Source organism: Planctomycetaceae bacterium, from assembly GCA_041398785.1.
GTDB lineage: Bacteria > Planctomycetota > Planctomycetia > Planctomycetales > Planctomycetaceae > JAWKUA01.
Map to the genome: position 1 here is coordinate 115,343 of JAWKUA010000006.1, position 57,671 is coordinate 173,013.

At 59.7% G+C, this 57,671-nt stretch carries 43 protein-coding genes (2 of these 43 running past the window's edge); 22 read left to right on the forward strand and 21 right to left on the reverse strand.

The window, feature by feature from the left end; translation table 11 throughout:
• A protein-coding gene (locus R3C19_08980; protein MEZ6060481.1) for a glycosyltransferase family 2 protein crosses the window boundary here: on the reverse strand, positions 1–166 show its beginning. It extends 824 nt beyond the left edge of the window; only the first 166 of its 990 coding nucleotides appear in the window; its start codon is at positions 164–166; its stop codon lies beyond the left edge, outside the window.
• Positions 167–434: 268 nt separating this feature from the next.
• Between R3C19_08980 and R3C19_08985 the strand changes: the two genes are divergently transcribed.
• Positions 435–737: a hypothetical protein gene (locus R3C19_08985; protein MEZ6060482.1), complete on the forward strand. Its 303-nt coding sequence runs from the start codon at positions 435–437 to the stop codon at positions 735–737.
• 46 nt (positions 738–783) lie between these two features.
• On the opposite strand, the gene R3C19_08990 is transcribed toward R3C19_08985, so the two are convergent.
• Both R3C19_08990 and R3C19_08995 read right to left on the reverse strand, forming a co-directional pair.
• Positions 784–2,118 carry a DUF1552 domain-containing protein gene (locus tag R3C19_08990; GenBank protein ID MEZ6060483.1) on the reverse strand — a complete coding sequence of 445 codons (1,335 nt, stop codon included), beginning with the start codon at positions 2,116–2,118 and terminating at the stop codon, positions 784–786.
• Positions 2,119–2,160: 42 nt separating this feature from the next.
• On the reverse strand, positions 2,161–4,620 hold the full coding sequence (locus R3C19_08995; GenBank protein MEZ6060484.1) for a DUF1592 domain-containing protein: 2,460 nt from the start codon (positions 4,618–4,620) through the stop codon (positions 2,161–2,163).
• Between the two features lie 976 nt (positions 4,621–5,596).
• Between R3C19_08995 and R3C19_09000 the strand changes: the two genes are divergently transcribed.
• Both R3C19_09000 and R3C19_09005 read left to right on the forward strand, forming a co-directional pair.
• Complete coding sequence (locus tag R3C19_09000; protein ID MEZ6060485.1) at positions 5,597–6,112, forward strand: peptidoglycan recognition family protein; 516 nt, start codon at positions 5,597–5,599, stop codon at positions 6,110–6,112.
• Between the two features lie 103 nt (positions 6,113–6,215).
• On the forward strand, positions 6,216–7,019 hold the full coding sequence (locus R3C19_09005) for a hypothetical protein (protein MEZ6060486.1): 804 nt from the start codon (positions 6,216–6,218) through the stop codon (positions 7,017–7,019).
• A 153-nt stretch (positions 7,020–7,172) separates the two neighbouring features.
• On the opposite strand, the gene R3C19_09010 is transcribed toward R3C19_09005, so the two are convergent.
• From R3C19_09010 to R3C19_09020, 3 genes are read right to left on the reverse strand one after another with little or no spacing between them, the layout of a single operon-like run.
• Positions 7,173–10,712 carry an efflux RND transporter permease subunit gene (locus tag R3C19_09010; protein MEZ6060487.1) on the reverse strand — a complete coding sequence of 1,180 codons (3,540 nt, stop codon included), beginning with the start codon at positions 10,710–10,712 and terminating at the stop codon, positions 7,173–7,175.
• Positions 10,709–11,425 (reverse strand): efflux RND transporter periplasmic adaptor subunit, encoded by a 717-nt coding sequence (locus tag R3C19_09015; GenBank protein ID MEZ6060488.1) that lies wholly within the window; start codon positions 11,423–11,425, stop codon positions 10,709–10,711. The genes R3C19_09010 and R3C19_09015 overlap by 4 nt, the downstream gene beginning before the upstream one ends.
• The gene (locus R3C19_09020; protein ID MEZ6060489.1) at positions 11,359–12,243 is read right to left on the reverse strand and encodes a hypothetical protein; all 885 of its coding nucleotides are present in this window, start codon (positions 12,241–12,243) and stop codon (positions 11,359–11,361) included. Before R3C19_09020 ends, R3C19_09015 begins: the two co-directional genes overlap by 67 nt.
• 721 nt (positions 12,244–12,964) lie before the next feature.
• Between R3C19_09020 and R3C19_09025 the strand changes: the two genes are divergently transcribed.
• The gene (locus tag R3C19_09025; GenBank protein ID MEZ6060490.1) at positions 12,965–14,719 is read left to right on the forward strand and encodes a TolC family protein; all 1,755 of its coding nucleotides are present in this window, start codon (positions 12,965–12,967) and stop codon (positions 14,717–14,719) included.
• A gap of 78 nt (positions 14,720–14,797) precedes the next feature.
• Here the strand turns inward: R3C19_09025 and R3C19_09030 are convergent, their stop codons facing one another.
• Together R3C19_09030 and ispE are read right to left on the reverse strand one after the other, a co-directional pair.
• Positions 14,798–15,253: a SpoVG family protein gene (locus R3C19_09030; protein MEZ6060491.1), complete on the reverse strand. Its 456-nt coding sequence runs from the start codon at positions 15,251–15,253 to the stop codon at positions 14,798–14,800.
• Between the two features lie 166 nt (positions 15,254–15,419).
• On the reverse strand, positions 15,420–16,295 hold the full coding sequence (gene ispE / locus R3C19_09035; GenBank protein MEZ6060492.1) for a 4-(cytidine 5'-diphospho)-2-C-methyl-D-erythritol kinase: 876 nt from the start codon (positions 16,293–16,295) through the stop codon (positions 15,420–15,422).
• 508 nt (positions 16,296–16,803) lie between these two features.
• Here ispE and R3C19_09040 point away from each other — a divergent pair.
• The 4 genes from R3C19_09040 (at position 16,804) to R3C19_09055 (ending at position 21,175) form a co-directional block, all read left to right on the forward strand.
• Positions 16,804–19,443 (forward strand): FG-GAP-like repeat-containing protein, encoded by a 2,640-nt coding sequence (locus R3C19_09040; protein ID MEZ6060493.1) that lies wholly within the window; start codon positions 16,804–16,806, stop codon positions 19,441–19,443.
• A 13-nt stretch (positions 19,444–19,456) separates the two neighbouring features.
• A complete protein-coding gene (gene arsC / locus R3C19_09045) occupies positions 19,457–19,795 on the forward strand; it encodes an arsenate reductase (glutaredoxin) (protein ID MEZ6060494.1) in 339 nt (112 codons plus the stop codon).
• A gap of 17 nt (positions 19,796–19,812) precedes the next feature.
• Positions 19,813–20,763: a bile acid:sodium symporter family protein gene (locus R3C19_09050; GenBank protein MEZ6060495.1), complete on the forward strand. Its 951-nt coding sequence runs from the start codon at positions 19,813–19,815 to the stop codon at positions 20,761–20,763.
• 85 nt (positions 20,764–20,848) lie between these two features.
• Complete coding sequence (locus R3C19_09055; protein MEZ6060496.1) at positions 20,849–21,175, forward strand: hypothetical protein; 327 nt, start codon at positions 20,849–20,851, stop codon at positions 21,173–21,175.
• 86 nt (positions 21,176–21,261) lie between these two features.
• Here R3C19_09055 and R3C19_09060 read toward each other — a convergent pair whose 3' ends face one another.
• The 4 genes from R3C19_09060 to R3C19_09075 all read right to left on the reverse strand — a co-directional run bounded on the left by R3C19_09060 (position 21,262) and on the right by R3C19_09075 (position 25,828).
• On the reverse strand, positions 21,262–22,089 hold the full coding sequence (locus R3C19_09060) for a hypothetical protein (GenBank protein ID MEZ6060497.1): 828 nt from the start codon (positions 22,087–22,089) through the stop codon (positions 21,262–21,264).
• Between the two features lie 280 nt (positions 22,090–22,369).
• Positions 22,370–22,639 carry a DUF4404 family protein gene (locus R3C19_09065; protein MEZ6060498.1) on the reverse strand — a complete coding sequence of 90 codons (270 nt, stop codon included), beginning with the start codon at positions 22,637–22,639 and terminating at the stop codon, positions 22,370–22,372.
• 215 nt (positions 22,640–22,854) lie between these two features.
• Positions 22,855–23,682: a DUF6655 family protein gene (locus R3C19_09070; protein ID MEZ6060499.1), complete on the reverse strand. Its 828-nt coding sequence runs from the start codon at positions 23,680–23,682 to the stop codon at positions 22,855–22,857.
• A 298-nt stretch (positions 23,683–23,980) separates the two neighbouring features.
• Positions 23,981–25,828 (reverse strand): C45 family peptidase, encoded by a 1,848-nt coding sequence (locus R3C19_09075; GenBank protein ID MEZ6060500.1) that lies wholly within the window; start codon positions 25,826–25,828, stop codon positions 23,981–23,983.
• A 365-nt stretch (positions 25,829–26,193) separates the two neighbouring features.
• On the opposite strand from R3C19_09075, the gene R3C19_09080 reads away from it, so the two are divergent.
• Entirely contained in the window at positions 26,194–26,433 is a 240-nt protein-coding gene (locus R3C19_09080) for a sulfurtransferase TusA family protein (protein ID MEZ6060501.1), read from the forward strand.
• A 14-nt stretch (positions 26,434–26,447) separates the two neighbouring features.
• Positions 26,448–26,834, forward strand: a complete 387-nt coding sequence (locus R3C19_09085; protein ID MEZ6060502.1) for a DsrE family protein — start codon at positions 26,448–26,450, stop codon at positions 26,832–26,834.
• A 13-nt stretch (positions 26,835–26,847) separates the two neighbouring features.
• Here R3C19_09085 and R3C19_09090 read toward each other — a convergent pair whose 3' ends face one another.
• From R3C19_09090 to R3C19_09100, 3 genes are all read right to left on the reverse strand, one after another.
• Positions 26,848–29,703 (reverse strand): EAL domain-containing protein, encoded by a 2,856-nt coding sequence (locus tag R3C19_09090; GenBank protein ID MEZ6060503.1) that lies wholly within the window; start codon positions 29,701–29,703, stop codon positions 26,848–26,850.
• Between the two features lie 154 nt (positions 29,704–29,857).
• A complete protein-coding gene (locus R3C19_09095; protein ID MEZ6060504.1) occupies positions 29,858–30,505 on the reverse strand; it encodes a DsrE/DsrF/DrsH-like family protein in 648 nt (215 codons plus the stop codon).
• Between the two features lie 378 nt (positions 30,506–30,883).
• The gene (locus R3C19_09100; protein MEZ6060505.1) at positions 30,884–32,224 is read right to left on the reverse strand and encodes a right-handed parallel beta-helix repeat-containing protein; all 1,341 of its coding nucleotides are present in this window, start codon (positions 32,222–32,224) and stop codon (positions 30,884–30,886) included.
• Between the two features lie 328 nt (positions 32,225–32,552).
• On the opposite strand from R3C19_09100, the gene R3C19_09105 reads away from it, so the two are divergent.
• The 3 genes from R3C19_09105 to R3C19_09115 all read left to right on the forward strand — a co-directional run bounded on the left by R3C19_09105 (position 32,553) and on the right by R3C19_09115 (position 36,246).
• Positions 32,553–34,562: a hypothetical protein gene (locus R3C19_09105; protein ID MEZ6060506.1), complete on the forward strand. Its 2,010-nt coding sequence runs from the start codon at positions 32,553–32,555 to the stop codon at positions 34,560–34,562.
• Positions 34,563–34,639: 77 nt separating this feature from the next.
• Positions 34,640–34,984 carry a translation initiation factor gene (locus R3C19_09110; GenBank protein ID MEZ6060507.1) on the forward strand — a complete coding sequence of 115 codons (345 nt, stop codon included), beginning with the start codon at positions 34,640–34,642 and terminating at the stop codon, positions 34,982–34,984.
• A 98-nt stretch (positions 34,985–35,082) separates the two neighbouring features.
• A complete protein-coding gene (locus R3C19_09115; protein MEZ6060508.1) occupies positions 35,083–36,246 on the forward strand; it encodes a DUF1559 domain-containing protein in 1,164 nt (387 codons plus the stop codon).
• Positions 36,247–36,454: 208 nt separating this feature from the next.
• Here the strand turns inward: R3C19_09115 and R3C19_09120 are convergent, their stop codons facing one another.
• A complete protein-coding gene (locus tag R3C19_09120; GenBank protein ID MEZ6060509.1) occupies positions 36,455–38,689 on the reverse strand; it encodes an NfeD family protein in 2,235 nt (744 codons plus the stop codon).
• A 368-nt stretch (positions 38,690–39,057) separates the two neighbouring features.
• On the opposite strand from R3C19_09120, the gene R3C19_09125 reads away from it, so the two are divergent.
• Positions 39,058–39,693: a DUF3467 domain-containing protein gene (locus R3C19_09125; protein ID MEZ6060510.1), complete on the forward strand. Its 636-nt coding sequence runs from the start codon at positions 39,058–39,060 to the stop codon at positions 39,691–39,693.
• A gap of 94 nt (positions 39,694–39,787) precedes the next feature.
• Here R3C19_09125 and R3C19_09130 read toward each other — a convergent pair whose 3' ends face one another.
• Positions 39,788–40,372 (reverse strand): DUF922 domain-containing protein, encoded by a 585-nt coding sequence (locus R3C19_09130; GenBank protein MEZ6060511.1) that lies wholly within the window; start codon positions 40,370–40,372, stop codon positions 39,788–39,790.
• A gap of 605 nt (positions 40,373–40,977) precedes the next feature.
• Between R3C19_09130 and R3C19_09135 the strand changes: the two genes are divergently transcribed.
• The 4 genes from R3C19_09135 (at position 40,978) to R3C19_09150 (ending at position 46,630) form a co-directional block, all read left to right on the forward strand.
• The gene (locus R3C19_09135; GenBank protein MEZ6060512.1) at positions 40,978–42,348 is read left to right on the forward strand and encodes a Gfo/Idh/MocA family oxidoreductase; all 1,371 of its coding nucleotides are present in this window, start codon (positions 40,978–40,980) and stop codon (positions 42,346–42,348) included.
• Between the two features lie 339 nt (positions 42,349–42,687).
• Positions 42,688–43,152, forward strand: a complete 465-nt coding sequence (locus R3C19_09140; GenBank protein MEZ6060513.1) for a hypothetical protein — start codon at positions 42,688–42,690, stop codon at positions 43,150–43,152.
• A 170-nt stretch (positions 43,153–43,322) separates the two neighbouring features.
• A complete protein-coding gene (locus R3C19_09145; GenBank protein MEZ6060514.1) occupies positions 43,323–46,388 on the forward strand; it encodes an FAD-linked oxidase C-terminal domain-containing protein in 3,066 nt (1,021 codons plus the stop codon).
• Positions 46,385–46,630 carry a MoaD/ThiS family protein gene (locus R3C19_09150; GenBank protein ID MEZ6060515.1) on the forward strand — a complete coding sequence of 82 codons (246 nt, stop codon included), beginning with the start codon at positions 46,385–46,387 and terminating at the stop codon, positions 46,628–46,630. The genes R3C19_09145 and R3C19_09150 overlap by 4 nt, the downstream gene beginning before the upstream one ends.
• A 57-nt stretch (positions 46,631–46,687) precedes the next feature.
• On the opposite strand, the gene R3C19_09155 is transcribed toward R3C19_09150, so the two are convergent.
• Positions 46,688–47,632, reverse strand: a complete 945-nt coding sequence (locus tag R3C19_09155; protein ID MEZ6060516.1) for a cytochrome c — start codon at positions 47,630–47,632, stop codon at positions 46,688–46,690.
• Positions 47,633–47,843: 211 nt separating this feature from the next.
• On the reverse strand, positions 47,844–49,466 hold the full coding sequence (locus R3C19_09160; protein MEZ6060517.1) for a CTP synthase: 1,623 nt from the start codon (positions 49,464–49,466) through the stop codon (positions 47,844–47,846).
• Between the two features lie 367 nt (positions 49,467–49,833).
• Between R3C19_09160 and proC the strand changes: the two genes are divergently transcribed.
• Positions 49,834–50,658: a pyrroline-5-carboxylate reductase gene (proC, locus tag R3C19_09165; protein MEZ6060518.1), complete on the forward strand. Its 825-nt coding sequence runs from the start codon at positions 49,834–49,836 to the stop codon at positions 50,656–50,658.
• A gap of 40 nt (positions 50,659–50,698) precedes the next feature.
• Here the strand turns inward: proC and R3C19_09170 are convergent, their stop codons facing one another.
• Positions 50,699–51,013 carry a Rieske 2Fe-2S domain-containing protein gene (locus tag R3C19_09170; protein ID MEZ6060519.1) on the reverse strand — a complete coding sequence of 105 codons (315 nt, stop codon included), beginning with the start codon at positions 51,011–51,013 and terminating at the stop codon, positions 50,699–50,701.
• Between the two features lie 15 nt (positions 51,014–51,028).
• Positions 51,029–53,356, reverse strand: coding sequence for a glycoside hydrolase family 2 TIM barrel-domain containing protein (locus tag R3C19_09175; GenBank protein ID MEZ6060520.1), 2,328 nt, complete (start codon positions 53,354–53,356; stop codon positions 51,029–51,031).
• A 112-nt stretch (positions 53,357–53,468) separates the two neighbouring features.
• Here R3C19_09175 and R3C19_09180 point away from each other — a divergent pair, with 112 nt between their 5' ends.
• The 3 genes from R3C19_09180 to R3C19_09190 all read left to right on the forward strand — a co-directional run.
• Entirely contained in the window at positions 53,469–54,926 is a 1,458-nt protein-coding gene (locus tag R3C19_09180; protein ID MEZ6060521.1) for an IS66 family transposase, read from the forward strand.
• A gap of 167 nt (positions 54,927–55,093) precedes the next feature.
• Positions 55,094–56,695, forward strand: a complete 1,602-nt coding sequence (locus tag R3C19_09185) for a hypothetical protein (GenBank protein MEZ6060522.1) — start codon at positions 55,094–55,096, stop codon at positions 56,693–56,695.
• 833 nt (positions 56,696–57,528) lie between these two features.
• A protein-coding gene (locus R3C19_09190) for an IS110 family transposase (protein ID MEZ6060523.1) crosses the window boundary here: on the forward strand, positions 57,529–57,671 show its 5' portion. It continues 835 nt past the right edge of the window; the window shows 143 of its 978 coding nt (coding positions 1–143); its start codon is at positions 57,529–57,531; its stop codon lies beyond the right edge, outside the window.

Here is a 57,671-nt window from a genome sequence, read left to right on the forward strand (position 1 = left end):
CCGTTTTGCGAGCGAACTTTGCGGTGTCGTCGGTGGCGCCGTCGACGACGACGATGACTTCGTGTTCAATCCCGGCCGCTTCCAGATGCCGACGAATTTCGGCGACGACACCGGTGATGGACCTGGCTTCGTTGTAAGCCGGAACAACGACGGACACCGCTGGCATGAGATTCTCAACTGCGAAGGCTTCGTGATCGTGAAGGACGGCATCGTGGCGTCACGGCGCAGAACACCGCGACTCAGCAGCCTACCAATTGCAACAGCCCTCTGCGCGACCGGCGACGGAATTGAGCGGGAACGCGGCACTGCCGTCCGGTAATTCGCCGCAAATTCCACGCAACACGTTTCGCCCTGCCACGAGAATTGTGGGGACAAGTATCCCCCGGGGGACGGGTTCGGTACCGGCACGTCCCGATTTGAAGTGGAGCGAACGAATGGCAAGCGGCACCATCAGCGGTCGGTTTTATGAGTTTCAGCGGGGCACCGTCAGTGAAATCGGCCGGCCGATTCCCCGCAACCAGGCACTGGACCGGATCCGGCGAGGTCAGGACGTTTACACTCCGATGGGTGCCGACGCGAAGGCTCTGGCCAAGGACGTGCAGAAAGGCAAAGCGGACTGGGAAGGTTCGCACGATGCCGGCTACTACCCGCACTATCACGCCGCCGGAAATCACAGCTACGGACACGTGTTCTATGGTGAACGGGGCTTTCGTCAGGGACAAAACCGACGTTCGTAGTGGATTTGATTTGCCCGCGACGGATGCAAACCGTCCACGGACCGCGTCATCCGATGTTCAGTGAGCCGGTGCTGTCCCCAAGTTCTTTGATGCCCGCATGAAGCCGGTCGGTCATTGACAGGAACAGGTTGTTCAACGGCGTTTCGTTCGGGAATTCCAGGAAACGTCCGGTGTCAACGGTCCCGCCGCCGCGACCGGCAAGGATGATCGGCAGGTCGTCGTGATTGTGACGGTTGCCGTCGGAAATCCCGCTGCCGTACAGGATCATGCTGTTGTCCAGCAGTGTGTTTTCGCCTTCCTTAACCGACTTCATGCGCTGCAGAAACCAGGCAAACTGTTCCACCAGGTATTTGTCGATGCGTGCGATCCGGGTCATTTTCTCCGGATCATCCTGGTGATGCGACAGTTCGTGATGACCATCCTTGACGTCGACTTCCGGATACGTGCGATTACTGCCCGCGTCGGCCAGCATGAATGTGCTGATGCGAGTCGCATCGGTCTGAAACGCCAGCAGCAGAATGTCGTACATCAGCCGGATGTGTTCCTTCAGATCGGCGGGGACTCCGTCGGGAAGCTGCATTTCGGGAACGTATGACGGAGCCATGTGACCGGCGCGATCGATACGCTGTTCGACGTCCCGGACGCTGGTGAAGTACTCATCCAGCTTGTGGCGATCGCTGCCTCCCAGTGTGTTTCTCAGCCGACTCGCGTCATCGGCGACAAAGTCCAGAATGCTCTTTCGATAACGATTGCGGCGTTCCTGGGTCGCCGTGTCGCCCGGGTTTCCGAAGATGCGTTCAAAGGCCAGCCGGGGATTGATTTCCTTGGCGGTCGGCGTGTTGGGTGCCTTCCAGCTGATGTTGGCTGAATAGGCACAGCTGTATCCCGAATCGCAGCTTCCCGCGTTGCGGCCTCGTTCAATCCCCAGTTCCAGCGACGGCAGCCGAGTCAGATGCCCGACTTTCTGCGCGGCGGCCTGGTCGACAGAAACTCCCACAAAGATGTCAGCGCCGGAAGTCTTGCGCGGCTGAGCTCCGGTCAGAAAGGCGCTGGCATTTCGAGCATGGTCGCCGCCGCCGTCTCCGTTGGCCCGCGCGTGGTGCTGAGTCAGGCCGCTCATAATCAGCAGATCATCCTTCATTGGGGCGACCGGCTGCATTGTGTCGTTGAACTGGAAGTTTCGACCGCTGCCGGACGGTTTCCACTTCTGCATAATGGCTCCGTTCGCGAAGAACAGGCAGGCCATGCGCACCGGTGCCGTCGGCGCTGCGGAGGCTCCGGCGGCCGCCGCCCCGGGCAGCATGATGTCCAGCAGGGGCAGTGACAGACCGGCTCCGAAACCGCGAAGAACAGTCCGGCGAGGCAGGCGAGTCGGGAACATGGCGAGATCCTTGCAACGAAGTGCGGCGGAAATGAACGACAGTCAGTCCCGAACCGCCGATGAACGTTTCAAGAACGGGTCGGACAGAACGATTCCTTCCACCATCGCGGAAAAACGATTGCCGTGTTGCTGCATATTCCTGCGGCAATCGTCCACGGCGCATTTGTCATAATAATCGGTCCCGCGGCCGATTGCGTAGACCAGCATTTTTTCGGCCATCGTTCGCATGAAGTCTTCCCGGCGGCTCTTCACGATTTCGATCAGTTCCAGAGGTCCGTTGAAGGACACACCAGGCGGCAGGACTCCGGCCGCGTCGACAGGTTTGCCGCCATCCGTGTCACGCCAGCGGCCGACGGCGTCGAAGTTCTCGAACCCCAGGCCCAGGGGATCCATGACCGTGTGACACGACGCGCAGCCCGGATCTTCGCGATGTTTGGCCAGCCGTTCCCGCAGAGTCGCGTCCGGTGCGGCCGCGGTGGCTTCCAGCGGAGGAACTCCCGGCGGAGGCGGAGGCGGCGATTCGCCGAAGATGTTTTCCATGATCCACTTGCCGCGTTTGACCGGGCTGGTGCGGCCGGGATTTGACGTCACCGTCAGGATGCTGGCGTGAGTCAGCACGCCGGCTCGATTGGTGCCGCTCAGCGAGACGCGCACGAAGTCGTTTCCGTCGACACCCGCGATTCCGTAGTGTCTGGCCAGCCGGCCGTTGACGAACGTGAAATCGGCTGACAACAGGTCGTCAACGCTGCGGTCTTCCCGGACGATGGTTTCGAACAGCAGCTCCGTTTCGCGACGCATGTCGGACCGCAGATCCGCACTGAAGTCCGGAAAGAGATCGGGGTTGGGAGTGACGTCGTTCAGGTTTCGAAGACTTAGCCACTGAGCCGCGAAGTTGTCAAACAGCGCGCGGGACTTGTCGTGCCGCAGCATTCGGCGAATCTGCTGCTTCAGGACCTCCGGCTTGTGCAGTTCGGATCGTCCAGCCAGTTGAAACAGCTCATCGTCCGGCATGGTGCTCCACAGAAAATACGACAGTCGCGACGCCAGTTCGAAGTCATCAAGCTGCCGATGGGACTGTCCGGCCGGAGGATCTTTTTCCATGCGAAACAGGAACTCCGGTGCCACCAGCGCCGCCTGCAGCGCAAGCGACAGTCCCTGTTCGTACGAATCGCCGTCCTGTTCCATTGTCTGCTGGACAAGTCCGGCATAGCGGTCAACGTCAGCATCACTGGCCGGGCGTCGGAAAATCCTGTCCAGAAGCGGTTTCAGAACCTGCTTCGCCGCGTCGCGTGGTGAGAGTGAATCGTGCGGACGAGCGGTCACGAATCGCCGGTGAGCTTCGGAATACTGCGGGTCGCCGCCGCCTGCCGGGCCGCTCAGCTCGATGAACCGAACTCCCAGATTGCGGTCACGCCGTTCCGGGTCGCGAGCATCGGGGTCATAGAAATCGTTCAGGAAATCCGCGCTGATCTTTGTTCGCCCGGCGCTGAGCCGAACTTTGCGCGTAAACGTTCGCGGCTTGCGCTGGCCGTTCACGCGGAATTCCTGAAGCGGTTTGTCGTCAACGGACATTGCGAAGCGGGCCGTTTCGTCGCCGGCCTGATCTGCCGCGGCTTCGACCGTGATTTCGTATTCCCCCGCCACCGAGATTTCGAAGTAGCCGAACAGCGATCCAACAGTATTCAACTGACGGAAATCCTGACTGAAGTTGTTGTCTCCCAGCGATGACGTGAGTTCTTCACCGGACAGCCGCGTCTTCCGCGGCACGGAATAGTCCGTCGTGTCAATCACTTCGGCGGCCACCTGTTCCGCGGCAATCAGGTACTTTTCCAGCAGCAGCGGCGGCAGACTCAGCACATCGCCGATGTTGTCGAATCCTTCGCCGACGTCATCGGACGGGAAGTCGTCCGCCGGTCGAATTGTGATGCCGAACAGATCCTGAACCGTGTTGTTGTATTCCACACGATTCAGCCGCCGAATCGTCGAACGGCCGGGGTTGTCGATCGGTGAGCAGTCGAAGTTGTAAAGCTCGTCGTACAGGAATTCCGCCACGAGTTTCGACTGCGCCGGTTCCGGCCGGACGTCGTGGTCGAACGGCGGCATCGCTCCGGAATTGATCATCCGGTAGACACGTTCCCAAGCCTTTCGCTGCGGCAGGAACTGATCCACTGACTTAAGTTGATGGACAGCGATGCCGGCCATTTCGGTATCCGGACCGTGACAATCGACGCAGTAGGTGTTCAGAAACGGCAGCAGCGCGGAATTCAGCGTCTGCTGTCGCTGCGTCGCATCGTCGTTCTGCAACTCGAGCGACATCAGCATCACCTGCGCAGTCGCTGCTTCCGCGCGAGGCGCGCCGGCGACCCCTGCGGCGTCCGCTGCGTTTCCGAACCCGTCGCCGGGACTTGCTGTCCGGACCGAATCGATTGATTCAAACGGCTGTGACGGTCGTTCGCGGATCGCCTTCAGCGTCGATGGCTCAGCAGTTCCGGTCTCCGCCATCGACGTCCGGGAAGACGATGTCGCCTGCAGTCGCCAGAATGCCCAGCCGCCAAAGATGGTTCCGACGGAGACGGCGGCAATTGCAGCACTGATCAGCCACTTCGGCTGAGTGCTTCGAACCGGCCGTCGTCGGTCCCGGTGCTGGGTATTAGTCGTCGTCCGCTTTCGGCGACGTTCAGCCTCGACACGTCGCGCGGCTCGTGAAGGGCGATCGACGCCCGCAGGACCAGCGACCGCTGGCGGAGCCTTGTCGCGATTCGAGCCCGGACTATCGGATCGCTTTGATAGCCGGATGCGCTGGCCGCATCCTTCCGTGGGGCACCTGATGATTCGGTCTTCGACGGCAGTTCGCAATCGAAAACGGCCACCACAGGCGGGGCATCGAAAAGTCAGTCCCATCAGCGAACGCCAGGCGAGCGGGAATTGAACGGCGACAGAATTGTGCGCTGAATGGCCGCTTTGAAATCCTAGTGCCGAATCCGGCAGGCGTCCATGAAAAGTCAGCCATTCACGGACACCGGAACTGGACCTTCGCGTATCGGCTGATTGCTGCCGACAGGCCAGTTCTCAGACAGGAAATCCCGCGGATCGTGAATTCCGGCGGCCGGGGCAACACGTGGACAAAGTGGGTGGTCTGAGTGGTGATTCCGGCTACCTGACCGGGCATCAAAGTCGCCGCAGTTCCTGTCACTTGACACGCCATCCGGCCGCTCAGCCGGCATCGCAGGTGCGACTGTAAGAGCTTTATTGACAGGGTTTTAGGGCAGGGGTAGAGTCACTTGACCACTGTGTTTTTCGCTGGTTTCGAAAGCCTGGAATGAAGCCGCCGCACTGCCTCAACCTGACTCTGGCGCTGTTGCTTTCGGCCGTGTGCGCGGCGGAAGATGACTGTTGGTGTCAGCGTCCGAGACGAAATCCGGATGTGCAGGAATCGGTGCGTGATGCACCACGCGATGCAGCAGCGCCTGAACGGATTATGACGGCACAGCGATTGGTGGAATCATCCCGTCCGACGTTTCGGTGGGAGCCATCCGAGGCGGCTCGGGACTGGCAGTTTATCGTGCTGCATCATTCGGCGACCGCCTCCGGCAGCGTCGAATCCATTCATCGTGAACATGGGCAACGTAAGGATCGTTACGGAAACAACTGGCTGGGGATTGGTTACCATTTTGTGATTGGTAACGGCTCCGGCATGGAAGACGGGGAAATTTCCCCAACGTTTCGGTGGAAAGGGCAGATTCACGGCGCGCATTCGGGTAGCACTACGCACAACGCGACTGGAATCGGAATCTGCGTGATTGGCAACTTTGAAAACCACCCGCCTTCTGAACGTCAACTCACGGCACTTACGGAACTGCTCATCGCGCTCTCCCGAAATTACAACATCCCTGAATCACGAATCATTCCGCACAGTGTCGTCAGAGCGACCGCGTGCCCAGGAAGCAAGTTTCCGCTGAAGGAGCTTCTTCAGCGGATCAAGTCCGAAAGCTGATCCGGCAGAATCAGGACGAACGGCCCTCAGCCCGGCAGGACCGCGGACCCCTCCGCAGTCCGAAATTCCGCAACCCCTCAAACCAGCCACGGAAGACCAATTCATGTTCAATCGAGTTCAAATGCATCCCTGCCTGTCCAACGACCTTTCGTTTCTGACACCGCAGCTTGGCGTTGATTCACTGCCGCTGGAACTGCAGGAACTGATTGATCTGCAGACCGATTCGCCTGAGATTCTGGCCGAAGAATCTGCCGCCGCCGAATCCGACTGGCCCGTTTCGATCTTCATCCCGGAGCGCTACGAGGAGAACTATTCATATCCGCTGGTGATCTGGTTTCATGAAGCCGGCGGCAACGAAGACGATATCGAAACTGTCATGCATTCCATCAGTCCTCAGAATTACTGCGGGCTGGCACTGCGGGGAAACCGCAGAATGTCGGGACGCGATTCCTTCGAGTGGAACCACGATTCGCTGAGTTTCGGAGAAGTCCCGCTGGCACGGCTGGTAAACATTACGACCCGGCGACTGCGGCGCGCGTTTCACATTCACAGCGAACGCATCTTCGTCGCGGGTGCTCAGGCGGGAGCGGACGTGGCTCTGCAGTTGCTGCTGCAGCATTCCGACTGGTTCGCCGGAGCGATCCTGCTGGATCCGACGTGTGATCCGGAACACATGCACGGAGTTTTCCCCGGCGATCTGCGCGGAAAGCACGTACTGCAAACCGTGTCGCGGAATGCGTCCAACGAAACGCTGGCGCGGAATGTGGAAGCCGTTCGACTGCTTCGTTCGGCCGGAGTGAAGCTGGACGTGCGCATGAGCGAGTCGCCGCTGAATCCGTATGGCCCGGACGTGCGTTTCATCGATCACTGGCTGCTGTCTCGAATCAGCCAGGCTGCATTCGTCTGATAACGCACACCGAAGCCCGACGCTCAGTCCGCGCGGCGCGGCCACACACGGCGCGATTGACGCTCAACGCCGCCCCTGGTGCCGGTCCGGACCGTCAGTGACGTGCGGCCCGTTCGCCGCGGGTTTTGTCGGGCGGTAACGGCACCGGCTGTATCAGTGACTGACACCCCCGCTGCTTTCCGGCGGTGTGCGGTGGCCGTAGAACGAGTACAGCAGCGGGACAAGGTTGAACAGAGCCAGCGTCATCATCATGCCTCCCACGACAACGATTGCCAGAGGACGCTGCGACTGAGATCCCACTTTCGTCGCCAGCGCTGCGGGAAGCAGACCAAGGATTGCGGCCAGAGCGGTCATTGTGATCGGTCGTACCAGATGCTCTGTTCCGTGAATCACCGCCGACATGACATCGTGGCCGCTGCGCCGCAGGCCGTTGAACGAACTGACCATCAGCAGTCCGTTCATGACCGCCACGCCAAGGATGGAAATAAATCCGACTGCGGCGCTGATGTTGAAGTTCAAACCGGTCAGCAACAGCGCCCAGACGCCTCCCAGACTCATGGCCAGCACGTTCATGGATACGACAGCGGCGTCCAGCAGCGAAAAAAAGGCCAGGTACAGCATGACCAGAATAAGAGCGAAGGCCAGCAGCACGGTTGCCAGCATGCGCCGTTCAGCTTCCTGCATCTGCTGGAACTCACCGCTCCATGTGGTTGTGTAGGGCGATCGAATCAGCGGCTGAACGGCCTGCCGGGCTTCGGCGACGGTACTGGCAAGGTCGCGATCGCGAACAGAGAACTTGATCGCGATCAGCCGCCGTCCCTGTTCGCGATTGATGACGGCCGCACCGCTGCGGACGAACGACCCGGCAGGATCCGGTCTGCCGCTCTCATCGCGCGGTGTCAGCAGTTCGCCCAGCCGTCGGCGAGGTGTGACCGACAGAAACTCCGTCATGTCCTGAAGTGTCGTCCCGGTGACCGACGGCAGCGAAACCTGGGTTCCGAACGCTGTGGGCTGAACGCTGGTCCCCGAATAATTGCTGTCGTTGGTGATATCAACCGGAATCTGCAGGATGTCATCCACCGTATCCCGCAGGTGTTCCGGCCACCGCAGGGCGATATCAAAACGCCTTTCGCCCTCAATCATTTCTGAAAATGTATTACCGCCAACCGCCGTTGCGACCACGTCGTCGATATCCGCGACACGGACACCCCACGCGGCGCACTTATGGCGGTCGATCGGAAAGGCCAGGTTCGTCTGGCCCTGAATTCGAAAGATGCCCGGATCTGTGACGCCGGGCACTTTGCTGATCCGCCGTTCGACGGCACTGGCGATCGATTCCAGCTCGTTCAGGTCCGGCCCGAAGATCTTGATGGAGTTTTCTCCTTTGACGCCGGAAAGAGATTCCATCACGTTGTCCCGGATGATCTGTGAGAAGTCCCAACTGGCGCCGCGGATGGTGGCCTCCACGCGCCGGCTCATGGCTTCGACAAGTTCGTTTTTCGTGCGCGGACGCCCCTGTCCGGGCTGAACGGGCCAGTTCTGCATGGGCCTCAGCGGGACAAAGCACTGCAGCTCGTTGACGCCGGTCGGATCAGTGCCGTCGTCAGGGCGTCCCGTCTGCGACGCCACCAGTTCTACTTCCGAAAATTCCATGATCAGCCGGCGAAGTCGCCGTGCGTTTTCCGCGACTTCCTCCAGTGAAATATTCGCCGGAAACGTGCCGCGAATCACCATGTTGCCTTCTTCCAGTTCCGGCATGAATTCGCGCCCAAGCATCGGCAATGCCGCAAGCGTCGACACCAGCACCGCCAGCAGCACGGAAGCAGCCAGGACTCGGTGTTTCAGCATCAGGATGAGCTGTCCGATGAAGAACCTGCGGACCAGCCGTACAAGAACATTGTCCCGCGACGGCTTCAGATTGCGGAACAGCAAAGTACACAGCGCCGGCGACACCGTGAGTGCCAGCAGCAGGGCACCGCCCAGAGCGAACGCGTACGTATCGGCCATCGGGCCGAAGATCTGCCCTTCCGGTCCCTTCAGCGTGAACAGCGGCAGCAGCGCGCACACCATGATCATCGTTGAATAGAACAGGCTGCGCTGAACCTCCTGGGCTGCGGTCAGCACGCGATGCTGAGTCACCGTTTCCCGCGAACCGTGAACGAGAGCTTCGGGGCTCAGAAAATCGACAGGCTCGCTCAATCGGCGATACACATGTTCGACCATGATGACCGTCGAATCGACGATGATGCCGAAGTCCACAGCGCCGATTGACAGCAGATTGGCCGACTTGCCTCGCACCATCATCGCCCCGAAAGCGAACATCAGCGCCAGAGGAATGTTGATCGCGACGATCACAGCCGTCCGGACATTGCCCAGAAACGCCAGCAGGATACTCGTCACCAGAACCAGTCCGATCAGCAGGTTCTCGTGGACGGTGTCGGTTGTGACACCGATCAGCGCGGTTCGGTCGTAGTAGGGAACAAGTTGCACGCCCGGCAGTAGTTTTCCGGAACGATTCAGTTCGCTGATCTTCGCCTTAACCAGTTCCAGCGTCGGCAAAGACTGTTCGCCCTTGCGCAGCAGAACGATTCCCTGAACGACATCATCATCGTCGGTGGTCTGCGAATCGTCCGGCGAGGCGGCCGCGTTTTGTTTGGTGAATGCAGCCGCCGGAGGACGTTCGCCCGGTGCCTGTTCTGCCAACTGCGACTCATTTTGCCGACGTCTGGCAATTCCCACCTGGCCCTGCCGAATCTGGTGATCGACGACGACACCGCGGCGTCCGAGTTCTTCGTCACTGGCCTCCGGTCCGCCTTCCACCACCATCCCGACTCGAATCGGGATATTTCTGACCGCCGAAATCACAACGTCACGGATTTCGCGGATCCGACGGTTTTCTTCCTGTCGCAGGACGGCAGCCGCCTTTTGCGGGGTCGTCTCAGAAATCGCCCTTTGCATCGGATCGTCACCGCCGCCGATCAGGCCAATGGCCCGGATGACCTGCACATTGTTTCCTTCCGTGATGTAACTGCCTCCGACATTGGCATTGCTGTCCCGAATGGCACTTTCAAGCTGATCCAGCGTGATGTTGTATTGCCGCATTCGGTCGGGGTCGGGACGAATTTCATAACGCTTGACCGTTCCGCCGCACGCGACAACACCGGCGACACCGGGAACTCGCTGAAGCTCACGGGCCACTGACCAGTCCTGCAGCGACTTCAGATCGTTCCGCGTATAGACCTGATGACCCGTTGAGTCGGTCGGGTTGGACAGTGTGAAACGATAAATCTCTCCGATCGGCGACGCGGGAGAAATCTGCGGAACGACACCACTCGGCAGAGCAACCGTCGCCAGACGATTCAGAACTTCCTGTCGGGCGTCGGAGAATTCCACGCTGTACACGAACTGATTTCGCAGGTGAGACAGACCGAACATGGACTTGCTGCGTGTGTACTGCAGTCCGGGCATCCCGGCCAGGGCGATTTCCAGAGGAACCGTCACCTGCCGTTCCACCTCTTCCGCCGATGCACCGGGGTATTGGGCGACGACTTCAATAATTGCCGGCGCCGGGTCCGGATAGGCTTCGACGTTGACATGAACAAAGGCGTATCCGCCGATCAATGCAAGGACGCACATCAACAGCAGTACGACAATGCGACTGTGGACGGCCCAGCGAACGACTCCCGCAATCACAGGCCACCCCCGCTGCTCTGACGGGCAGTCGTCGTTGAATGGACTGCCGCTGTTTCCGACGATTCGGGAACCGGCTGTCCGGACTCGCGAGCCGCCCTGTTCTTCGCACGGCTGGTTCGGAATTCCGCAAGGATTTCCAAAGCTCCCTGCGATACGACTTTCGTCGCCTCCGTGAAGACCGGCCCCTCCGGAGTACCGGACGCTCCTGGCAGGCACGCCAAGCCGTCCTGAAATCGAACGACCCTGACTTCCATCGGCAGAAACCGGACGTCCGACGACGGATCCTGAACAAGCAGCCAGGACCGGGCGTCCAGATCAACGACAGCCGACGCCGGTACGCTGACCATCGGCACCGGATCCGGCAGAGTTACCGTCGCTGTGACAAACTGACCGGCTCGCAAATTGCCCTCCGAATTGTCCACCCAGCCCATCACCAGCCCGGTATGCTGCACGGGGTCAATCAGGCTGCCGATACGGTCAAAGGAACCGTGGATCGGCCCGGACAGTGCGTCGCCGCGCAGACGGATGTCCCATTTTCGATCCGACGGGGCCAGCCGCTGCAGCGTCGTAAGATCCTCTTCGTACGCAAAAGCGCGGACGTCAAGATGGCTCAGGTCGGCAACGCGAAACAATGTGTCCTCGACGTCTACCAGCGTTCCCGCGGCGAAGTTCTTTTCGACGATTGTCCCGGTAATTGGAGAACGAATCTCCACGCGAGCCCACTGGTCGACACTGTTGTCGGTGAGTTCCTGCTGCGTCGTTTTTCCCCGCCGGAAGTCGCGATCAAGTCGCTGCGAAGCTTCACAACTTCCTCCGTCGGCAACTGCCATGCGCGGAGCGTTTTTTCGATTCGCTCAACAGCGATCTCATCTTCGCGGACGCGGCGTTCGGCTTCCCGCAATGTGCCGATCGGCACGGAATCCCGAGCCTGATTCAGACGAGTAAGCGTTTCGCGGTCAAAATCCAGATGCGCCAATGTGGCCGCGTATTCGCTTTTCTTTTCGCCAAGTTCACGACTCCAGACGACTGCCAGCAACTCCCCCCGCTGAACGGCGTCACCGAAACGCAGAGGACGAACGGCTTTGTCGCTTCCGGCTCCGTGCGGATCGGTATCCGGGACTTCACGGACCTCGACGATTTCGCCGGCAAATCGAGTTCGCACAATGGCGTAGTCATCCGGATCCAGAAACAGCACGCCGTCCATTGAGAGTGTTCTGGCCGGAGCTGTCGGGTGGACACCGACAACTTCCAGCCCGATGTCAACCCAGCATTCTTTTCCGACGGATACAGCATTCCGGCCATCGTCAGAAATGACGATTGCCGGTGGCGCCGGCGGTTCCTGATACTTCTGTTCCTTCCTGTCTTGATGTTCCTGCCACAACCGGACCCCGCGGGGAACAAAGATCGCGGGAAGTATCAGAGCACCGCTGATGACAGTCACTGCCACCGCAATGCCTGCCAGGCGCGAGACCCACTTCCAGCTCCTGGCTTGCCCGGACGCCCTCCTGAATTCCGGAGTGGATTCAGTCATGAACCATCTGCCTGTCTTGATTCGTTGAAATTGACTTGCGTAACGTTTTCGAGCAGGAATGCTGATTTGAGCAGGAATACGGGGCGGGACTTCGCTGCGTTCTGCTGACGATTTCCTGCTGCGGAGGCAGGTTTCCCGTGCAACCAGAGACGTCCGGAATTCCGTCAGCTGAGCCGATCAGGCTCACAGCGACAACCTTTGCGAATTCGTTCCAATCCTGATTGTCGGTACAGTGATCATCAGCCGGTGCAAATGTCGGCATCGGCGATTGCTGCATGTTGTGTGCCACGTCCCGCCTGCGATTGCCGATTTGCGAAGTTCTCGGCAAATGTCATGCTGCCTCAGATGCCCACTGGTCTCGGTGGCATTCACTGACGGCGGGCTCAGCGGCGGCGGCGTATTCCCGGAGCGGCGAATTCCCTGCCACACTGGTCAACAACTCGCCACCTCACCGGCGATGGCTCATGCGGTGAGCCTGCCCATGGATCCGCGGAGTGGTGCCATTGAAGCGGCAGCGGCAGTGCTTCCGCTGACAGGCGCCGGATGTTTCCTGTTCCGATCGCAGCGACGGAACGGACCATGCGGCTCAATCCGGTTGGCCGACCTGTTACGGTCAACCGCTGACATCTGCAGCACACAGATCGGTTGCTCCGACAATACCGACGGGAGTGTGTCCGCCGCAGTGTCGGCAATGCGACCGTTCGGCAGGGAGGCCGAGGTAATGCTGAAGAATTTCGTTCGGGTCAACACCGGTATCCTGGCAGTTCTGCTCACGATCACCGGAGTGGCCGGCTGCAAAAGCGTCGTGCAGTGCTGCACAGGCTGCTTCCTTGGCCGGTCGATGACTCCCGCTGACCTGACGTTCATTGAAGATGCAGAACCAGCTCCCGGCCGCACTGGAGATTTGACGCCCGCCGTTCCGCCCGCCGACGAACCCGTACCGGATGCGCCCGGATCGAATGATCGGGAACAGCCGTCGTCGCAGCTTGAGACGTCGCCCGTGCCGCTTAAGGAAGCGTCGCTTCAGGCGGACGTTTCCGAGTTCCTGCCAACGGAATCCGCTGACAATCATCAGCAGCAGGCGTCGGACGGTAAGCGGCAATTCAATATTCCTCCGGAACTTCCGGGGGCTGACTCGGCGCCGCTCAGAATGCCGCCGCTTGATGCCGGCATGTCCGCGGACGATCGCCGTTCGCTGGTCGCTTCGATGTTTCCGGACGTTGCTGAAGTTCAGAAGTCTGTCGCGCCCGGTGAAGGCGAACGAGTGACATTGGCGTGGCTGCAGCAAACGGGCCTGGAAAACAGTCCCGTGATCCGGCAGGCCGCAGCGGATGTGGAACAGGCTCGGGGCCAGGCCATTCAGTTGGGATTGTACCCCAATCCGACAGTTGGCTATGAGGGTGACACGATCGGCACGGGACGCACCGCTGGCTACAACGGACTGTTCTTCTCTCAGGAATTCGTGACGGCCGACAAGCTGGTGCTCGCTCGAAACTCCGCCATGATGGAAATGCAGGCGACGGAAGCGGAGCTTCGAAAAGCGCGCGTCACGCTCGCGACAAACATCCGGCAGGGCTACTTCCAGGCACTGGTGGCTCAGGAAAAGGTAGTCTTCTCCCGCGCCATCGCAAGGCTCAGCGACGAAGTGTTCCAGGCACAGATTGATCTGGTTTCGGCCGGTGAAGCAGCCGCCTATGAACCGCTGCAGCTTCGCGTGTTTGCCGTGCAGTCACGAAACAATGTCATTCAGGCGCAGAACGAACTCGAAGCCGCCTGGCGACGACTGGCCGCCGCAATCGGAATGCCGCACCTTCCGCGCCGAAGTGTCGCCGGTTCCGTACAACTGCGGATTCCGGCGGTCGACTACGACCAGGCCGCGGCTGTGATGCTGGCGCGCCATACGGACCTTGCCGCAGCGCGGTGGCGCATTTCCGGAGCGAACTGCAATCTGCGGCTGCAACAGGTCACGCCCATTCCCAACGTCACGCTGTATGCGGCGTTTCAACACGACGACACGACGCCGCTGTCCGACTATTCCACCAACGTTCAGCTATCGGTTCCCGTGCCGCTGTTCGATCGAAATCAGGGCAACATTGCATCGGCCCACGGGCAACTCGTTCGAGCGAACAATGACCTGACCGATCAGCAAAACAAACTGATGTCGCGTCTTGCGGAAATCCACGCCCGAAGATCGTCGGCAGTCGTGATCGCGGAAAGCTATCGGACAGACCTGCTGCCCGATCAGGTGCGCGTGTACCGCGGCGTCTACGATCGTTACCGGCTGAATGGTGAATCAGCCGACTTTTCGCAACTTGTGATCGCCCAGCAGACGCTGTCTCAGGCTGTGACCAGCTACCTGGACGCGCTCAGTCAGTTGTGGAACGCGACGGTCGACATGGCAGAAGTTCTGCAGGTTGACGACATCGTCACGATGGATGGACTGGCTACTGGAACCTCGGAACAGCCTGTGCCATAAGGAACGGGACAGGCTGCGTTCCGAACACGGGTGCAGCGAGCTTCGAGATCCTGCCGGAAAATGCTTCGACGACGACGTCTACGGAGACATGCTTTCGGAACGGCTCGTCGCATAGTATTCATCAAAGTCGTCGTAGGTGCAGACATAACCTGGCTCGCGAGCACGAACTCGCTCTTCGTCCAGAGCCCGCAGCACGGCGTCCTGAATCTTCTGCCGACATTCCGAATTGATCGGGTGGGCGATGTCGGCGAACAGCCGCGAACGATTATCTCCGCCGGACGTTGCGCCGCTGGCGAATTCTGTTCTGGCACCGCAGTTCGAACAGTAGCGAGCCCGAATTTCGTTCTTCATGAAGCAGCGGTGGCATTTTTCAGTCAGCTTCCGACTGGGCATCGCCACAAACGGTCCCTTCTGACCGTTGATGATTTTCAGATCCCGCACCACGAATTCGCCGTCAAACGTAATCGAGCAGAAGCCCTGCAGTCGATCGTCGCCTTCGTCCATCAGTTTGATTCGTACTTCGGTGATTTCCACGTTGTGCGTCCTCTTGTTTATGCCGCTCGGTTGTTTCGAGCAATCGGGCCCGTCTGAAAGTTTTCCTAGACGGCCAGTTTTTCCAACTCGCCCAGAGGTCCCATAGAGTTTTATCAAGAAATGCGTAGTGGTTCGGGTAAATCACCAGCCACGTGAGGACAGTTGCTCAGGCCCACAGAATCTGCGGCAGCAGGCCGGTAACCATCTTCGTTCGGTTCGCCATCCTGACTGCATCGCGGTGTGAACCAACCGGAATGAAACAGGATGAGCCGCTTCCTGACATATACATCTGAACATTCAAAATGTCGCTTGCTCGCCGCAGCAGGTCCGCCAAGTCGTCGTTTTGAGCAGCGGCTGACTCTGTCAGCCGATTGAACGGGGTAATCGCGAACCGTCTTGAGAACCCGCCACGAAATTTTTCAACAATTTCATTTGCGCTGCGAAATTGCCCGAATTCCGAAACGCCCTGGAATACGTCAGAAGTGCGATTTCCCGACCGTGGCCGGACAGACACGAAGTAGAAACGCCCGCCGAGCGATATTTGTTCGACAGATTCACCGCGGCCCCGACAAATTGCGGCTCGGAATCCTGAAAGCAGGAAATTAACGTCACTGCCCAGCGTTTCCGCCAGGCGATGCAGTTCCGACAGTGGGAGATTCAGTTTCCAGAGCCGGTTGAGCGCCAGCAGCGTTGTTGCCGCGTTTCCGGAGCCGCCGCCAAGTCCGGACTCCGGCGGAATCCGTTTCGCGATCGTGATCGCGGCACCCTGATTCACGCCGTAGTGTTCCCGCAGGGCTTTGGCCGCCCGGAGAATCAGGTTGGATTCGTCGCGTGGAAACGCTTTCGCCAGCCGGACGTCCGTTCCCGTCGCAACGCTGAGCGAAACAGAATTTGACTCGGTGTTGCAAAACCGCATCACGTCCGTGAATTGAGTCCGCAGCATGACGGTTTCCAGATCATGGAAGCCGTCGGGACGCTTGCCGAGAACCTCCAGAAAGACGTTGATCTTCGACGGACTGCGAACGGTGAGTTGTTGGAGCATGCGAATTCTCAGATCCGTCATTCGTGACGGGCTCGCCGTGATCCTGTGAACCGACTCCGGTGCGGGCGATGCGGTTCGTCGAACCGACCAGTCGACAGCGCAGGACGTCGCGCTTTGAATATCTCGTCTGCGGCCGCTGTTCCGGAACGCAGCAACCTGCAGGGAGGTCTCTTGACTATTTGAACGCCTCGGAGTTTCTTTGTCGATCACTGCTGTGGCGGCTCGATCGCGCATCCAATCATCCGCGATGTGAATTGGGCCGGAGTGGCGTTCTGATGTTCGGGATTCCGTTATACTGGTCCCTGCTGCGGCCTGGCCGCGGCGATGACGGAATCCGCAGCCGGGCGATTCCTGAACTTCCGGGGTGTTGAATTGGGAACCGGGATCGGTCGGGAAGTTGACGATTCAGTCTTTTCGAAAAGCGGACCTCCCCGCAGAAGTGACCCAACTGCCTTCGCCCGCCGCCACACCCAGCATTTTCGTCTCACGACCTTGCGAAAGAAGCCGGATGAATCGTCCTGAAAAATCGAGCGGAGCCGCCCGCCGGAGACAAAACCCACCGTGGCTGCTGAAAGCGGGTCTGTTTGCAACAGCCACATTGCTGCTGGCGGGCACGGGCTGTGACAGCGAGACCACGACTTCCGGCCCATCGACCGCGGATGGTCCCGCGAAGTCGGTTGTCGCCGGAAAGGATGAAGCAGCAGAGTCGGCCAGTCCCGATGTGCCGGACGATGCTCCCGCGGGCGCTGCCGCCGACCGTCTTCCGGAGTTGTTTACCGCTCCGGAATTTGAACTGACCGACCAGAACGGAGGCGCGTTTGCATCGAGTGAACTGGAAGGTCGCGTCTGGATCGCGAATTTTGTTTTCACACGCTGTGCCTCGACCTGTCCGCGCCAGACTCAGGCCCTGGCGGAACTCCAGCGGCAGATACTCCGCTGGCCGGGCGGTGACCGGGTACGGCTTCTGAGCTTTTCCGTCGATCCCGAATTCGATACCCCGCAGGTGCTTCGGGAATACGCAGAACGCTACGGCGCCGATCAGAATCAGTGGAAGTTCCTGACGGGTTCGCGGGCGGACATCTGGTCAATCAGCGGCGATGGATTCAAGCTGCCGGTCAGCGAAGCCGCGGCCGATTCCGCGATGCCGATCACGCACAGTCCGCGGTTCATCCTGGTCGACGCGCGGGGGAAAGTCCGGGGTTTCTACGATTCGCAGTCGGCCGACGAAATCCGGCAGCTTCGACACCACCTGCGGAAACTGCTTTCCGAAGACAGCGGCGATCCGGATCAGGTTACTCACGTCGGCGTGCCGCCCGATGTGTTCGACCCTGACTGGCTGGAGTCTCGGCGCGCAGAGCAACTGGCGACCGCCGACGAAAGCAACGTTTTCAAGGGCTTCCATCTTACGGACCGCGTGGAAGATAGTGGCATCACGTTCGTCAGCCACGCCACGATGGATGCCGGCAAGTTCTGGAAGCCGAATCACTACGATCACGGGAACGGTCTGGCGGTTGCCGACGTTGACGGCGACGGCAGGAAGGATGTGTATTTCGTCAGCCAGGTGGGTCCGAACGAACTGTGGCGAAATCTCGGAAACGGCAGGTTCGAGAACATCACGGCCGAGGCTGATGTGGCCCTGGAACAGCGCATCAGCATCAGCGCGTCCTTTGCTGATACCGACAACGACGGCGATCAGGATCTGATGGTGACGACCGTCCGCCACGGCAATGTGTTCTTCGAAAACGATGGTTCCGGAAATTTCCGGGATGCAACGGAAGATTCCGGTCTGAGCTACACGGGGCATTCCTCGTCGGTGGAGTTCTTTGACTACGATCGAGACGGCCTGCTGGACGTGTTTCTGACCAACGTCGGTGTGTACACGACCGACGAAGTTGCATGGAACGGCGATCCCGATCAGCAGCAGTACCCGTATTTCGTGGGAATCAGGGATGCATTCGGAGGCCACTTGTTCCCGTCAAAGTCGGAACGCAGCATTCTGTACCGAAACCTTGGAGAAAACCGGTTTCAGGACGTTTCGGAGGAAACCGGACTTGTCGATGTGTCCTGGTCGGGCGATGCCACGCCGCTGGATGTCAACGGTGACGGCTGGACCGATCTGTATCTGACAAGCATGCAGGGAAACGACGAGTACTACGAAAACGTCGAAGGACAGCGGTTTGAACGAAGAAGCCGCGAGGTCTTCCCGAAGACTCCCTGGGGCGCGATGGGAGTCAAGTCCTTCGATTACAACAACGACGGCCGCATGGACCTGCTGATCACCGACATGCACTCCGACATGTGGGAGCTGTCGAAGAACATTCTGGGATCGGACGAGAAACTGCGGCCCGGCGACACCGTGATGCCTGAGTCCTATCTGAAGACAGACGGCCACAGCATCTTCGGCAACGCACTGTTCAGAAACGAAGGCGACGGCGTGTTCCGCGATGTGGCTCTGGAAACAAATACGGAAAACTTCTGGCCGTGGGGAGTCAGTGTCGGCGACCTGAACGCGGACGGATTTCAGGATGTCCTGATGTGTTCGTGCATGAATCTTCCGTTTCGCTATCACGTAAATTCACTGCTGCTGAACGACGCCGGCGAACGCTTCGTCGATGCTGAATTCATCGTGGGAATTGAACCGCGCCGCGATGGTCGCACGGCCGCTGTCTGGTATGAACTGGACTGTTCGGGAGCCGACGCGGATCACGACATGTGCCGCGACCGTACCGGCCGAGTTGTCGTCTGGGGAGCGCTGGGAACCCGGTCGGCCGCGATCTTTGATCTGGACGACGACGGCGACCTGGACATCGTGACGAACGATTTCAATTCTCAGCCGATGGTGCTGATCAGCGACCTGAGCACTGCAAATCCGGACCGGAGCTACCTGGCGATTGATCTGCAGGGGACGAAATCCAATCGCAATGGTCTGGGTGCTCGTGTGCAGGTTACTGTGTCAAACCGCGTGTTGACGCAGGTGCAGGACGGACAGTCGGGCTATCTTTCGCAGAGTGTGCTGCCGCTGTATTTCGGTCTGGACGGCAGCGATGTCGTGGATGAAATCGCGATCGAATGGCCGTCGGGCACGCGTCAGGTGGTTCCCGGCCCCGTTTCGGTGAACCAGCAACTGACGATTCAGGAAACGCCGTAGCAGATTCCTGCCAATGAAGATCTATCACAATCCGAAGTGTACGAAGAGCCGACAAACGCTGGCGCTGCTGCGGGAGCATGGCGTTGAACCCGATGTCGTCGAATACCTGAAGACGCCGCCTTCTGAAACGGAACTGGATGGCATCCTGAAATCGCTTGGTCTGCAGCCGGCTGAACTGGCGAGAAAAAAGGAAGCCCGCGACACCGGTCTGGATCTGCAGTCGATGAGCCGCCGGGAAGCAATTGCCGCAATGGTGGCGCACCCCGGAGTTATCGAACGGCCGATTGTTGTGTCCGGTCGAAAAGCGGTCATCGGACGACCGCCGGAAGCTGTGCTGGCACTGCTGGAATAAGCCGGAGATCTCGGGCGATGCGTTACACCGTCTTCGTGCTGCTGGTCGCGGCGTCGGGGCTGGCAGTCTTCTGGCCCCGTCTGAATTTCAGCGTCGATCCGTTCGTCAGCGGAAAGCCGGTCCTTCCGTGGCTGGTGGTGACCGCCATGCTGGCGATCGGAAGTCTGTTGCCGGCTGATGAAGTTCAACAGATCCTCCGGCGCTGGCCGGAAGTGGTTGGCGGGACGGCTGCGCAATACACGCTGATGCCTCTGCTGGCGTTTCTGTCAGTGCGAATCTTTCAATTCGACGATGACCTGGCGGCGGGTGTGATGATCGCTGGCTGCGTTCCTGGTGCGATGGCGTCCAACGTGCTGACTCTGCAGGCACGTGGAAACGTCAGCTATTCCGTCAGTCTGACAACGTTAGCCACATTGCTGTCACCGATTGTCGTGCCGCTGGCTTTGGGCCTGACGATTGGATCAACCCAGGGGTACGACGGCACAAAAGCCATCGTGACTTTGCTTTGGCAGGTGGTGCTGCCGGTTACTGCAGGTTACCTGCTGAGCCGCTGCGTTCCCGTCTGGCACAGGGCAACGAATGCCGCCGGAACGTACATTGCCAATGCCGCGATTCTGGCGATCATCGCGGTTGTTGTCGGCCTGCAGAGGGACGCCCTGGTGAATGTCAGCGCATCGCTGCTGACTGCATTGCTGCTGCTGAACCTGCTCGGGTACGCGGGAGGATTCCTTGCTGGTCACAGCATGAAACTTCCCGGCGATATGCGTCGCGCCCTGACGCTGGAAGTCGGGATGCAGAACGCCGGGGTCGGCAGTGTGCTGGCCGTGCAGATTTTCGGCAGCGATTCGCGAGCGGCCATTCCCTGCGCGCTCTACACATTTGGCTGCATGTTCACCGGTACAGTGCTGGCAACGCTGTGGCGAGGCGTGCCGATTAAACATTGCTCACAGCCGCCGGATTCAGGCTGAGCGTGCTTGCGAGTCCCCCGGGTCAAAACTACTTTCCCCGCGTCCGTAGTTCCACGACCCAGTTTCCGAATAGGGGGATGACACCATGAAACTTCGACTGGTCACTCTGGTCCTGGCAGCCGTTCTGGGAATGACGGCGGCGAATGCCTCGTCAGTCAGCGTGGCGCCACCGACTTCGGCGGTGATTCATGCGACTTCCGTGACACAGCCACTGGCCCGATCCGGCATCACGCTGGCTCAGTCGGACAACGGCGAATCCGGCGGTTCAACGCGGATTCGGACGCGCGGCCTGTTCAAACTGGTTGCACTGGTGGTTGTGGGACTGGCGGCTGCCGGCCGGTTCATCATGAAGATGTTCACCGGCGGCGGGGAGAAAGGCGGCGATGGAGATGACGCCGATGACGCTGCGTAGACGACGTTGTTGATCGCGGAGTTCCACCCGAAAACGTCAATGTCCCTGTCGGCACAGCGACAGGGACATTTTTCTGCGCTGGCGATCTATCGATTCACGGAAACCAGCACGGCTTCCTGATACCGCCGGAAGGACAGCGTCTTCAGCCGACCGCTGTTCGCAGCGGTGTCCCAGCGACGAATCAGGCGTCGGTCGGTGTCATCCAGGTTTTGCTGGAAACGGTGCTCCGCGCGAAGAATGCGATCATCGTCCGGGCGCAGATCAAGTTCGACGACAACGGGCATCTGACCTTCGATTTCTCTCAGCCTGGCATTGAGCGCCATTCGCGGTTCCGGAAAGTTGCTGGAAGGATGCAGGACACTGTTCAGTCTCGCTGTCCAGTCGCAATAGGTCAGATACCGCTGTCGCTGTTCTTCGTCGTCCCAGGGCCTGACGGAGACACTGTATTTCCACGACGGCGACAGCATCTGCAGAGTCTGGCTGCGGGCGTCGAATCGCGATTCGAACTCGGGGTGAAGCTGAAACCGCAGACGCCGGGCCGTTCGCGCCGCGTCGGGATCTCCGGCCTGCTGCAGTTCGGTGATGTATTTCTCGGCGTTTGGCTCGCGAGTTCCCATCAGATGGCCGATTTCGTCAAAGTCGACGGTTGTCACCAGCGAGCGTGACTGATTCAGGATTGTGAATCGCCGTGCCGTTGGATCGTAGATCACGACTTCGTCGGCGTTTTCCACGTAGTCGTAGACTCGCCCGTTGTGAAAAAGTGACAGGCTGCTGGACAGCAGCCGCGGCTGCCCGTCCGTCCGGCCGACGTTTGCGTCGTAGATCTGCGTGACAACATGCAGGCCCTGAGCCCACGTGATGGAATCCGCAGTCAGGCAGACAGCGGCAAGAAACAGCAGCATTCGAAGCGGCATGGCACTCTCCGCAATACAGCAGGCTCACGCCGGTCAAGCGCGGCGGCAATCAGGCAACGGGAAGTGCGGCAGAATAGGCTCGCTTCTGAAGGGGCAACAATTGGAATGCCGCCGGGAAAGCCGGTACTGCGATGAACCGTCGTCCGGGCGTCGCGCCGACCGGCGGTCATGCGCCGAATCGTGCTGCGATCAGCGGAATCCGCCGAACGGCGCCCGGTCGGCGTTTGGTGCCGGAGGTCCGGGCAGCACGTTTCCCGAAATGATGTGTGGCGGTGACCGGTCAGATCCCCAGATTCGCCAGGCCGTCGCTGAGTCGTTCCAGCAGATTGCCGATCTTCGGATGATTCGCTTCGAACTCGAAGACCATATCGCGCAGGCGAGAGGAATACGTCGCGGCTTCGCTCGAACGTTCGCCTTCACCGGACAGCAGACGCTGAATGTCCTCCGTGACACGACTTAGCATCTCGCGCGTTGAGTCATCGACTTCCCGGGTGCTCGACAATTCTTCGTGCAACGCCTGCAGCGCGGTTTGCAACTCGTCAGCGTTCATTGTTGATGACCTCATTGTGCGTATGCCGCGACGCAGCGCCGAACCGACGGCATGCTCAGCGAATCATTGCGGCGCTGCGCCATTTCCGGAAGGTGAAATGTAACAGAGTGCCGGGTCGACAAAAACGCGTCGGCCGATCAGCTCGGCGTTTTGACACGTGCGCCGATGGTCGGGCACCGGAAGTCGACAGGCACTCCCGCCGGTTGCCTGCAGCGCTATTCCGATTTCGGTTCTTCGTGCGTAGCAGGCTGTACTCCCGCGTCCTGCTGTGCACTGCGGGCGTTTGCAAGCTGCTGTTCCAGAACCGCCGGGTGAACGAAGGCATGTGTGTCGGCGACGGTTAACGCTCTGGCTTCCATGTCAGCGGCAGTCGGCCGCCGCTTGAAGGGCATCTTCAGACGCAGCCCGGCAAACCTGGGTGTCTTGTAGATGGAACCGCGCTGCAGCGGTCCGGCTCCCAGCAGCCAACTGTCTTTGGCGTCTGCGCGAGCGACCGCGGATCCGGACTGCCACACGGGTGTGCCGGTTTCGCGATGATAGGCGAAGGCCACGATCTTCGTCGTTGATGTGGCCGCGTTGCGTTTGCCGACGGAGATTTCAGGGATCGTCGGTACGCCGGGAACTCCCGTCACAGCGTTCGCCGCCGTGGCCAGAGCGTTGCTGGCCGGAATTCCGTACGTCACTTCCAGCGCGTCCAGTCCCAATGCGCCCACGCGAGCTTCCAGGACGTAGTCGGCCGCTTCAAGGCTGGTCTGCAGCAGGCAGCCTGACGTGATCAGCTTCTGCCGCAGCGAGCTGATGATGTAGTCAGAATTGACGAACACGTCGCCCTTGACCGGCTGGATGTACCTGGCATCGAGGTAGACTTTTCGATTCGCGAAGACGCTGAAGTCGATCAAATCGACAGACCGATCCACAGAATCCGACAGCAGCAACTGCTCCGTGCCGGCGCGCTGCTGAGTCGTGCCGCAACCGCATATCAGAGCGGTCAGCAGCCCGATCCGGCAGACGAATCGCAGATTTCGACGAGTGAATGGCGTCACGAGTAGCGGCGGGAATGTGGAATGCGCTGGCCCGAAATTGGCAAGCCGGGTGAGAAACAGGCAGGCTCGCGGCAGGACTGGCAGTTTAGACGCCGCTGTGATGGCCGCACGTGCGTTGTTTCACGGTTTCCCGCGCCAGAAACGACGAACACCCTTTCAACGAACATTCTGCGGCAGAAACTGCCGGTGTCGCACAGAGTTCACCCGTTTTGGCTTCCGGCTGACGACGCAAAGCCACGTCTTGCGAGCGACCGGGGACTACCTCTTCAACTTCGCGACAGCCTGCGGCGATGCCGCGTCAGGGGGCGACGGCTGCCTGCTGCCGAATGACGCCGGTCGACTGCAGCAGGCTGGTCAGATCCAGCTTCGAATACGGCTGTTCCGCCGCCGGTTTCGAATGGCTGGCGTTGGCGACGTACAGAATGCCTTTCTGAGGAACGAACAACACGTTGTGCAGGTTCGATTGCATGGCGACCGGCCGGCTCATCAGCCACTGACCGATTTCCGCGTCGATCTGACCGTGCTTTTCGATGACGCGGCTTCGCAGCGTTTCCAGGCGGCTGCCGGCGGACAGGACAACCGAGTCGGGGATTCCGTCGCCAAGGCGTTCGTGACGCTGGCCGGGCTGAATGAATTCAATGGATTCGGGCAGAGCCGCGACTCCCACGGCGCGGTTCGTCTTGCCGTCCGCGAAGACGTAGTAGTACTCGCAGGTTCGAGGGCTGACCGTCCATAACTGCATGACCTGATCGAGCGTTGAACATTCTTCCAGCGCGCGTCGCATCAGCGTGGCCATCGGGACGCCGTCCCAGTTTCCTTCGCCGCGGCCGCCCATTTCGCCCAGTGAAATCGCACGAGCGTTCATTCCGCTGACGCTGCCGATAAACGCGGCATAACCGACGTTGGCAAACGGGATGTGACCCTCGGGATTCACGATGAATGTCGTCGCGGCATCCTGCAGGCCGATCGTGGTCATGTAGTCCAAAACGCGACCGTGATACAGCGTGCCATCCTTCGTCGCGCTGCCGAAGACAGCGAATCCGGAACAATGGAACATCTCCGGAAACACGTTCAGGATCTCCAGAGTCTCCGGCGGAAGTTCCAGAGCCGCCGCCAGAGCGCGCGTTTCCTGCTTGTGCCGCTCGGGAATGTGGGGCGACAGCCGAGCGTACGCGTCTTCGATGTCATGCCGGAACCAATGGCCGGTGCGAATGGCATGCGCCGTGCCGAAGGTGTAAAGCACACTCTCGATGCACCGCATGGCTTCGGGTTTCAGAAGCTGTCCGTGAGCCGTGCCGATTTGTTCCGGCGTACCGTCCAGAATGGCCACTCGCTGGCCGTCAATCCAGCGAAGTTCACCGTGCGGAACTCTGCGACCCTGCTGCGGCGGGTTCTTCAGAATCGCCGACGGAGCCAGGATTTCTGTCGCTCGATGCACGCCTCGCAGCAGCGTGCGTTCCAGTTCCGTGCGCGGAATTTCCACCGTCTCCAGATTCGCGGGAACCGCCTCGGCAGCGTCTGCAGTGTCGGAGAGAGTCAGGTGCGCCGTTCCAAAATCGCCGGTTACGATCAGTTCGCCTGGCGCTGGAAACCGAATCGGGCTGGCTTCCGTCAGCACCCACTGATTGCTCGCCGGATCACGCTGTGCTTTCAGAGTCTTCCTGCCAAGTTCGATCAGCGGGTCGAGGAACTCCGGCTGGATGGCGGACACGATTGTCAGCCCGGCGATGGCCTCCGACTGAGGACTGATGAGCCGGGCTGTGAGATCCTTCGGGCTGAGCCGGACGCTGTCGTCAACCGCCCCGTGACCGACAATCGCGACGTGGTGCAGCGGCAGGATCATGGCTGTGGAATCGGCACGACGACGTATCTCGACGGCGTATTCGGCATGTGTCAAAGCGAGGTCGAACGATTCGTCATCAATCCGTGCCAGCTTCAACTGCACGGGCTGCGGCTGTCCGTTGATTTTGATCTGTAGTTCGCCGGTCAGGGTAAACGTTGTCTGAGTCCCGGACACTAATTTCGCGAAAGGCCGCAGACCATCGGTCAGCGATACCGCGGAAGCCGGCACGGAGTCCGCGATGACAGGATTTGAAAGTGCGCAACAGGCGGCCAGGACAAGGACGAAGCGGCAGTTTCGGATCATGACGAACCTTTTTCGGAAGTGTGACGCGCGGGCCGGAAGCTCGACGCTTCGCGCGCCGTGCATCCTATCCGAACGATTGACCGACCGTCACCATCCAAATATCGCAATGCCTATGGGACCGCGAAACGGGACCGGCCCCCTGCGATTTCCCGGTATCGAATCAACACACCCGGACTGCCGCAACCAGCCTGTCAGGCCTTCGCTAAGGCGAGCGGACCGATTGCGTTGGCCGTCATTGTCAGGCGGTCGGGAATCTCGTCTTGCGGTACCGGGATGGAATTTCGATGCTTCGCGCACTGCGGGTCTCAATGGTTGATGCCACGATCAGTCAACAGGGCGAATTGTCAGGCGGGAGCAGTGCCTCAATGGCGGACAAATTTCTGGACTGCAGGGGTATGAACTGTCCGATGCCGATCGTTGCGATCACCCGAACGGTCAAGTCCATGAGCAACGGTCAGCGGCTTGAAGTTCACGCGACGGATCTGGCGTTTCGGATGGATCTGGAAGCGTGGGTGCGGCGAACGGGTCACCGGCTGGAATCGTTCGAAGAGGGCGAAGTGCAGCGGGCCGTTGTCGAAATCAGCTCGCCCGATCCAACAGCGTAAACAGGAGACTCGGTATGGAAACTGCCAAACACGTTGTTGTGGTGCTGACAACCGGCAAGTCCGACAACGGAAAGAACGCGACCCTGGCCTTTAGCTGCGCTTTGTCCGCGCAGGCACTGGGGCAGCCCACAACGGTGTTTCTGACCAGCGACGGAGCTGTCTGGGGCTACACCGGAAGCGCCGACGGAATCACCGTTCAGGGTTTTTCGCCGCTGCAGTCGCTGATCCGGCAGTTCCTGGAAGCTGACGGACGGATTCTGCTGTGTTCCGTCTGCCACCGGACGTGTGGTGTGGGCGGTCCGGGCATCGAACCTCCCATCGAAAAACTGCCGGAAGTCGCCATCGCCGGCTTCACGTCGATGGTGGAGCTTGCAATTCAGGGCGTCTGCATTTCGTTTTGAAACGGCGAACTGCTCATTTCGCGCTCGTCGCACCGGCGCCGTGCTGTTGCATTTCGATGCCCGACGAACAGGCCACCGGCTGACCGCTGCGCCATTGTTCCACCGCTTCCTTCGATACGGGATGACCGATGTAGTAGCCCTGAGCGATGTCGCAGCCGGCTCTGGCCAGCAGTTCCAGTTGCTCGGCGGTTTCGACTCCTTCGGCGACAACTGTCAGATCCAGTCCGTGTCCCAGGGAAATGATGGAATCGGCAATGGCCGCGCAGTTGCGATCCTGAGTGATTTCCGAGACGAACGAACGGTCAATCTTGACGGTGTGAATTCGGAAGAACCGCAGGTAGCTCAGCGACGAGTACCCCGTGCCGAAGTCGTCGATGGCGATGCGGAAACCGGCTTCCACCAGTCGATCGATGGTCGCGATCGCGTGGCCGATGTCTTCGACCATCGCGTTTTCCGTGATTTCCAGTTCCAGCCATTCCGGTCTGCCGTCGTACTCCGCCAGCAGTTCCAGCAGCCGTTCAACAAACCGGACCGAACGAAGTTGCTGCGGTGAAATGTTGACGGCGACCGGGAAGAGGTCGAGACCGCGATCCGCCCAGTCACGGCACGCTTCCAGCGCTTTGGCAATAACGAACTCACCCAGTTGCAGAATGACGCCGGATTGTTCGGCGATCGGAATGAACTCCGCGGGAGAAACGCTGCTGCCGTCAGGGCGGTTCCAGCGGGCGAGCGCTTCGCAGCCTCGGGGAGCTCCCGTCTTCGCGCAGGCTTTCGGCTGGTAGACCAGCGAGATTCCGCCTCCGTGCAGCACTCGGCGAAGTTCCGCCTGAAGAAAGTGCCGCTGGTCCGCTCGTTCCTGCATCTCCGGGGAAAAGCATCGGGCCTGGTTCTTTCCGGCGGCCTTGGCGGCATACATCGCAATGTCCGCGTTGGACATCAGCGTGTCGGCGTCTTCGCCGTGGATGGCGTAGGTTGCGATACCGATGCTGAGGCCGATCGTGATTTCGTTGTCGGCCACGGAGAACGGTTCCTGAATCGCGGCAATCAGCCGCTGCACGGACTGTTCCACCGAATCATCATGAGCCCGCCGCTGCGGAAACACGGCGGCGAATTCGTCGCCGCCGAATCGGGCGATGAATGCCTGACTTCCGATCGTTTCGGAAAGCCGGTTGCCCACAGCGATCAGCAACTGGTCGCCGATGCCGTGCCCCAGCGAATCATTGACACTCTTGAATTCATCCAGATCCATAAAGCAGACGGAAAATGCACACGGACGGCTGGCCTGGTCGCGGATCAGGTCATCGACGTACTGGCGAAAGAACCGGCGGTTCGGCAGGCTGGTCAGGTTGTCGTGAAGCGCCTGAACCTTCAGTTGCCGCTGGGAATTTTCGAGCTGCGTGACATCGGAAAACAGCGCGATAATCTGGTCCTGGCAGCCATCCGCCGCTTCGTTGCGACTCAGCGACAGCCAATACCACTGCTGGCGTCCTCCCGGAAGATCAGCGCTGATCTTGCCCGACCAGGGAGAACCCATTGACACACGAACAAGCTCGTTGGCCAGATCGTCGATGCTCAGGTCGACGACGCTGGACAGTTGCCGGCCGGTCAGGTCTCCGCAGTTGAACATTTCTGCCAGTCGCGGATTGGCTTCCACGATCCGGCCGTCTCGCGTCATGATGGCGACGCCTTCCGCCGCGTTGTTGAACACGCTGGCCAGCAGACTGAGCCGCTTCTGGTGTTCGCGTTCCAGAGTGATGTCGCGCGAGACGCCGACAACGTAGGCATCACCGCCGCCGGACACGGCGTCGTCAAACACCGAACGGCGGATCGCGTGAATTCGTGTCGCTCCGTTGGCCAGCCGCTGAGTGCGCTCCTCCTGAGTCGTCACGCGTGCCTGGAACGCCGCCTGTTCCGATTCCCTGATCCGTCGTCCCTGCTCACCCGGAAAGATTTCTTCGAAATCACGTCCCAGAACTTCGTCGCGATCGAGTTCGAATGACCGGCAGTAGGAATCATTGGCAACCACCAGCCTCTGCCGCTGATCGCTGACATACAGCGGGTCCGGAACGGCATTGATGATGTTGTTCAGGAAGTCGCGGTGGCGGCGAAGTTCCCCTTCAAAATTCTTGCGAGTGGTGATGTCGCAAACCGTCGCCAGAATGTGCCGATCATCCTGCATCAGAAAACCGGTCATCTTGATTTCACACCACACCAGACGACCGTCTTCACGGCGACAGGCGACTTCAACGGTCCCCGTACTTCCGTCCATCGCCGACTGATAGACGCCATTCAGCTCACGGAACGCATCGGCACCGCCTTCAAGCCGGTCCGACGTCAGCGGGACCGGCCAGCTTCCCACGAGTTCGGACTTCCGGCAGCCGAACAGCAAAACGGCATTGTCGTTGCAGGAAACGCAAACGCCGTCGTGCAGGATCAGCACCGCGTCATTCGTCCGCGCGAAGATGGTGTCGGCAAGTTGCTGAGTATCGCAGGCGGCCTGTTCCGCGGCGGCTCGTGCTTCGTTCAGGCTCTGCTTTGTCTGCTCAAGCTCGTCGATGACTTCGGCCGAATACACCAGCGCGTCCGCCTGAGCTCGCGCCAGAGCCTCCGACCGCGTTTCGGTCACCCGCAGGTCGCGAACCGTCTGATTGGCGGCCTGACAAAGCAGGTCGAACTCCCGCCACACTTCGAAACCCGCGTCCGAATCCACAGACTGCGGAAGCTGCAGTTCCAGCAGCCGACCGAAACTCTCCACCCGGCTCGTCAGTTGAGCGGCCGCCTGTTCGTCACCGCGCAGTGTCCCTTCGTCCGCCGCATCGATTACGGCGGGCAGTGATGCACTGGCCGGCGACAGAGTGTGACGCGTCATGGGGCTTGAATCGCTGGTCGGCGGAAACTGGAACGTCGGTTGAACCGGAATCAATCCGAACAGGCGCCCGCCGGAAGGATCGCAGCGGCTGGTCTTCCGGCGGAACGCCCGGGTAGTCAGGAAATTTGCGATGGATGATCGGGAACAACGAGCCTCAGATGAACAGTGTGGTGTTGGCGTGAGTGGTCATTTCCGCGAAGGTGGCGACTCCGCAGAAACCAAGATCCGGATAGTCAATCAGTTCTTCGCGCTGGATGCCCATCAGTTTCATGGACATTTCACAGACATTGATCCGGACGCCAAGATCCGCGGCCGCCTGAATCAGAGTTTCCAGATCCGCGATATTCTTGTTTCGCATTTCACGGTCCATCAGCAGTCGCCCGGCGCCGCACATGTCCAGTTGCGACAGTCGGGTGGCGCGAAGTCCTTTCGGAAGCATCCAGCCGAAGCACCATTCAATGATTGACTTGTTCGGCCGCTGGGGAGCCGGCTTGCGCAGTGCCGCTGTTGACCAGAACGTGAAGAACATGGACACGTCGACTCCGCACGACGCGGCGCCCGTGGCCATTACGAACGCGGCCAGCAGTCTGTCCCGGCTGCCTTCAAAGACCAGCAGGTTCATCCTGTTCGGATCAGGAGCCGTCTTCCATCGCGATTCCATGGCCGCGACGCGAGCCTGAAGCTGGCGCAGGTCATGCTCATCCGGATGCGGCTGCTGTTGCACAGGCCGGTGACGAACGGAGGGCGATGTCGCGGAGGCCGCGTCGGCGACGGCAATGGTAGTGTTAATGTCAGTGTTCATTTGGGCTGTGGGCAGGTTTCCCCGCCATCGCGGGAAGCTGTGTGGGAATGACGGAACATCGCCAAACCGTAGGCTTCCCGTTTTGCCCCGCATCGGAATCGTCGCGCGAAATGCGATTTCCGCGCGCGAACACCGTCCGGCGATTCTGCTTTTGCTGGTTATCAGCGTTCCGGAATCGCCTGCCGCGCGACTCACGCGACGACGCCAGCGCTGCGAGCATTTTTGGCGGGCAGCTTCGCAGTTGTCCGTCAGGTGGAAGAAAACCCGCAGCGTCCAAAGTTCAGCATTTCGAAGCCGAATGAGCGCAGTACGCCGACCCGCTTTCGGTGCGGATCGCCGGGTGAATCCCTGTCGAGCATGGCACCGCGGATCGGCCGCTTATTCACTGTTTTTTTCGCGACGATCCTCGATCGGGCGACTGGCCGCGATTTGATTGTCCTGCAGCGTCACATCGCCGACGCTGTCTTCGATCACGACACCGGTCGTCTGAGTCTGACTGCCTGCCGCTCGCGTGTCGCGAATCCGGTTGTTCTCGAACACCAGGCCATCGGTTTCCCCGCGAACACGAATGCCCGCCGCGGAACCCTTCGCGCCGTTGTCTTCGATGACGTTGTCCTTCAGGCGGTTTCGGTGTGCCGCCATGCCGAACGATTCGTTGCGGAAGTAGACTCCATCTTCACCGTTGCGAAGCACGTGATTGCGCTGCAGCAGGTTGTCGGAATCCTTGTGGCCGATCGAAATGCCGAAACGGCCGTTGCCGTCCAGGATGTTGTTTTCAAACAGCCCGTGCCGGACTCGCCAGCAAAGAAACAGGCCGTCGGTTCCGTTGCTTCGTGCTACGCAATCGCGCACGGTCGGTCTCTGTGATCCGCTGCCTGGATGAATTCCCAGTTCCGCGTTGCCTTCGCTGGTGCAGTCGGTCACCAGCACGTCGTTGGATTGCTGAAAGCTGATGCCATCGCCGTTGTAGTCGCGGACAAGACAATGCTGAATAATCGTTCCGAAACCGCGATATAGAAAAATGCCGGCTCCGCGACAGCCGTTCAGGTGGACGTTTTCCGATCGGTTTCCGTCGATCATCAGGTTCTCAACGCGAGCGTTCTCCAGGTCATAGCCGCTGACGACGGGAAACACGGTCGCCGCCTGCGCCTTGTTCTGAACCATGCAATCCGCCATCAGCGGTTTGTCGATCGAAAACGTGTTCCCGCTGCGGCCCGTGATTCTGGCCACGGTCGTGTGGAAGCCTCCTGCGCTCGAATCCCAGATCGCGACACCGCTGCCGATGGAAAAGCCGGCCGGATCCGTCACGGTAATCTGCTGTTCGCCGAAGTCGCCGTCGAGCGCCAGTGGCGCTGCAGTGCCGGCGGCTTTCTTCAGAATCGTCTTCTCAGGCGTGCCTCGGACCGTCACGTGCGATCGCAGATGCAGAGAATCGTGCATCAGAAATTCGCCAGGCCCGATTTCCACCGTTCCGCCGCCCAGCGCTGAGATGTAGTCGACAGCCGCCTGGAGCACGCGATTGTCAGTGCCATTCAGGTCGGCGTCCTGATGGCCGACGCGGATGACCGGCCGCTGTTCCATCCGGGAATGCATTTCCAGCGGCAGTTGCTGTTCGGTCGGCTGCGGAGCGACTTTGCTGCTGACATCTTCGCTCGACACCTGCCCGGCAGTTGTCAATGCCGCGACGCACACGAATGCAAGGAATCTTGATTTGCTCATTGTCGGCTGCCTTTCTGAAGCGACGGAATCGACGGCATTGTGACGAATTCCGCGTGAGGTCGGCAACCAGTTCGCCGGTCGCTCGACGACCTGCCGCGGGAAACTTTGTGCTCTGTCGGCCGAAACAGGACGATCGGTTTCCTCAGGCAGGCGCGGCCGGAACAGGGTCACTCCGGGCGGTGTCGCGTCCATTGCACGATGACGGGTGCAATTTCGGGATTTGACAGACAAAATGACTTCGAGCCACAATCTTCCCGTTATCCACGCGAATCTCCGACGGCCGCACGACGCCGTTCGATTCCGATCCTGCCTGCCCCGGGGCCACGCCATGCGTTTTCGACACGCTATTTCCCTGATCGTCATTTTCGTGACCTTTCTGTCGGCGGCCCGCATCCCGGCACAACTGCAGGGGAAACCGGCTGACCGTCCGATCGGTATCGGATACGCCCGGAACATCACGACGGAACGAGCTTTCAACTTCGCGAAGTCACTTGCCGCGCGTCTGGAAGTCGGCAAGCAGACGCTGGATCAGATTCCGGTCGACGAACTGGAAGAAATGAGTTCGAAGGCCGAGAACCCGATCAGCGGAGTCGCCTGGTACATGGTCACCGGGCTGATTCCCACGTTCGAGGCGGTTACCTTTCGGCAGGTTGTCGACGAAGCCGACGCAAAACGGATGCTGGACGTTCAGGTTCGACAGGGAGGAGAGAGAACGTCGCTGACAGGAGCGGACGGCAAGTACAAAGTCGTCAGGTCGTGGAGCTGGAAGAACGAACTTCCCGAAGGCCAGGATCCCCCGGAAATGAACTTCGGCGGTGACCGGCGAGGTTTTGTCAGAACATCCGAAGTGATTGAAGAGGACGGCAAACGCTATCACCAGCAGACTCAGACCTGGACACGAATGTATCGTTACGAAGACGGCTTTCTGTTCGAAGCCGATTTCGAAGAACTGCACACGATGCCTCTGCCGACCGCGGAGACCATTGTCGGCGGAGTCAGCACTGCCAATGATCTGGGCGGCGAAGCGTTTTCGGATCGCATTCCGCTGGGAATCAAGCAGCTTGCCTGGAACATGCTGAACGCCACGCTCAGCACGCAGTTGCAGCAGCGCGATGACGAAGGCCCGGAAACCTTCGACCTGCGCCGCAGCGCCGGTGAAGTGGGACTTGAAGCTGCACGAGCACTGATCTTTGATCTGGAAAGGGCCGAGGGCTGGCTGAGATTCGCAAACCAGGATTCCGACGTCATTCGCGGCGAACTGGTGATCGAGGCCCGCAGAAACAGCAGCCTTGGAAAAACGCTGGACGATCTTGCGTCAGTTCAAAGCCGGTTTGCTCCCATTCTGCACGACAAAGCCGCGGCCACAGTGCATCTCGGCGTACGGCTTCCCGAATCGACGCGACCGGTCTTCGACGCGACCGCTGCATGGCTTGCATTGACGGTAAAGGAAGATATCTCCGGTGATTCCGCGATGACCGACGCCGCTCAGCAACTCGGAACGACCCTGCGGGCCATCGGAACACACGGCAACGTCGAAGCCTTCGTCAAACTGGGCTGGACCGAACCTTCGGGCGGTGTCATCTACGGAGGACTGCAGGTCGACGACAATCCGCAGTTGCTGAAAAGCCTGCACCACATGCTGACCCATGTTCCAGGGACGCCCCCGGGAATTGGCGAACAGATTCAATTGGTCAGCATTGACGGGCGACAGTTCGTCCGTTTTCAGTTTCCCCCGGAGGTGCAGAAGTCATTTGAACGCGACGGAATTCCGCTGAAGCTGACTCACGCATATCTGGTGCACGAGAATTCCTGCCTGTGGATTGCCGTCGGCGGCGAATCGGCTTTCGAGATCATTCAGCAATCGGTCAAACGCACGGCTCAGGCGGGTATCGCAGCGAAAGCCAGCATGCTGACGTTTGAAGTTGATGCCGACCAATGGCTGTCGTATCCGCAGGACGACGAAACCGGAATTCCCGCTCTGCTGCTGTGGCTGGACGCGAATTCCAGTATGTTTCCGCCGGGACCTGCAGCCGGTGCGTTTGGCGGTGATGACAAGCCAACGCCGCTTCTGCAGAAGGTGTTCGACCTGGGGGGTTCGCGCGTGTTTCAATTTGTTGTCGATGCCGATCACAGCGGTCTGGTTGCCCGGCTGGATGTGGGTGAAGCCGTCGGCAATTACTATGTGGCCCGCATGATCGATATTCAGGATCGCATGATGCAGAGAAATCGTCGCCAGGCCGAAGAATCCATGAGGCGACAACGGGAGCTGCAGGAGCGTCTGAAGAAGGAAGGACAGCAACAACAGACGCAGGCGACGTCACCCGATGCCGGGTCGTAGATCACGGCCTGCGGATTGCATTCTGAAAAATTCCGGCGAGGCCCTCGCTGGTTCCCTGGTTTCCGTTGAGTCTCGTGATGCGGCTGTTTGCCGGAACGCAATTCGACCGTCCTCCCCGCTGCGAACGGTGCGGTGAACTTGAGGACGACTGCACCTGCCCGCCGCCGGAGCCCGTTCGGATTGCTCCGGAAAAGCAAACCGCCAGGCTTGCCGTCGAGAAACGCAAGCGCGGCAAGCTGGTGACCGTCATCCGCGGGCTCGATCCCGCGCAGAATGATCTTCCGTCGCTGCTCACGCGCCTGAAGTCCGCCTGCGGCGCCGGCGGGACGATTGCGGCCGATAACCTGGAGATTCAGGGCAGTCACATTGATCGCATTCGATCCGAGCTTCGCACGATCGGGTACCAGGTTAAGACGGGATGAAGGTTGCGGCGACAGGTTTGATTTCCAGGACCCGCATTTGCATACTTCCGGGTTCGCGATTCGCTCATCACCCGTAGGCCTGACACGGAAACTGCATCATGCGTGCTGCACAGCGTCGCTCAGTCGGTAGGCCATCGTGCCGCACTGGTTTCACACTTATCGAGCTGCTGGTGGTCATTTCCATCATTGCCGTGCTGATGGCTCTGATTCTGCCCGCCATCCAGAATGCTCGATCCGCCGCCCGCCGGACTCAGTGCCTGAATCGAATTCGTCAGGTGGGTCTGGCGATGCACGCGTACGCATCCAAACAGCCGGACAGCCAGTATCCGCCGTATGGAACCTGGGGAGACTGGCAGAACGCGGCCGGCGTGTGGCAGTCCGGCGGCTCGATCGGTGCTCAGATGAAAAGCTGGGTCGTCGATGTGCTGGCGGAACTCGGTCGACAGGACATCTTCGATCGCTGGGACCACGACGAAAAGCACGACTCCTCAAATCTCGGCGCGGACGGTGTTTCCAATCTGAATCTGATTCAGGACTACACAATGAATGTCCTGGTTTGTCCGGATGACGATACCGCCGTCGGCAGGAACGGGACGCTTAGCTTTGTCGTCAACGCCGGTTATGCCAACATCGACGGATCGCTGAGCAACACCGGCAGCGGCTGGGGAGGCAGCAACTATCACGGCGACAACAAGCCGGACCTGGACCTGAACGTTAACGGCACCGTGAACGACAGCGAAGATCGCGATCTGTTCCACCGCACGGGAGTCTGCTGGCGGCAGGTGCTGGACAAGAACGGCGACGGTCAACCGACGGCTCGTCAGAACGCCAGTCACACCTTCAAAAGCGTTTACGACGGCCTGGGGAACACGATTTTGGCGACGGAAAACGTCAACGCGGGCGACAAGCAGTCCTGGGGAGACCCGGACCCGCGCAACTGTGCCTTCGTCTATCCGCTGGATCCCATTCCCGGCGACAACGTGCCGCCGCTGACGGCCGCCGACTACTTTGCAACGGCACCGATGGATCCGGCGTACCCGTTCGGAGCAATCAACAAAGCTCGCGGCGGTCCCGAAGGCGAACGACCGTTTCCGAATTCCAATCACTACGGCGGCGTGAACATCGTGATGTGTGACGGTTCGGCCCGATTCCTTGACGAATCCGTTGATCTGACCGTCTACGCCCGACTGGTTTCTCCCGCCGGAAGTGAACCGTCAATGACTGTCGGCCCGCAGGAAATCCTGAACGAAACCAGCTTCTAGCGATCAGGCAAGTGACGGCTTGGAGGTGCGGCGACTCGTCGCTGCTTTCCGTTTCACTGACTCGGTGACCTCCGGAGAATCGAACGACAACACGCAGTTCGACAATTCCCCGAAAATGAAAGCGACGCTGAATCGTCGCGCTCCAAAGCACCCCTGCTGCCGGTCAGACGCATCATCGGGCCAACGGTTTAAGCCGCGCCGCACGGTGTTATCCGGTGGCTTCTGTTTCATCGTCAACCGGGCGAACGACGACACGGTTACCACTGACGCGAATGACTTCAATCAACGTGCCGTGATCGATGTAGGCTCCGTCGCTGACGACATCCAGAAACTGTTCGCCGAAGCTTCCCTTGCCGGACGGACGCAGGGTTGATGACGCGATGCCGCGTTGACCGACTGTCACCGGTCCGGCTGCGAGTCCGGAATTCAGCAGCTCCGGATTCAGGTGCGGTGAGTTCTCGTCCGCCGCGACGTAGCCCGGTGGAGTCAGGATCAGACGATTCAGAAACGGGATCGATGGCAGGAAGCGATTCAGCACAGTGGCGACCACGATGACAGTGACGAGAGCTCCGGCCAGCGTTCCCAGGCTTCCCATCGACTTTTCAAAACTCTCTCCCGCCGACATGCCGGAAAATGTGTGGCTGGCCATCACCAGTGATCCAAACATCAGCAGGATTCCCGTCACGCCGAACACACCGAATCCGGGGATCAGAAAAATCTCCATCAGCAGCAAGCCGATGCCCAGAACAAACATCACCAGTTCCAGAGTTCCGGCGGTTCCGCCCAGATAGCGGCTCCAGAAGAACAGCGCGAAGAAGATCGCCGACAGGATGCCAAAGAAGCCGGATGGCAGGTGCAGTTCGACATACATACACAGAATGCCCAGCGTGATCAGGGCGAAGCCGCCGAATCCGGAACGCAGCATGAAAACCATGGTGTCCACCCACGATGCGGTCACCGGTGTCAGATCGGTATCTTCCGGAAGCCCCAGCCGAAGTCGCAGTTCATCCAGATCCGCACACGGAGGTTCTGCCAGCCCGAGTTCATGAGCACGTTCGCCGTTGACTGTCAGCAACATGTCCTGGCGTGATTCGGGGACGATGTTGCCCTTCACCCAAACGTCGCTGGCTTCGTCGATTTCGTATTGGCTCATGTACGTCACGGCACCCGTCTGGCTGTTTGTCACCTGAAACACCTCCAGGTTTCGGTCCACCCTCGCCTGTAGCAGCGCGGGCGGTCGATTCTTCGCGCGGGCCAGGTCACCCATGAAGGTCAGGAACGGACCCACAAGCTTCTCCGGTACTCGTTCAAACGCACCGCCTTCCTGGGTTTCCTGAATAACGCCGGCGTCACCGATTTGAGCGGTGGGTTTCATAATGATCTGGTCGCAGCCCAGCGCCGTGATGGCTGCTCCGCTGATGGCTTCGTCGGCGATCCAGGCGACGGTTGTGACCTTGCGTGGATCCAGATCGGCGATCGTTGTCGCGAGCGACTCGCTGGAATCCAGGTAACCACCGGGAGAATCGATGTCGAAAATCAGGACCGTGGCCCCGTCGCTGACAGCGGTTCTGATTTGCCGCAGGACAAATTCTTCCGTGACGGGTGTAATCACGTCGTGAACGGCAATCACACGAACGTTGGCGGGTTTGTCGCTGCGACCTTCCTCACGCATCGATTGCAGCGGCAGGTCGTACATGGCCGCCACGTCTCGGCGGTTTTCGACCGTGCGAGCGACCATGAAGCCGGAGCGCACGGCGTCGGAGGCGTTAAACGCTCCCGGAGCCCCGGCGTCCTTGATGACTTCTGTTTCGGAGATCTCGGCATTGCGATTCCGGTACGCCGTCAGTTCCGCAGCCGTCAGAAACCGCTGTTCGTCAATACCCGCCGCGCCCTTCATCTGGACTCGCAGCAGCTCCACCGAAGGATTCATCATTGCCATGACAATGCCGCGAGACATGCGGCTGTTGCGCCGGCGGTCGACGATATTCAGAATGAAATCCTGTTCTTCGGAAGGAACCGCTTCGCCGCGACCGATGTCGCCCAGCGACGCGTCGGGGTCCATCACGATGTCGTGACAGGCGAGCGCCACGATGGCGTGATTTCCGCGGACCGATTTTGGAACCCATGCCACTGTTCGGACGCGGGACACGTCCGCCGTCGTCAGCGCGCGGGCGAGATCGCTGACCTGGCCAAATCGGCTGGAGCCTGACGGGATCTCCACAACCAGCACGGCTTCGCGATCTTCCTTTTCGGCCTGAGTCTGCAGTTGGACGGCAAGGTTGGTGACGCGCGCGACCTGCGTGTCGCTGATCGGACTGGTCAGTGTGACAAACTGGCCGACGGGCGCTGCGGGTGCCGGGACCGCTTCCTGAGCGCGCAGCAAACCGCACGGCAGCATCGCCGTCAGAATGGTCATGAGATTCAGGAACCTGCGGAACCGCATGTTGGTTTCCTTATTCCAGCATCACATCGAGGCCGAACACGGAGCGGCAAAATTATACTTTCACTGTGCGTCAGACCAAAACCGTTTCGAAAAGGTTCGGCGGTCAACTTTACGCTGCCATTTCGACCGACCGGCGAATTGAATCGGTCCTGTAATGCCGGACCGCAGAAGCTGTTCGATGGTGACGCAGCGATCCTGGCAGCGGATCACGGAAGTCGGCGCAAATTCGCTACGAATCACGAAGAATTCCGCGTTTTGGCGCTGAAATCGCAACTGGATGCGAAATCAGCCTCAGCGGAGTATAATGGCCATCCGGCAGCACGCCGCAGCCTGTTCGCACAATGCTTTCGATAGAAAACCGCCGTCTCATGACAGCTCAACCGCCTGGTAATCCCGAAGAACCCCACAGCCAGGAGATCCGCCACAGCCATGTCGGCGCGCTCGTGCCCGCTCATGTTGCCCGAGGGACGTTCAGTACGGGAGCTGTCGTTTTACAGGGACAGCACGAATTCATTGTGGACTTTCTGTTGCGCATGCAGCAGCCGCAGCAGGTGGCCGCGCGAGTCGTGTTGCCGCCGGCGGTGATGGGGCAGTTCATTCAGGCATTGCGGGATAACCTGAAGAAGCATGAAGATCGTTTCGGACCGATCCAGATGCCGGAAACTCCCCCGCCGCCAGCCGATGCACAGCGGCAATCCGCGCAGGATCTTTACGACCAACTGAAACTGTCGGACGATGTGATGTCCGGAACGTATGCCAATGCGGTCATGATTGGACATACGGCCAGCGAGTTTTCGCTGGACTTCATCACGACGTTCTTCCCGAAGTCCGCCGTCGCCGCGCGCGTGTTTCTGGCGTCGCCGAACGCGAAGAAGCTGCTGGATTCGCTGAATCACTCATTTCAACAGTTTCAGCAGCGGATTCGAAATCCGCCGACTCCTCCCGTCCCGCCGCCGCCACCGCCTCCTGACGAACCGCCGCCGTATCATCCGGAAAACAACTGAGACGGCCGGCAGCCCGGCGAATACCGGTCCGCCGGTTGCCGCCGCCCCGGATCCAGACGTCCGATCAGCTGATTCAGCACTTGGCTTGCTTTTCTCAAGGCGTGATTCCGTTCTTCTTCAGGACGTCAAGTAGCGGGACTTTGTATGCCTTACCGTCCGGTGACGACATCGCCGGCACGCGCGCTTTCGTGAACGCCTCGCTGATCATGCCGTCCCACTTCTTCTGGCCGGTCGCGCTTTCTCCGTGATCGGACTCCGTCGGGCTGTCGTACTTGTTGATGATTTTCTGCGCCGTCCCGTTGTACTTTGCCAGGATCGGTGCCAGGTCGGTGTTCAGGGCCGCCTGATTTTTGTAGCTGCGTCCTTTGAGCTGCATCAGGTCAATGAACAGGTCGCGAGCCAGCAGGGCAACAATGTCGTAGTGCCCCTGTTCGTGCTTCAGAATCTCGGCGGGCGTGCGCTTCTTCTTGGCATTGATCTCAGCCATCTTCTTCCAGCTTTTGGCAGCGTTGAAGGTGATGGTTATCGTGATGTTGTCATCCCTCAGCGACTTCAGCGTCACGGTCGGAAGTGAAAACGTGGCACTCGTGAACGCCAGATGGCTGCTGTCCGCCGGCGGTGTTCCGGTAAAGTCGTCCCATTTCAGGGTTTTGAAAAGTCCTACAAGGCTCGATGCCATTCACGTTTCTCCAGTACATTGAAATCCCAACAGATCCAATGTTCCGGAAGCTGTCGAACAATGTCAGAGTGTTTCTGATTCAGGATGCGGGGCTTCGTCGATCGTTGTTCCGCCTCGGAAAATGCCGCCGATCTGTGCGTGCGGCACCAGCGGCGCATTCTGCCGATCAGAAATCAAAAAGTCGCCGGAAATCCGCCCGGATTTTTCGCGAGCCAACGGGCACACTCAGAGTCTCACGGCTCCGACTGTCGCGACGCGCGGGCTCGTGAGCCGGCGGAAGAATGCACGGAAGCGACAGGTTCTCAAGCGGCGCCGTCGGCCGGAACGTATTCGATTCCATCCCGCGGCGGATTCGTTCCGGTCAACCGGTTTTGGTCGGACATCCGGAGACTTTCGACGCAGCGCCGTCGGCGGTATATTTCAGTGTCGGCGACATCGCGGAAGACGCTTCGGCCTGCGGCAGGAGGTCAGGAGAGGCACCGTCTTTGGCTGCAGCATTCAGTAGTCCGGGGGATCCGGATGCTTTTGCAAACGGCCACGATGCAGCCCGCCGACCGCCCGTCATTAACTCATCCAGCCTGCTTCTCAATTTAGGATTCTTAGCCATGCCGTTTTCACACCATTCGACACGCCGGGGTTTTCTGCAGGGACTTGCCGCCGCAGGGACCGCCGCGGTTTTTTGTCCGTCCGCCAATCGGGCGTTTGGTTACTTGTCTCCGAACGATCGGCCTGTGTTCGCCACGATCGGCCTGCGGAACCAGGGCCGGTATATCACCAGCAAATCGTTCAAGTTTGCCGACTTTGCCGCGCTGGCTGATGTCGATGCCAATGTCCTGGGGACCAATGTCGAAGAAGTCGAAAAGCACCAGTCAAAGAAGCCCGATGCCTACAGCGACTATCGGAAAGTCCTGGACCGGAACGACATCGATGCGGTCATGATCGCCACTCCCGATCACTGGCACACCAAAATCGCGGTGGAAGCGATGTACGCAGGCAAGGACGTCTACTGCGAAAAGCCGCTGACTCTGACAATCGACGAAGGCAAGCTGATTGAAAAGGTCGTTAAAGAAACCGGGCGCGTGTTTCAGGTCGGCACGATGCAGCGAACTGAATCTGACCAGAGGTTTCTGCAGGCCGTCGCTCTGGTGAAGCACGGACGGATCGGCACCGTGAAAAAGGTCACGTGCGGCATCAATGGGATGGAAGCGTCGCCCGTTATTCCGGTTGCTCCCGTTCCCGAGGGGCTCGACTGGGAATTCTGGCTCGGGCCTGCACCGAAGGTCGACTATCGAGCTCTGCCGGAATTACGCGAAGGCTACGGCGGAGGCGTGCCGCTGTTCAGCAACTGCCACTATTCCTTCCGTAACTGGCATGAATATTCCGGCGGAAAGCTGACGGACTGGGGTGCTCACCACGTCGACATCGCCTGCTGGGCATTGGGAGCCACGGACACCGGGCCGAGTAAGATCACACCGCTCGATTTTAGTCTGCCCGTGGAATACCGGGACGGTCATCCGACGGTCGCCGATCAGTACAACGCCGCCACAACCTTCAACATCAGGGTCGACATGCCGAACGGGGTCGAGATGCTCATCACCAGCGAAGGCGACAACGGAATTCTGTTCGAAGGAACGGAAGGCCGGTTCTTCGTCAATCGGGGCAAGATCACCGGCAAGCCCGTGGAAGATCTCAAAGACAATCCACTGCCGGACGGCGCGATCGAAGAAGTCTACGGCGGCCCTGTCAGCGAAAATCACACCGCGAATTTCATCGAAGGCATGCAGGCTCGCAAACAGCCGATTTCCGACGTCTGGTCTCACAACCGCATGCTGGAAATCTGCCACCTGTCCAACATTGCCATGCGGCTGAACCGAGCCGTGAACTGGGATCCGGCTAAACGGGAAATCACCGGCGACGCTCAGGCCAACGCGTTCTTGTCGAGAGAAAACCGCAAAGGCTACGAAATCAACATGTAGCACGCGGTTGGCAGAGGTCTCGCCCCGGTCAATGCTCACCGGCATGCCCGGAGCACCCCTCAACGACGATGTGCGGATTGGGTCGCCTGGTTCTGCGCCTGGAGGCAACCGATCATTGCCGAAGGCAGGCTGCCGGTCCGCTCCGACGTTTTTCGGCGACTTTCGGGAAGCGGTTTGCCGCTGGCTATGATTCCCGGAAAACGGGATTCTCCACCGAAGTGGCGAGCTGCGTTTTGCGCGGAAAACGCCGGCGCTGACAGGTTGCGAAGACCGGCACGCCAGGCGCACGAACCACTCAATCCCAGCATCCGATTCCCCTGACCTGAACACGCTGTTTTCATGCAGATTATTTTTCAATGTCCGGTGTGTCAGAGGCGCACTCTGGCTCAGCCGCAGCCTCCGAGCGCGGCGATCACCTGTTCTCACTGCAGTTGGGGCCGCGATGAAGGGGCGAGTGATTTCGATGGCGACTTCGTCAAGCGCTGCCGCGTCTGCGGATGCACTGATCTGTGGCGGCAGAAGGATTTTCCGCCGGGACTTGGCATCCTGTTTGTCGCGATGGGCGCATTGTTCAGCACGATTGCGTGGGCGTGGCATCGGCCCGTGCTTGCTTTGGGAGTTCTGATGGGGTTTGCGTTGGTGGACCTTCTGCTTTACACCTTCATGAGCGATATGCTGGTCTGTTATCGCTGTAATGCCAGACATCGCCGCACGGTGATGCAGCATCAGCATCCCGGGTTCAATCTGGAACTCAACGAGCGATACGTCCAGATGGAAAAGCGCGGAGCATCAAAACCGTCATGAACCGGGCTGCCTGTTGATCGTTGACGGGTGGTTCCGCGCGAAAGACGGAACAAAAGCCGGGTGAACGGGGATCCGGTTGAATTCCGGTCGGCGGTGGCACCGCAGCGGATTCCCATTCGGAAACGGAACAATTTCAGTCCGGACGCAGTGCAACTTCGGAGTAGACATCGGTGGAGGAACTTCGCAAACGAATTGCGGAAGACCTGACGGACGCGATCGACGGCGACGTGCGAGTCGATGCCGTGACCACTGCGCTGCATGCGACCGACGCCAGTCTGTATGAAATCGAACCGCTGGCGGTTGTGTTTCCGCGAACATCGCAGGATGTGGCGGCGGTGGCGGCATACGCTTCGGACAACGGCATTCCGCTGATTCCCCGCGGTGCCGGAACGGGTCTGGCCGGCGGAGCGATCGGACGCGGCATTGTCGTCGAGTTTGCCCGCTACATGAACAACGTGGTGTCGGTCGGCAGTTCCAGCGTTCGCGTCCAGCCCGGCGTCGTTCATGCGGACCTGAACCGTCTGCTGAGGACTCACGGACGCTACTTTGCTCCCGATCCCTCCAATTCGGCAGTGACAACGATCGGCGGAGCGCTGGCGGTTGACGCGGCCGGATCGCACGCGGTGCGAGTCGGCTCGGTTCGCGATCATGTCGAAAGCCTGCAGTGCGTGCTGATCGGCGGTCAGTTGCTGGAATTCACTCGCGCTGAATCTGTGATCCACGATTATGCGATCCGCCATCCTGTTTCCGGCGGAGGGCCGGACGTCGCAGGTCCGGAAGTCGGTGATTCGTTTCTGCCTCCGGTCCGCAACGAGTCACTCGTTCTGTCGTCACTGACACCTGCCACACGGCGTGCCGACATTGTTGAGCGTCTGGCCGCGGTGCTGAAGGACTCGCACGACCTGATCCGTCGGCATCAGCCCGTGTTGCTTCGAAACACCAGCGGTTACCTGTTGAGGGGACTCCGGCATGGGAACCGCCTGGACCTGCCGCGACTGCTGGTGGGTTCGGAAGGCACGCTGGCAATGTTTACCGAAGCCACGCTGAATACTCTTCCGCTGCCGGACTGGCGGGGTGTTGCCATTCTGATGTTCCCTTCGATGGATGCGGCACTGCAGGGAATGCAGTTGCTGCTGGAACTGGAACCCAGTGCGTGCGATCTGCTGGACCGCCGTCTGCTGAGCATGGGGCGGGACGCCGACAGCCGATTCCAGGACGTGATCCACCCGGAAGCGGAAGCCGGTCTGTTTCTGGAATATACCGGCATGAACCGTGCCCAGGTCGAAGCGCGGATCGGTGAATCAGAACGCCGACTTGCCTCCGCCGGCGTGCCGCACAGTCTGACTCGCCAGGCGTTCGATTTTGATGACGTGGAATTTCTGTGGTCGCTGCCGTCAAAGGTTGTATCGCTGCTGGCCCGGCTGAAGGGAGCTTCGCGACCGCTGCCGTTTGTCGAAGATATTGCTGTTCCGCCGTCGGAAATCTCCGCGTTTCTGACTCTGGCGCACAAGACGTTTCACCGACACGAAGTCACAGCCACGCTGTACGCTCATGCCGCGTCGGGGCAGCTTCATCTGCGGCCCATTCTGCCGGTTCCGGACCAGGATACCGCGCCGCGGCTGGAAGCGATCGCCCGCGACCTCTACCGGCACGTCAAAACAGTCGGTGGCACGATCAGCGGTGAACACGGCGACGGCCTGACTCGCACAGCCTTCATCCGGTCACAGTACGGACCGCTGTATCGATCGTTTCAGCAGATCAAGGAGATCTTCGATCCACAGCACCTGATGAATCCCGACAAGATCGTTTGCGACGACGGTCAACTGACGATTCGGCATCTTCGCCGCGTATCGCCCGCTTCGACGGCATCCGGGGACAACGGAAAGGAATCACTGCTGCCGGTTCTGAAGATGAACTGGTCGGCTCAGACGGCGATGGACGAAGCCGTTCACTGCAACGGCTGTGGAACCTGCCGCGCCACGGATCCTTCTCTGCGGATGTGTCCGTTTTTTCATGACCAGCCCGCGGAAGAAGCGACGCCTCGCAGCAAAGCCAGTCTGCTGCGCACGGCACTCAGCCGCAGCAACGGAATCGAATTGTTATCCCATCCCCGCGTCCAGCAGATCACGGACCAGTGCTTCAACTGCAAGCAGTGCCGGCTGGAATGTCCGTCCGGAGTCGATATTCCGCATCTGGTTCAGGAGGCGCGCGCCCAGAATGTGGCGATCAACGGTCTGTCGAAATCCGACTGGCTGTTGTCACGCTTTCACACATACGCCCGATTTGCCTCGCGGTTTACCTTCACTGCCAATCGATTGCTGCGGCACCGCGTGTTTCGCAGGATCCTGCAGAAGACGCTGGGCATCGCCGCCCGGCGCCGACTGCCGGAATTTGCGTCGCGGCCGTTTCTGAATTCAAAGCGAGTGCTGAGCGAACACAATTCCGGCAAGCCCGGTGCGTCGATGCCGACGGTCGTTTATTTCGTCGACTACTTCGCCAATCACCACGATCCGCAACTGGCCGAAGCGTTCGTTCGAATTCTGCTGCACAACGGTTTTCGCGTGTACATTCCGCCGCATCAGACGGTTTCGGGAATGGCGATGATTTCGGTGGGCGATCTGGAAGCCGCGCGCGAAGCCGCCGAAACCAATCTGCGGGAACTCGGCGAGCCCGCTCGCGAAGGCTATCCGATTGTCTGTACCGAACCGACGGCCGCACTGTGCCTGGCTCAGGAATATCCGCTGCTGCTGGAACACCCGGACGTGGGTGCCGTGGCCGCACAGGCCATCGATGCCGGAAACTTTCTGTGGAATCTGCATCAGCGCGGAAAACTGAAAACCGACTTCAGCCGGCTGGAACTCACCCTGGCCTACCACACACCGTGCCACGTCAAAGCCCTGGGAGCGGAAAGCGGCCTGCATCAGCTGCTGAAGCTGATTCCGGGCGTCGAAGTCCGGCAGATTGACAAGGGCTGCACGGGAATGGCCGGGACGTTCGGCCTGGCTGCGGAGCATTTCGAACAGTCGCTGCGACTGGGTCGTGGAATCATCGATGAAATGAAAACCATCCGCGTTACCGCCGGAACCACGGACTGCAGCAGTTGCCGTATGCAGATGGAACAGGAAGCGACAATTCCCACTGTCCACCCGCTGAAGATTCTGGCGCTGGCGTACGGCCTGATGCCGGATGTCGCGGGAAAGCTGGCCGCCCGACCGTCAAAGTATGTGATGTCATGAATCTCAAAGTCCTGCTGTTCGCCGCTGCGAAAGACCTGGCCGGAACGTCCGTGGCGGAACTGCGCGTATCGGACGAAGCCACCGTCGGCGATATTCGAAATGCGCTGGTGGATGCCTATCCGCCGCTGCAGAAGCTGGCGGCGTCGCTGCTGATTGCCGTCAACAATCACTATGCGGCGAATTCGGATCAGGTTTCGGCGGATGACGAGGTTGCCTGTTTTCCACCCGTCAGCGGCGGCTGAACGATTCGACTCTGCGGGTACAACACCAGCGAGTCGTGCGGATGCGGATGCTGCCGATCAGTCCGTGCTTTCCAGCCAGGCTTTCAGTTCGGCGATCTCTTCCGCAGTCAGCGGCTGACCGGGCGGCATGTAACCGAAATCCACCAGCACTCGGATGGGATGCGAATGGACCTGATACAGCGGCGCGCGGTCGCCGTCTTCGTCGTGGCACGCCGTACAGAAGCCAAGCGTCATCGGTTTGCCGGTCGGGGGGCGCGGTGAGTGTTCCGGAAACCGAAATTGCGATCGAGGCTGGTCGGCGATGTACTGGCTGAGTGCCGCGGCCAGCCTGGAATCCAGGACCAGATCTTCCCGAGCCGGATGGATGGCCAGCGGGCCCGAGGAATGGCACTTGTAGCAGCTTGTGCCTTCGAAGTTCACGTCGGTGTCGAAAACCTGCCCGTAGTAATCGAGCGGAGGATCGACGGTCATGTCCTGAACGATCGAAAAGTAGCTCCACCCGTTGTCCGACGCCGTCCGCTGCACCAGCAGATAGACCCGAACCGCGGAGTTGGCAAACGCGGCAATATGGTTCAGCATCGGCTGTCGGATCACGTCCTCCTGAGTGCTGATCAATCCCACATCGGAAACCGGGATCGCTTCGCCGCGATCAAACAGCCGCTTTGCCGTGATCATGTACTGCCTGACTTCGTCTTCCGTCAGCCCGTGTGCGTCCGACCGCGCGTGGGGCGGCAAGTTGACAACGGGTGACGTCCACGGCTTCCAGATCTTCTCGCGGCCAACCGTCGACATTTCCTGAATGAACTTCTCACGAGTAAACGACGGCAGGTCGAGCGCCGGTTCCAGAAGAAGCCCGGTATTGGTGGTCTTTGCCGGAGCGATCGGCTTTGGATCCCCGGAAGGCGGCGGCTTGACAGCATCCTGCGAACGTGTGGCTGCGACGGCAGCTGACAACAGTCCGATCAGAGCGACGCAGGCAAGTGATCTTGAACTGAATCCCACGCTTTCAGACCTCCCGCAACAACACGTTGTCGATGCTCGTCCCTGCGGAACAATCCCGTCGGTCAGTCATGTAACGAGTGCTGAGTCTCCGCCGGCGCGTCCATGCGTTTCTGCGATTCCGGACTCGCTGTCTGCCCGACACCGAAATCCGGCATCTGCCGAATGCCCGATGCGAATTGACGAACGAAACCGGAATTGTCAGCGGCTGGATTCAAACGAGCTGCTTCGGACGCTTCTGGTGACATTCCAGTGCCGCACCGACAAAACCGGTGAACAGCGGATGCGGGTTGTTGGGCTGTGATTTGAACTCCGGGTGGTACTGGACGGCGACAAACCACGGGTGATCGGGAATCTCGACAACTTCGACCAGCGTGCCGTCCGGGCTGGTGCCGACCGGAACCATGCCGGCGTGAACGAACTGTTCGCGATATTCCGGATTGAACTCATAGCGGTGCCGGTGGCGTTCGCTGATTTCCGAAGCACCATAGGCCGCCAGAGATCGCGATCCGTCCGCCAGGACGCATGGCTGAGCACCCAGGCGCATCGTGCCGCCCTTGTTGGTGACACCTTCCTGTTCCTCCAGCAGGCAGATCACGGGGTGCCGTGTGTCGGCCTGAAACTCGCTGCTGTTGGCGTCCTCCAGCCCCATGACATTGCGGGCGAATTCAATCACGGCACACTGCATGCCAAGGCAGATTCCGAAATACGGCACGTTGTTATGGCGAGCGTACTCAACCGCCTGCAGCTTGCCTCCGATGCCGCGCATTCCGAAGCCGCCGGGAACCAGGACTCCGTCAATTCCCGCAAGCAGAACGTTGGGATCCTGCCGTTCCAGGTCTTCGGCTTCAATTCGCTTCACGATCACGCGGGATGAATGGAAAAAGCCGGCGTGGTCCAGAGATTCATAAATCGACTTGTACGCGTCGCGGTGTTCGATGTACTTGCCGACGACGGCGATCTTGACTTCGTGGCGCGGGTTGCGAATGCGGTGGATCAGGTCGTGATAGTCGTCCAGTTGCAGCGGGCCGGCTTCAATTCCCAGTTTCTCGATGATCAGATCATCCAGCTTGTGTTCCACCAGCCCCAGCGGGACTTCGTAGATCGAAAACTCCTTGTCGACTTCCTCGATCACCGCTCGCTTTTCCACGTTGCAGAACAGAGCGATCTTGTCGGTGTGTTCGCGGCCGATGGGACGCTCGGTACGACAGATCAGAATGTCGGGCTGAATACCGATCATGCGAAGCTGCTGCACGCTGTGTTGAGACGGCTTGGTCTTGGCTTCACGAGCAGCCTTCAGATAGGGCACCAGCGTCAGATGGATGAACAGGCAGTTTTCCTTGCCGATATCAAGCGGGATCTGGCGGATGGCTTCCAGAAACGGCAGACCTTCGATGTCGCCGACCGTGCCGCCGAGTTCGGTAATCACGACATCGACGTCCGGAGCCGCCAGTCGGCGAATACAGGACTTGATTTCGTCCGTAATATGCGGCACGACCTGCACGGTTCGCCCGAGATACTCGCCGCGGCGCTCCTTGTCGATCACCGTCTGGTAAATCTGGCCGGTGGTGTAGTTGCAGTCTCGGTTCAACTGGCTGGACGTGAAGCGTTCGTAGTGGCCCAGATCCAGGTCCGTTTCGGCTCCGTCGTCCAGCACGTAGACCTCGCCGTGCTGGTAGGGGCTCATCGTGCCTGGATCCACATTGATGTACGGATCCAGCTTCTGCATGCGAACCTTCAGTCCGCGGCGTTCCAGCAACATCCCGATCGACGCGGACGTCAGCCCCTTCCCAAGCGAACTGACAACACCGCCGGTAACAAAAATGTGCCGAGTCATCCTGAAATCCATTCTGGAACGCGGTTGTTTCCGGCCGCGGTGATCGTTGGTGTTTTGCCTGGCGATGCCGAACGGCGAAGGCCCGGATTCCGTTTCGCACGCTGCATCGCGACAGCCGGACTATTTAAGCGACTGCCCGCAAGTCCTCAACAGTGACCGGCTTCATTCCCGAAGAACGTACGGAAATCGTCGTTGTAACATCCGGCGCGACGTGAACAGGCGGTACACTTTGCTGACCGTGTCCCGTCGCCCCGGGAAAGTCGCATATCCCGGAAACGGTCGGGCGGTTCGCGGTCGCCCGACCTCCGTTCGCGGGCCGCAGAAATTCAGAAAAATGTCCCGGTTTCGACCAGACAGGTCCCCCTTGATGTCAATTCGCAGTTTGAAAATCGGCTTCGTCGGAGCCGGACGAATGGCCACCGCTCTGGCGGCTGGTTTCTGTCGGGAACTCATTCCGGCCTCCCACGTCATGGCCGTTGATCCAGACGAAGCCACACGGCAGCGGTTTGCGGCAACTGTCGGCGAAGGAGTCCTGACGATGCCGGACGCCTGCGAACACCTGTGGGACGCCGACCAGTTGTTCCTTGCAGTCAAGCCGCAGGTGATGCCGGAGGCGCTGGCCGGCATCAGAGACTTTACCCGCGATTCGCAGCTGTTTGTGTCCGTCGCCGCGGGAGTCACCATTGCTTCGCTGGAAGAATGTCTGCCGCCGAAGGCTCGCGTGATTCGAGTGATGCCGAATACGCCCTGCCTGATCGGACGCGGCGCCTGTGGACTCAGCCCCGGACGTCACGCAACGGACGACGATGTGGCTTCGGTATCCACGCTGCTGCACACCGTTGGAATCGTCGAACAAATGCCGGAAAAGCTGCTGGACGCCGTCACCGGTTTGTCCGGAAGCGGTCCCGCCTACGTCTTTCAAATCATCGAAGCTCTCAGCGACGGAGGCGTGAAGATGGGATTGCCGCGAAACGTGGCCACTCGCCTGGCCGCTCAGACGCTGGCCGGTGCCGCCGAAATGCTGCTGCAAACCGGCCAGCACCCCGGTGAACTGAAAGACGCGGTCACCAGCCCCGGCGGAACAACGATCGCCGGTCTGCATGAACTGGAACGATCGGGTCTGCGAGCGGCGCTGATGAGCGCCGTCGAAGCGGCCACACGGAAATCGCGCGAACTTGGCGCCGCCAAATGACGCCGGCAGCAGCGAACAACCGCGTCGTGAAAACTTCGTGTCAGGCTTCCGGCAGTCTGATGCAGACCTGACCGTCCGCGATTTCTGCTTCGTATCGCGGTTGCCGAAGCTGATCGTTCAGGCAATGCTGGCCGTCGCGGATGTCAAACTGCCAGCCGTGCCACGGGCAGGTCACCACGCACCCGTTCAACTGACCCTTGCCCAGGGGGCCGCCAGCGTGAGGACAGATGCCGTCCAGCACGTGAAAGGTTCCGTCGACCCGAAAAACGGCGAAGATCCGTCCGGCGGCGACGACTTCGATGGACGACCCGTCGGTCAATTCTTCAACAGCAACAAGCGGGATCAGTTGTGACATGACGGCGTTCGAGCTTCATTCCGAAATGCGTACCGGTTCGTACAGCCGGCGATGCAGTTCGGCAAGTTCTTCAGCGGGGATCTTGATGACGCTTCGATCATACGTCAGCAGTCCGTTGATTTCTCCTTCGACGTCGGTTGTCTGCGTATACACACCGGCCGCGATTCCGCGTCGGCGCAGGTCATTCAGTTTTTCCAGCGACGTCAGGTAGCGAGCCTTGTATTCGGCTTCGTTCTTGGGCAGTCCGCCGTAGCCCCAGTTGTCGCGGTCGGCGTCCCACAGGTGACCCTTCACGGGAAATCCGTGACCACCGAATTCTCCCATCACCCTGACGAAACTTCTGTCGCGATTCGCGTCGAACGGAAACTCCGGATGCGGATACGCGTGGTGATCCACGACATCGCCGACCGGCCGGAAGTTGCCGCCGCTGGCGATGTTGACCAGACGCGTCGGATCGCGTTTGACGACCCATTCACCGACTTCCATCGTGCGATGCTGGCCCCAGGCTTCGTTAAACGGAACCCACACCACGATGGACGGATGGCTTTCCAGACTGTCGACCATGCGTTCCAGTTCAATCATGAACTGCCTGTGATGTTCGTCCGGCCAGTCGGCGTCCGCGGGGTTCGGATCCAGCCGCGTCCACGGCGGATTGTGGCCGGCGCTGACCTGATCCTGCCAGACCATCATGCCCAGTCGGTCGCAGTGATAGTAGTAGCGGCGCGGTTCCACTTTGATGTGTTTGCGGATCATGTTGAATCCGGCCGCCTTCAGGTACTCGATATCGGACAACATGGCTTCGTCGGACGGCGGCGTCAGCAGTCCATCGGGCCACCATCCCTGATCCAGCGGTCCCCAGTGAAACAGGAATTCTCCGTTCAGCGTGAACCGCAGGTTTCCGTCGCTGTCTCGCGCCTTGCCGACGGAACGAATCCCGGCATAGGACTTGACGGTATCGCGAATCTCGCCATTGCCGTTCTGAATTGCGACCTCCAGTTCATACAAATGCGGAGAACTCGGGGACCAAAATTTGGCGTCACGGATGGAAACGGAAACCTCCGGCGCATCCTGAGTCACGTCCGCCACGACCTGGGCACCGTCGCGGACGATGACGCGAACTTCCGACGGCGCGTCGTCGCCGGCCAGCAGCGGACGAATGCTGATGGATCCGCCGGCGGCATCGGTTGAAATCTTCAGATCGCGAATGTGTTGGTCAGAAACGTGTTCCAGCCACACGGTCTGCCAGATACCGGAAACCTGCGTGTACCAGATCCCGTGAGGATCCAGCACCTGCTTGCCGCGCAACTGCCAGCCTTCGGTATCGTCTTCGACTCGCACAACCAGTTCGTTTTCACCCTTTCGAAGGCTGTCCGTGATATCGAACGAAAACGGCGTGTTGCCGCCCTGATGACGGCCGACGGATCGGCCGTTGACGAAGACTTCGCAGCGATAATCGACAGCTTCGAAGTTCAGCAGCGTGCGCTGACCTTCCGGCGGAGAGACTCGGAACGAACGGCGATACCACAGAGCTTCGTTCGGTTCCAGAAGCCGCTGCACTCCGCCGAGCTTCGATTCCAGAGCGTACGGGACCAGGATCTTTCCGGCCCATTTGTCAGGAGTCGTCGTGACGCTGTCCGCCGTGATCGCGTAGTCCCAGTGGCCGTTCAGATTCTGCCACTGGTCGCGAACCAGTTGCGGCCGCGGGTATTCGGTCCACGCATTTTCGGCGCTCACTTCGGCTCCCCATTTCGTGATGAGCGCCGACTGGAATGGTGTCGTATTGCGCTTTGCGCGCGGGAGTTCCGGAACCTGCTGCGCGTCGACGACATGCACGTCAATGAACTGTCCGCCGCCGGTCTGGTGGCAATGGACCGCCAGCAGATTCTGCCCCGGCTTCAGAGCGTTCCGAGCCGCGTCGTCCAGCGGGACGACTTTGTAGTCAACGGTATAGCCTTTCAGTTCCCCGACCAGCGTGCCGTTCACGAAGACCTGAGCGTCTTCGTCATGATGAATCAGCAATGCCGCCTTGCCGGGCACAGACTTCAGGTCGAACATCTTTCGCAGCCAGATATCGTTCGACCGCCACTCCGTGCCGATCCGAGCCCCCGGAGTCCCGCGCGTCCCGAACCCGCCGGACGCTTGCTTCCAGCCGCCGTCATCGAATCCCGCCTGTTGCCATCCGTCATCCGGCTGCTGAATTGTGTACCGCCAGGCGTCGGTAATCGGCGATTCCGGCTGTTGCGCATATGCCTCAAGCCCGCCCTGCAACACAGCAGATGCAACGAGCGCAGCCAACACTAATCGCGGCGAAACCCAATGATCGGTGAGCATTCGTGAAGGCATGGACACAATTCTTTCCTGACATGGATGGGAATGCTGGAAGATGGCCGGCGGTAACCGTTCACAGTCCGAGATTGGTGTTTAAGAAAGTGTCGGAGTTTGCGATACCTCGTGCATGACACGGATGTCGGAAATCCCGCCGGAATTGCTGACGGAGATGACGCCTGCGGTGCGGGCGTTTGTAGAAGCTCTGTGCAATCGGGTCAACGAGCAGGATCGAATCATCGCCGCCCAGCAGAAGCGGATTGAAGAGCTTGAACGGCAGCTGGGAATGAATTCGGGGAACTCGTCGATGCCGCCGTCCAGTGATGGTCCCCGGCAGCAGCCGGCGAAGACTCCGAAGCCGAAATCCGGGCGAAAACGCGGCGGGCAGCCGGGCCATCCCAAACGGACGCGGCCACTGATTCCCACGGAAGACTGTGAGCGGGTCGAACACCATCGGCCGACCGCGTGTACGGACTGTGGTGCAAAACTCAGCGGCGATGACCCCAATCCCGAACGGCATCAGGTTACGGATCTGCCTGTCGTGAGACCGTCTGTCACGGAACATCAGATTCACACCCTGGAGTGCCCCGACTGCGGGTGCCGCTGTCGCGGGACACTGCCAGCGGACGTGTCCCGCGGCTGCTTCGGCCCCAACGTCGTCGCGGCGGTCACACTGCTGAGCAGTCTGGGACGACTCAGCCAGAGAATGATCGCGTCGCTGTTGCGAGACTTGTTCTGTCTGGACGTCTCCGACGGCCAGATCAGCCGTCTGCAGAGCATCGGACGCAGAGCTCTGCAGGCGGGATACAACGAAATCGTCGCGGACGTCCGAAACTCCGCCACTCTGAACATTGATGAAACCAGCTGGCGTCAGAACGGCCGCAAAGCCTGGCTGTGGACCGTTGTGGGACCACTCGGCACACTGTTCGCGGTTCGCCCGTCGCGGTCCCGCGATGAGGTGCATGCCCTGCTGGGCGAGGACTTCAGCGGCATCGTCGTCAGTGACCGCTATTCGGCATACAGCCATCTGGATGACGATTGCCGGCAGTTCTGCTGGGCTCACCTGATCAGTGCCCCGAAGAGAGAACGCGGTCAAGCGATGGTCGATCGTGGAGGGAGTTCCGCCGACGCAGGTGCCCGACTGAAGTCTTCCGGACAGGAACTCATTCATCACTGGAATCGGCTGCAGACGCAGCAAATTGAGCGTGCGACGTTCGACGGTCACTGCCGACGGCTTCGCAGTGAGATTCTGGAGGCATTGCTGGACGGTTCGCAGTGTGACCATCTGAAAACAGCGGAAACGTGTCGGCGTCTGAGCAACGAGTGTTGCAGTCTGTTTGTGTTCGCTCACCATGACGATGTCTCGCCGACCAACAATGCGGCCGAACAGTCACTGCGAAAATCGGTCATCTTTCGCAAACTCAGCTTCGGTACCGAAGAACAAACCGGCAGTCGCAATCTGACCGTGATCATGTCGGTGGTGGAAACCTGTCGTCGCCTCGGTACCCGGCCACTCGAATACATCCACAACGCCGTTCACGCCGCCTTCAACCGCAAATCGACACCACAGCTGATCCCCGAAAACTGAGCGGCCTGTGAACGGTTACGGCCGGCGACGCTGAAATTACACCAACCGACATTCGGATTGAAGCGGCGCACGTCGATGATGTAGAGTTCCTGCCAATACCATGTGACTGGCTGCGTCAGATGAACAGCGTGCCAGGGATTGAATTCGTGCGTTCAGGAGGAAGCGGCATGCAAACCAGAATCATCTGCCTGACGTGTCTGGCGGGCTCCGTATTGAGCGGCCGCGCAGCATTTGCCCAGATCGCGGTAAGTTCCGCCACCGACGAAGCACCGTCCGCGGCGACCACGTCTGACACCAATCCCGGCAACGTCGCGGATGTGAATCGGGTCAGAACGATCTCCCTGCAGACGACGATTCCCTCGATTCCGTATGAAGTGCTGCGGCAGGTGGTCGTGTATGACCAGTCACACGTCGACCTGGACCTGACCGCCGAACAATCCGCCGAGGCAACTCGGACGTCGCGCCGCGTGTCGAACGACGAGCGACTCATCCGCGAAATGCGTGATGAAGTAGCGCTACGGCTCGGAACAGTGGCTGCACCGTTTCGGATCGCGTTGAATGCGGCGACACATTCCGCACAGGATCAGGGGGCAGCGGACCTGGTCGCGATTCTCACACCTGAGCAGATCCGGAAGGTGAAAACAAGGTGCAGAAGTCTCACCAGGCATGCAGAGTATAAACGTCTGCATGAATTGCTGGACGAACGCGCGTTCGGTCCGACCGCGCGGCTTGCCGGGATACTGGAATCCGGTGATCTGCTGACGGCAGTGAATTTCCCGAAGATTCAGGACAACCTTCAACTTTCGGACGACCAGTGGGCCGCGATCGAGGAACTTCAGAAACTGGCTGCCGCCGATGCGACTCGGCTGGTCGCCGAACACTTGATTCGGTTCCCGTACATGGAAATGCCTTTCATTGCCGGCACGACGGAGAAGGTCGCCGAAGAGCTCAATCAGGCGACCCGGCAGATTTTGAATGACGAACAGCGCCGTCACTTCGATGAATACAGCAGCAAATGGCGAGCGGCAGTCGAATCGCGGTCGGGAGATGCTTCTCAGAAAGGAATTATTGCAATCGCTGCAACATTTCGGCGGCAGAATCGTCACGGAGCCGTCACAGGACGTACAGAGGTCCGCAAGGCCGGAAAGACCTGGGTCAATTTCGAGCTGTTCAATCTGTTCGAGCAGGAAGGAAGCGATGAGGTATACCACTTGACAGCCGATCAGCGAGAAGCAATTGCTGCAATACTGGATGAGGCACGCCTCCAGTATGAGCGGACGGAACGTGCCAGGGTCGGCACACGCAATGGCATGACCATTGAATCCAGAGATGAGTTCACGCGGCTCGTTGCCAAGCACCGTCGGCACTTTCATGACCGCGTATCGAGTGTGCTGATGGACGAACAAAAACGATACCTGAACCAGGAACGCTTCCGTGAAATCGGTCCTGGTGCCGTCCTTGACGAATCTGTTCAGGCCGCCATCGCACTTTCTGCACCTCAAGCGCACCAGATCGAAGAAATCCTCACGCGTCGCCCGGAATTGAATGTGGTTCCTTCCGGCGGATCGGCGTTCGTAGCATCAACAGCGCAAACCCCACAGGCTCACGCGGCAAGTGACATTGCGTACCGGAATCATCGCGCAAGGAAGGAACTTGCGCTGCAGCAGCATGTGGAAATCTGGAACGTGCTGTCCGAAGAGCAGCGTGTCAGGTTCTCCGAACTGACCGGTATCAAAGCACCAGAGCCACTGACCGGCGATTCCGAATAGCGAAACCGATACCGCTCGCGGCGTCGCGATCGCAGGCTTCCACACCAGCAGTTCACAATGCACCAGCCGTTGCCTGGTTCTTCCACAACCAGTCCCAGGCAACGCGGGACGCGTACAGCTTGACGGACCAGCGATTGCAGGTTCGCATCACGTTCGTCAACACACCGCCTGCCGTCTGGCGGTTAATGGAACAGTCAGCCTCGCATCTGTGGGCTGTTTCCGATCGGATTCCCGGCGATAAAGGACGTGCTCTGTCAACTCACGTCCACCACGCACCGGCAGATGCAGATGCTCCGGTGACCCCGGATGCTCCTGGCCCCCTTCCCGAGTCAGGCGTCGCAAACTACGAAAACATTCGTTGACAACATACGAATATGTTCGTATACATTGGCGAACCGGGCTGCAGTGACGACAACATATCAACATGAGGCGATCGGAAGATAAGAATTTAGCAGTGCAGAGCGGCATTCACCTCCGTTGAAACCCGGAGGGTCGCCGATCGAATGCCGTTCAGGCGTTCGATCGCGGGGAAGGCTGAGCACAGGGAACTCACGTTGCGCGGCCGCCCTCCCCTCGTTTGATCGGCTAAGCACCGATCAAACTTCGACCCTAGTATCTTCAGTCAGGTGAAAATATCTGGTGAAATTCTGTTGACGGTTGAATGGAGTCTGGTACTGGTCTCGAGCCGGAATCAGGCGGCCATGCAGATCGATAATCGACCCTTGGTGCATCGACATCGTGCGGGAGCGTGATCGCATGGCTTTTATTTTTCGAACCCGAACCGTCGCTGGAGCGGTCGAGTGTGACCAGCTCGTATTCACTAGGATGGGACAATGATAAGCTCAAAACCGGCAACTCGTGTGATTGGTGTGGACGTGGCAAAGGACAAGCTCGACGTCTGTGATTCTCAGGGAAAGATGAAATCGGAGGTGATCAATTCAACGGCTGCCGTCGTCAAACACATCGTCGAAGAAAT

Coding starts and splice junctions, on each gene's coding strand:
- R3C19_09055 (MEZ6060496.1), top strand. CDS start 20,849: ATGAAACTTCGACTGGTCACTCTGGTCCTGGCAGCCGTTCTGGGAATG.
- R3C19_09100 (MEZ6060505.1), bottom strand. CDS start 32,224: ATGAGCAAATCAAGATTCCTTGCATTCGTGTGCGTCGCGGCATTGACA.
- R3C19_09050 (MEZ6060495.1), top strand. CDS start 19,813: ATGCGTTACACCGTCTTCGTGCTGCTGGTCGCGGCGTCGGGGCTGGCA.
- R3C19_08995 (MEZ6060484.1), bottom strand. CDS start 4,620: ATGGCGGAGACCGGAACTGCTGAGCCATCGACGCTGAAGGCGATCCGC.
- R3C19_09090 (MEZ6060503.1), bottom strand. CDS start 29,703: ATGACGCGTCACACTCTGTCGCCGGCCAGTGCATCACTGCCCGCCGTA.
- R3C19_09000 (MEZ6060485.1), top strand. CDS start 5,597: ATGACGGCACAGCGATTGGTGGAATCATCCCGTCCGACGTTTCGGTGG.
- R3C19_09175 (MEZ6060520.1), bottom strand. CDS start 53,356: ATGCCTTCACGAATGCTCACCGATCATTGGGTTTCGCCGCGATTAGTG.
- R3C19_09075 (MEZ6060500.1), bottom strand. CDS start 25,828: ATGATCCGAAACTGCCGCTTCGTCCTTGTCCTGGCCGCCTGTTGCGCA.
- R3C19_09130 (MEZ6060511.1), bottom strand. CDS start 40,372: ATGGCATCGAGCCTTGTAGGACTTTTCAAAACCCTGAAATGGGACGAC.
- R3C19_09160 (MEZ6060517.1), bottom strand. CDS start 49,466: ATGACTCGGCACATTTTTGTTACCGGCGGTGTTGTCAGTTCGCTTGGG.
- R3C19_09150 (MEZ6060515.1), top strand. CDS start 46,385: ATGAATCTCAAAGTCCTGCTGTTCGCCGCTGCGAAAGACCTGGCCGGA.
- R3C19_09125 (MEZ6060510.1), top strand. CDS start 39,058: ATGACAGCTCAACCGCCTGGTAATCCCGAAGAACCCCACAGCCAGGAG.
- R3C19_09140 (MEZ6060513.1), top strand. CDS start 42,688: ATGCAGATTATTTTTCAATGTCCGGTGTGTCAGAGGCGCACTCTGGCT.
- R3C19_09065 (MEZ6060498.1), bottom strand. CDS start 22,639: ATGAACGCTGACGAGTTGCAAACCGCGCTGCAGGCGTTGCACGAAGAA.
- R3C19_09180 (MEZ6060521.1), top strand. CDS start 53,469: ATGACACGGATGTCGGAAATCCCGCCGGAATTGCTGACGGAGATGACG.
- R3C19_09135 (MEZ6060512.1), top strand. CDS start 40,978: ATGCCGTTTTCACACCATTCGACACGCCGGGGTTTTCTGCAGGGACTT.
- R3C19_09060 (MEZ6060497.1), bottom strand. CDS start 22,089: ATGCCGCTTCGAATGCTGCTGTTTCTTGCCGCTGTCTGCCTGACTGCG.
- R3C19_09185 (MEZ6060522.1), top strand. CDS start 55,094: ATGCAAACCAGAATCATCTGCCTGACGTGTCTGGCGGGCTCCGTATTG.
- R3C19_09085 (MEZ6060502.1), top strand. CDS start 26,448: ATGGAAACTGCCAAACACGTTGTTGTGGTGCTGACAACCGGCAAGTCC.
- R3C19_09020 (MEZ6060489.1), bottom strand. CDS start 12,243: ATGACTGAATCCACTCCGGAATTCAGGAGGGCGTCCGGGCAAGCCAGG.
- R3C19_09110 (MEZ6060507.1), top strand. CDS start 34,640: ATGCGGCTGTTTGCCGGAACGCAATTCGACCGTCCTCCCCGCTGCGAA.
- proC (MEZ6060518.1), top strand. CDS start 49,834: ATGTCAATTCGCAGTTTGAAAATCGGCTTCGTCGGAGCCGGACGAATG.
- R3C19_08985 (MEZ6060482.1), top strand. CDS start 435: ATGGCAAGCGGCACCATCAGCGGTCGGTTTTATGAGTTTCAGCGGGGC.
- arsC (MEZ6060494.1), top strand. CDS start 19,457: ATGAAGATCTATCACAATCCGAAGTGTACGAAGAGCCGACAAACGCTG.
- R3C19_09105 (MEZ6060506.1), top strand. CDS start 32,553: ATGCGTTTTCGACACGCTATTTCCCTGATCGTCATTTTCGTGACCTTT.
- R3C19_09095 (MEZ6060504.1), bottom strand. CDS start 30,505: ATGAACACTGACATTAACACTACCATTGCCGTCGCCGACGCGGCCTCC.
- R3C19_09025 (MEZ6060490.1), top strand. CDS start 12,965: ATGCTGAAGAATTTCGTTCGGGTCAACACCGGTATCCTGGCAGTTCTG.
- R3C19_09080 (MEZ6060501.1), top strand. CDS start 26,194: ATGGCGGACAAATTTCTGGACTGCAGGGGTATGAACTGTCCGATGCCG.
- R3C19_08990 (MEZ6060483.1), bottom strand. CDS start 2,118: ATGTTCCCGACTCGCCTGCCTCGCCGGACTGTTCTTCGCGGTTTCGGA.
- R3C19_09040 (MEZ6060493.1), top strand. CDS start 16,804: ATGAATCGTCCTGAAAAATCGAGCGGAGCCGCCCGCCGGAGACAAAAC.
- R3C19_09120 (MEZ6060509.1), bottom strand. CDS start 38,689: ATGCGGTTCCGCAGGTTCCTGAATCTCATGACCATTCTGACGGCGATG.
- R3C19_09115 (MEZ6060508.1), top strand. CDS start 35,083: ATGCGTGCTGCACAGCGTCGCTCAGTCGGTAGGCCATCGTGCCGCACT.
- ispE (MEZ6060492.1), bottom strand. CDS start 16,295: ATGCTCCAACAACTCACCGTTCGCAGTCCGTCGAAGATCAACGTCTTT.
- R3C19_09170 (MEZ6060519.1), bottom strand. CDS start 51,013: ATGTCACAACTGATCCCGCTTGTTGCTGTTGAAGAATTGACCGACGGG.
- R3C19_09005 (MEZ6060486.1), top strand. CDS start 6,216: ATGTTCAATCGAGTTCAAATGCATCCCTGCCTGTCCAACGACCTTTCG.